Origin of the sequence: Stenotrophomonas maltophilia (genome assembly GCF_900186865.1) — a bacterium.
In the GTDB taxonomy this organism is placed as follows: Bacteria; Pseudomonadota; Gammaproteobacteria; order Xanthomonadales; family Xanthomonadaceae; genus Stenotrophomonas; species Stenotrophomonas maltophilia.
Genome location: NZ_LT906480.1, coordinates 2,764,199 through 2,820,016, shown reverse-complemented (window position 1 = coordinate 2,820,016; position 55,818 = coordinate 2,764,199). Strand labels below are relative to the sequence as shown.

Annotated in this window: 56 protein-coding genes (2 of these 56 only partly in view); 35 read left to right on the top strand and 21 right to left on the bottom strand. The window is 67.4% G+C overall.

Going from position 1 to position 55,818, the window contains the following annotated elements; all coding sequences use genetic code 11:
* Positions 1-621: the final stretch of a filamentous haemagglutinin family protein gene (locus CKW06_RS13535; RefSeq protein ID WP_024956495.1), read on the top strand. The gene continues 11,763 nt to the left of window position 1, outside the view; the window shows 621 of its 12,384 coding nt (coding positions 11,764-12,384); its start codon lies off the left edge, out of view; the stop codon is at positions 619-621.
* Between the two features lie 830 nt (positions 622-1,451).
* Here the strand turns inward: CKW06_RS13535 and CKW06_RS13530 are convergent.
* Genes CKW06_RS13530 through gspH form a run of 3 tightly spaced genes read right to left on the bottom strand, consistent with a single transcriptional unit; the run spans position 1,452 to position 2,868 of the window.
* The gene (locus CKW06_RS13530) at positions 1,452-2,066 is read right to left on the bottom strand and encodes a prepilin-type N-terminal cleavage/methylation domain-containing protein (RefSeq protein WP_012480441.1); all 615 of its coding nucleotides are present in this window, start codon (positions 2,064-2,066) and stop codon (positions 1,452-1,454) included.
* A complete protein-coding gene (gspI, locus tag CKW06_RS13525; RefSeq protein WP_174522841.1) occupies positions 2,063-2,413 on the bottom strand; it encodes a type II secretion system minor pseudopilin GspI in 351 nt (116 codons plus the stop codon). Before gspI ends, CKW06_RS13530 begins: the two co-directional genes overlap by 4 nt.
* A gap of 8 nt (positions 2,414-2,421) precedes the next feature.
* Positions 2,422-2,868, bottom strand: a complete 447-nt coding sequence (gene gspH, locus CKW06_RS13520) for a type II secretion system minor pseudopilin GspH (RefSeq protein WP_024956497.1) — start codon at positions 2,866-2,868, stop codon at positions 2,422-2,424.
* A 103-nt stretch (positions 2,869-2,971) separates the two neighbouring features.
* On the opposite strand from gspH, the gene CKW06_RS13515 reads away from it, so the two are divergent.
* Entirely contained in the window at positions 2,972-3,433 is a 462-nt protein-coding gene (locus tag CKW06_RS13515) for a general secretion pathway protein (RefSeq protein WP_172958419.1), read from the top strand.
* Positions 3,434-3,563: 130 nt separating this feature from the next.
* On the opposite strand, the gene CKW06_RS13510 is transcribed toward CKW06_RS13515, so the two are convergent.
* The gene (locus CKW06_RS13510) at positions 3,564-3,899 is read right to left on the bottom strand and encodes a hypothetical protein (RefSeq protein WP_024956499.1); all 336 of its coding nucleotides are present in this window, start codon (positions 3,897-3,899) and stop codon (positions 3,564-3,566) included.
* 201 nt (positions 3,900-4,100) lie between these two features.
* Here CKW06_RS13510 and CKW06_RS13505 point away from each other — a divergent pair, with 201 nt between their 5' ends.
* The 6 genes from CKW06_RS13505 (at position 4,101) to CKW06_RS13480 (ending at position 10,884) form a co-directional block, all read left to right on the top strand.
* The gene (locus tag CKW06_RS13505; RefSeq protein ID WP_024956500.1) at positions 4,101-5,717 is read left to right on the top strand and encodes a ShlB/FhaC/HecB family hemolysin secretion/activation protein; all 1,617 of its coding nucleotides are present in this window, start codon (positions 4,101-4,103) and stop codon (positions 5,715-5,717) included.
* 38 nt (positions 5,718-5,755) lie between these two features.
* Positions 5,756-7,540 (top strand): DUF2341 domain-containing protein, encoded by a 1,785-nt coding sequence (locus CKW06_RS13500; protein ID WP_024956501.1) that lies wholly within the window; start codon positions 5,756-5,758, stop codon positions 7,538-7,540.
* Between the two features lie 10 nt (positions 7,541-7,550).
* The gene (locus CKW06_RS13495) at positions 7,551-7,964 is read left to right on the top strand and encodes an ExbD/TolR family protein (protein ID WP_005409874.1); all 414 of its coding nucleotides are present in this window, start codon (positions 7,551-7,553) and stop codon (positions 7,962-7,964) included.
* Between the two features lie 39 nt (positions 7,965-8,003).
* A complete protein-coding gene (locus CKW06_RS13490) occupies positions 8,004-8,669 on the top strand; it encodes a TonB family protein (RefSeq protein ID WP_038646013.1) in 666 nt (221 codons plus the stop codon).
* 42 nt (positions 8,670-8,711) lie between these two features.
* Positions 8,712-10,457, top strand: a complete 1,746-nt coding sequence (locus CKW06_RS13485) for a putative porin (protein ID WP_024956503.1) — start codon at positions 8,712-8,714, stop codon at positions 10,455-10,457.
* A 97-nt stretch (positions 10,458-10,554) separates the two neighbouring features.
* Positions 10,555-10,884, top strand: coding sequence for a hypothetical protein (locus CKW06_RS13480; protein WP_005409871.1), 330 nt, complete (start codon positions 10,555-10,557; stop codon positions 10,882-10,884).
* A 42-nt stretch (positions 10,885-10,926) separates the two neighbouring features.
* On the opposite strand, the gene CKW06_RS13475 is transcribed toward CKW06_RS13480, so the two are convergent.
* The 4 genes from CKW06_RS13475 to CKW06_RS13460 all read right to left on the bottom strand — a co-directional run bounded on the left by CKW06_RS13475 (position 10,927) and on the right by CKW06_RS13460 (position 13,724).
* Positions 10,927-11,325, bottom strand: a complete 399-nt coding sequence (locus CKW06_RS13475; RefSeq protein ID WP_024956504.1) for an OsmC family protein — start codon at positions 11,323-11,325, stop codon at positions 10,927-10,929.
* 84 nt (positions 11,326-11,409) lie between these two features.
* The gene (locus tag CKW06_RS13470) at positions 11,410-12,051 is read right to left on the bottom strand and encodes a hydrolase (RefSeq protein WP_024956505.1); all 642 of its coding nucleotides are present in this window, start codon (positions 12,049-12,051) and stop codon (positions 11,410-11,412) included.
* Between the two features lie 53 nt (positions 12,052-12,104).
* Positions 12,105-12,785, bottom strand: a complete 681-nt coding sequence (locus tag CKW06_RS13465; protein WP_005409868.1) for a hydrolase — start codon at positions 12,783-12,785, stop codon at positions 12,105-12,107.
* Between the two features lie 72 nt (positions 12,786-12,857).
* Positions 12,858-13,724, bottom strand: a complete 867-nt coding sequence (locus CKW06_RS13460) for a pirin family protein (RefSeq protein WP_024956506.1) — start codon at positions 13,722-13,724, stop codon at positions 12,858-12,860.
* Between the two features lie 151 nt (positions 13,725-13,875).
* Between CKW06_RS13460 and CKW06_RS13455 the strand changes: the two genes are divergently transcribed.
* From CKW06_RS13455 to CKW06_RS13405, 11 genes are all read left to right on the top strand, one after another.
* Positions 13,876-14,802: a LysR family transcriptional regulator gene (locus tag CKW06_RS13455; RefSeq protein WP_024956507.1), complete on the top strand. Its 927-nt coding sequence runs from the start codon at positions 13,876-13,878 to the stop codon at positions 14,800-14,802.
* A 171-nt stretch (positions 14,803-14,973) separates the two neighbouring features.
* Complete coding sequence (locus CKW06_RS13450; RefSeq protein WP_024956508.1) at positions 14,974-15,474, top strand: RNA polymerase sigma factor; 501 nt, start codon at positions 14,974-14,976, stop codon at positions 15,472-15,474.
* 85 nt (positions 15,475-15,559) lie between these two features.
* Positions 15,560-16,516: a FecR family protein gene (locus CKW06_RS13445; protein WP_024956509.1), complete on the top strand. Its 957-nt coding sequence runs from the start codon at positions 15,560-15,562 to the stop codon at positions 16,514-16,516.
* Positions 16,517-16,698: 182 nt separating this feature from the next.
* Positions 16,699-19,821, top strand: coding sequence for a TonB-dependent receptor (locus CKW06_RS13440; RefSeq protein WP_024956510.1), 3,123 nt, complete (start codon positions 16,699-16,701; stop codon positions 19,819-19,821).
* Positions 19,822-19,874: 53 nt separating this feature from the next.
* Positions 19,875-20,639: a Slam-dependent surface lipoprotein gene (locus CKW06_RS13435; protein ID WP_024956511.1), complete on the top strand. Its 765-nt coding sequence runs from the start codon at positions 19,875-19,877 to the stop codon at positions 20,637-20,639.
* Between the two features lie 90 nt (positions 20,640-20,729).
* Positions 20,730-22,184: a surface lipoprotein assembly modifier gene (locus CKW06_RS13430; protein ID WP_024956512.1), complete on the top strand. Its 1,455-nt coding sequence runs from the start codon at positions 20,730-20,732 to the stop codon at positions 22,182-22,184.
* 135 nt (positions 22,185-22,319) lie between these two features.
* On the top strand, positions 22,320-22,724 hold the full coding sequence (locus CKW06_RS13425) for a response regulator (protein WP_024956513.1): 405 nt from the start codon (positions 22,320-22,322) through the stop codon (positions 22,722-22,724).
* 9 nt (positions 22,725-22,733) lie between these two features.
* Entirely contained in the window at positions 22,734-24,329 is a 1,596-nt protein-coding gene (locus CKW06_RS13420; RefSeq protein ID WP_024956514.1) for a sensor histidine kinase, read from the top strand.
* 70 nt (positions 24,330-24,399) lie between these two features.
* The gene (locus tag CKW06_RS13415; RefSeq protein ID WP_005413623.1) at positions 24,400-24,741 is read left to right on the top strand and encodes a type II toxin-antitoxin system prevent-host-death family antitoxin; all 342 of its coding nucleotides are present in this window, start codon (positions 24,400-24,402) and stop codon (positions 24,739-24,741) included.
* Positions 24,742-24,744: 3 nt separating this feature from the next.
* Entirely contained in the window at positions 24,745-25,371 is a 627-nt protein-coding gene (locus CKW06_RS13410) for an ATPase (protein ID WP_024956515.1), read from the top strand.
* 105 nt (positions 25,372-25,476) lie between these two features.
* Entirely contained in the window at positions 25,477-26,091 is a 615-nt protein-coding gene (locus CKW06_RS13405) for a hypothetical protein (protein ID WP_024956516.1), read from the top strand.
* Positions 26,092-26,175: 84 nt separating this feature from the next.
* On the opposite strand, the gene proP is transcribed toward CKW06_RS13405, so the two are convergent.
* A complete protein-coding gene (proP, locus tag CKW06_RS13400) occupies positions 26,176-27,663 on the bottom strand; it encodes a glycine betaine/L-proline transporter ProP (RefSeq protein WP_024956517.1) in 1,488 nt (495 codons plus the stop codon).
* A gap of 480 nt (positions 27,664-28,143) precedes the next feature.
* Here proP and CKW06_RS13395 point away from each other — a divergent pair, with 480 nt between their 5' ends.
* From CKW06_RS13395 to CKW06_RS13385, 3 genes are all read left to right on the top strand, one after another.
* The gene (locus CKW06_RS13395; protein WP_005409854.1) at positions 28,144-28,560 is read left to right on the top strand and encodes a host attachment family protein; all 417 of its coding nucleotides are present in this window, start codon (positions 28,144-28,146) and stop codon (positions 28,558-28,560) included.
* A 5-nt stretch (positions 28,561-28,565) separates the two neighbouring features.
* Complete coding sequence (locus CKW06_RS13390) at positions 28,566-28,889, top strand: thioredoxin family protein (protein ID WP_024956518.1); 324 nt, start codon at positions 28,566-28,568, stop codon at positions 28,887-28,889.
* A gap of 96 nt (positions 28,890-28,985) precedes the next feature.
* Positions 28,986-31,337, top strand: a complete 2,352-nt coding sequence (locus tag CKW06_RS13385; protein ID WP_024956519.1) for a GH92 family glycosyl hydrolase — start codon at positions 28,986-28,988, stop codon at positions 31,335-31,337.
* A gap of 75 nt (positions 31,338-31,412) precedes the next feature.
* Here the strand turns inward: CKW06_RS13385 and CKW06_RS13380 are convergent, their stop codons facing one another.
* Complete coding sequence (locus CKW06_RS13380; RefSeq protein WP_024956520.1) at positions 31,413-32,792, bottom strand: sensor histidine kinase; 1,380 nt, start codon at positions 32,790-32,792, stop codon at positions 31,413-31,415.
* Complete coding sequence (locus tag CKW06_RS13375; protein ID WP_005409850.1) at positions 32,785-33,459, bottom strand: response regulator; 675 nt, start codon at positions 33,457-33,459, stop codon at positions 32,785-32,787. The genes CKW06_RS13380 and CKW06_RS13375 overlap by 8 nt, the downstream gene beginning before the upstream one ends.
* Before the next feature lie 62 nt (positions 33,460-33,521).
* Here CKW06_RS13375 and CKW06_RS13370 point away from each other — a divergent pair, with 62 nt between their 5' ends.
* From CKW06_RS13370 to CKW06_RS13360, 3 genes are read left to right on the top strand one after another with little or no spacing between them, the layout of a single operon-like run.
* Positions 33,522-34,769, top strand: coding sequence for a TolC family protein (locus tag CKW06_RS13370; RefSeq protein ID WP_024956521.1), 1,248 nt, complete (start codon positions 33,522-33,524; stop codon positions 34,767-34,769).
* Positions 34,766-35,938: an efflux RND transporter periplasmic adaptor subunit gene (locus CKW06_RS13365; protein ID WP_024956522.1), complete on the top strand. Its 1,173-nt coding sequence runs from the start codon at positions 34,766-34,768 to the stop codon at positions 35,936-35,938. The genes CKW06_RS13370 and CKW06_RS13365 overlap by 4 nt, the downstream gene beginning before the upstream one ends.
* Positions 35,935-39,012 carry an efflux RND transporter permease subunit gene (locus CKW06_RS13360; RefSeq protein WP_024956523.1) on the top strand — a complete coding sequence of 1,026 codons (3,078 nt, stop codon included), beginning with the start codon at positions 35,935-35,937 and terminating at the stop codon, positions 39,010-39,012. Before CKW06_RS13365 ends, CKW06_RS13360 begins: the two co-directional genes overlap by 4 nt.
* Before the next feature lie 132 nt (positions 39,013-39,144).
* Here the strand turns inward: CKW06_RS13360 and CKW06_RS13355 are convergent, their stop codons facing one another.
* Positions 39,145-39,888, bottom strand: coding sequence for an SDR family oxidoreductase (locus CKW06_RS13355; protein WP_024956524.1), 744 nt, complete (start codon positions 39,886-39,888; stop codon positions 39,145-39,147).
* Between the two features lie 106 nt (positions 39,889-39,994).
* Between CKW06_RS13355 and CKW06_RS13350 the strand changes: the two genes are divergently transcribed.
* Positions 39,995-40,936 carry a LysR family transcriptional regulator gene (locus CKW06_RS13350; protein WP_024956525.1) on the top strand — a complete coding sequence of 314 codons (942 nt, stop codon included), beginning with the start codon at positions 39,995-39,997 and terminating at the stop codon, positions 40,934-40,936.
* 135 nt (positions 40,937-41,071) lie between these two features.
* On the opposite strand, the gene CKW06_RS13345 is transcribed toward CKW06_RS13350, so the two are convergent.
* From CKW06_RS13345 to dkgB, 8 genes are all read right to left on the bottom strand, one after another.
* Positions 41,072-42,439, bottom strand: coding sequence for a heavy metal sensor histidine kinase (locus CKW06_RS13345; RefSeq protein WP_024956526.1), 1,368 nt, complete (start codon positions 42,437-42,439; stop codon positions 41,072-41,074).
* Entirely contained in the window at positions 42,436-43,134 is a 699-nt protein-coding gene (locus CKW06_RS13340) for a heavy metal response regulator transcription factor (protein WP_012480412.1), read from the bottom strand. Before CKW06_RS13340 ends, CKW06_RS13345 begins: the two co-directional genes overlap by 4 nt.
* Before the next feature lie 45 nt (positions 43,135-43,179).
* Entirely contained in the window at positions 43,180-44,061 is an 882-nt protein-coding gene (locus tag CKW06_RS13335; protein WP_024956527.1) for a CopD family protein, read from the bottom strand.
* 10 nt (positions 44,062-44,071) lie between these two features.
* Positions 44,072-44,449: a copper homeostasis periplasmic binding protein CopC gene (gene copC / locus CKW06_RS13330; protein WP_005409841.1), complete on the bottom strand. Its 378-nt coding sequence runs from the start codon at positions 44,447-44,449 to the stop codon at positions 44,072-44,074.
* Positions 44,450-44,575: 126 nt separating this feature from the next.
* A complete protein-coding gene (locus tag CKW06_RS13325; RefSeq protein ID WP_005409840.1) occupies positions 44,576-44,899 on the bottom strand; it encodes a MoaF-related domain-containing protein in 324 nt (107 codons plus the stop codon).
* Positions 44,896-45,834 carry a cyclase family protein gene (locus tag CKW06_RS13320; RefSeq protein ID WP_032963259.1) on the bottom strand — a complete coding sequence of 313 codons (939 nt, stop codon included), beginning with the start codon at positions 45,832-45,834 and terminating at the stop codon, positions 44,896-44,898. Before CKW06_RS13320 ends, CKW06_RS13325 begins: the two co-directional genes overlap by 4 nt.
* A 19-nt stretch (positions 45,835-45,853) precedes the next feature.
* Positions 45,854-46,801: a TIGR03571 family LLM class oxidoreductase gene (locus CKW06_RS13315; RefSeq protein WP_005413603.1), complete on the bottom strand. Its 948-nt coding sequence runs from the start codon at positions 46,799-46,801 to the stop codon at positions 45,854-45,856.
* Positions 46,802-46,812: 11 nt separating this feature from the next.
* Complete coding sequence (gene dkgB / locus CKW06_RS13310; RefSeq protein WP_005409837.1) at positions 46,813-47,616, bottom strand: 2,5-didehydrogluconate reductase DkgB; 804 nt, start codon at positions 47,614-47,616, stop codon at positions 46,813-46,815.
* A gap of 118 nt (positions 47,617-47,734) precedes the next feature.
* On the opposite strand from dkgB, the gene CKW06_RS13305 reads away from it, so the two are divergent.
* A complete protein-coding gene (locus CKW06_RS13305) occupies positions 47,735-48,637 on the top strand; it encodes a LysR family transcriptional regulator (RefSeq protein WP_005413602.1) in 903 nt (300 codons plus the stop codon).
* Positions 48,638-48,916: 279 nt separating this feature from the next.
* Here CKW06_RS13305 and CKW06_RS13300 read toward each other — a convergent pair whose 3' ends face one another.
* Complete coding sequence (locus CKW06_RS13300; protein WP_024956529.1) at positions 48,917-49,390, bottom strand: MerC domain-containing protein; 474 nt, start codon at positions 49,388-49,390, stop codon at positions 48,917-48,919.
* 31 nt (positions 49,391-49,421) lie between these two features.
* Between CKW06_RS13300 and CKW06_RS13295 the strand changes: the two genes are divergently transcribed.
* The 8 genes from CKW06_RS13295 to CKW06_RS13260 form a co-directional block, all read left to right on the top strand.
* Entirely contained in the window at positions 49,422-49,955 is a 534-nt protein-coding gene (locus CKW06_RS13295; protein ID WP_024956530.1) for a ZrgA family zinc uptake protein, read from the top strand.
* Positions 49,952-50,647 carry an ATP-binding cassette domain-containing protein gene (locus CKW06_RS13290; RefSeq protein WP_024956531.1) on the top strand — a complete coding sequence of 232 codons (696 nt, stop codon included), beginning with the start codon at positions 49,952-49,954 and terminating at the stop codon, positions 50,645-50,647. Before CKW06_RS13295 ends, CKW06_RS13290 begins: the two co-directional genes overlap by 4 nt.
* Positions 50,640-51,893 (top strand): ABC transporter permease, encoded by a 1,254-nt coding sequence (locus CKW06_RS13285; RefSeq protein WP_032963265.1) that lies wholly within the window; start codon positions 50,640-50,642, stop codon positions 51,891-51,893. The genes CKW06_RS13290 and CKW06_RS13285 overlap by 8 nt, the downstream gene beginning before the upstream one ends.
* Before the next feature lie 2 nt (positions 51,894-51,895).
* Positions 51,896-52,447 carry a DUF3299 domain-containing protein gene (locus CKW06_RS13280; protein ID WP_024956533.1) on the top strand — a complete coding sequence of 184 codons (552 nt, stop codon included), beginning with the start codon at positions 51,896-51,898 and terminating at the stop codon, positions 52,445-52,447.
* Positions 52,437-53,057, top strand: a complete 621-nt coding sequence (locus tag CKW06_RS13275; RefSeq protein ID WP_024956534.1) for a DUF3299 domain-containing protein — start codon at positions 52,437-52,439, stop codon at positions 53,055-53,057. Before CKW06_RS13280 ends, CKW06_RS13275 begins: the two co-directional genes overlap by 11 nt.
* The gene (locus CKW06_RS13270; protein WP_024956535.1) at positions 53,057-53,803 is read left to right on the top strand and encodes a hypothetical protein; all 747 of its coding nucleotides are present in this window, start codon (positions 53,057-53,059) and stop codon (positions 53,801-53,803) included. The genes CKW06_RS13275 and CKW06_RS13270 overlap by 1 nt, the downstream gene beginning before the upstream one ends.
* A 152-nt stretch (positions 53,804-53,955) precedes the next feature.
* Entirely contained in the window at positions 53,956-55,488 is a 1,533-nt protein-coding gene (locus CKW06_RS13265) for an MFS transporter (protein WP_024956536.1), read from the top strand.
* Between the two features lie 4 nt (positions 55,489-55,492).
* Positions 55,493-55,818 carry the 5' portion of a TetR/AcrR family transcriptional regulator gene (locus CKW06_RS13260; protein ID WP_024956537.1) on the top strand. It continues 232 nt past the right edge of the window, so the window shows 326 of its 558 coding nt (coding positions 1-326); the start codon lies at positions 55,493-55,495; the stop codon falls past the right edge of the window.

Here is a 55,818-nt window from a genome sequence, read left to right as displayed (position 1 = left end):
CGGGTGATGACCACGTTCGGCGGCGACATCCTGGCGTGGTCGGAGCAGGGTGACATCAATGCCGGTCGCGGTTCGCAGACGACGCTGCTGTACACGCCACCGCGTCGCGTCTATGACGGCTGGGGCAATGTGATCCTGTCGCCGCAGGCTCCCGCCAGTGGCGCAGGCATCGCGACCTTGAACCCCATCGCCGAAGTACGACCGGGCGACGTCGACCTGGTCGCGCCGCTGGGCACCATCGACGCGGGCGAGGCCGGTATCCGCGTCTCGGGCAACATCAACCTGGCGGCGCTGCAGGTGCTCAATGCCGCCAACATCCAGGTACAGGGCGAGAGCAAGGGCCTGCCGGTGCTGGCATCGGTGAACGTCAATGCGCTGGCCTCGGCCAGTGCGGCAGCCAACAGCGCCAGCCAGGCTGCACAGGATGTGATGCGCAAGAGCCAGGACGAGGCACGGCGCAACCAGCCGTCGGTGATCAGCGTGCAGATCCTCGGCTTCGGCAGTGGCACCAGCACCATCAATCCGCCGGCGCGTGGCAACACTGCCAACAGCGGCTATGACGCCAACAGTGCCTTCCAGTTCCCGCAGGCAAGTCGCGACGAGGGCACGCAGCGCCGGTAGGTGCCGTCCTTGGTCGGCACACGTTGCTGCCCACCAAGGTCGGCAGTAGATCCACGCCATGCGTGGATGCGACCGGGCCGAAAGAACGAACAGCATCAGGCCAGCCGCCACGGAACGGCAGCGGCCCCAGCCAGGACGGCACGGAGGGCAGGGAGCGGCCATCAGCGGTGAGGATCACCGACACGGCGCCGCCGGGTGCAGGAGAGCACCCGGCGGCAGGCTCGGCAGTAGATCCGCGCCATGCGTGGATGGCTGGGCCAGCCTCAGTGCCGACCAACGGTCGGCACCCACCAGGGCAGGCCGGGCAGTAGAAGCCGCTCGGCAGTAGATCCACGCCATGCGTGGATGGCTGGGCCAGCCTCAGTGCCGACCAAGGTCGGCACCCACCAAAGCAGGCCGGGCAGTAGAAGCCGCTCGGCAGTAGATCCGCGCCATGCGTGGATGGCTGGGCCAGCCTCAGTGCCGACCAACGGTCGGCACCCACCAGGGCAGGCCAGGCAGTAGAAGCCGCTCGGCAGTAGATCCACGCCATGCGTGGATGGCTGGGCCAGCCTCAGTGCCGACCAAGGTCGGCACCCACCAAAGCAGGCCGGGCAGTAGAAGCCGCTCGGCAGTAGATCCACGCCATGCGTGGATGGCTGGGCCAGCCTCAGTGCCGACCAAGGTCGGCACCCACCAAAGCAGGCCGGGCAGTAGGAGCCGCTCGGCAGTAGATCCACGCCATGCGTGGATGGCTGGGCCAGCTTCAGTGCCGACCAAGGTCGGCACCCACCAGAGCGGGCTTGGCAGTAGATCCACGCCATGCGTGGATGCTTTGCCTGGAAGGAATCCTAAAGCTCCAGCACGCGCCGGTAACTCAACGGCCCACGCCCATCGCGCAGGCCCAACCGCAGTTCCAGCCCGGTGGCCGGCAGCACCTCGCCTTTGCTCGGTAGCAGCGCCCACCCGGCGCCCGGCTGCCAGGCGCGTACCTCGAATCGCTGCACATCCTGCGCCACCGCGATCCCCTTTGACGGATCCGGTGCGGGCAAAGGGTAGCGATCCGTCGCAGCGCCACTGGCCCGCCACAGCGTGCTTCCCTGTCGCCACCAGCGAACACGTTGCCAGCGCAACCCGTCGCTGCCCAAGCTGCGGGTGATCTCCAGCGCGAAGCTTCCATCCGGATGCCGTTCGCTCACCAGCGAAGGGGGTAGCAGGCGCTGAGGCTGATCCGCCGGGCGCACCGCGCCGTTCATCAGCGCGTCGTCGGCACGCATCTCGATGTCGCGCTGGAACTGCTGCAGCACGCGCAGCGCCGTCGTGGTCTCGGCATCGGCCCGGCGCAGGCGTTGGTCGCTGCTGGCCACGCTGTCCAGCGCACGCCAGCAGATCAGTGCCAGCACGCCCATGATGGTGATCGCGATCATCACCTCGATCAGGGTGAAACCTGCTGCGGTACGCTTCATTGCGCCGCCGTCCACGGCAGCTGCATCCGCGCCAGCGATTGCCGCGGCGCATCTTCGGCCACCACGCTGAGTTCCAGCTGTGGCTGTCCGTCACTCCCTGTGCCGATATGCTGAAGCACCAGGAAACTGCTGCGCCCCTGCACGCAGCGCTGCCGTGCATCCTGCGGCGGCTGCCCGGCCAGGCGCAGCTCCTGCCAGCGGTCCTGCGCACACATCAGTGCCAGCCGACGGTCGCGCAGGCGCGATTGATCATCGGTCGCCACCGCCACCGAACGCATCACCGCCGCCAGCGCAATCGAAACGATCACCAATGCGATCAGCACTTCGATCAGGGTGAACCCGCGCATGCTCCGCTTCACTGCACGACCTGCAACTGTCCGCTGCCATCATCACGAAGACGCAGCTGGCGGCCCTGCAACGACAGCCTCAGCTCCCACGCCACGCCGATCCACTCCGGGCTCAGTTCAATCGGCGTGGTCGGTTGCACCGCGATGCCCGCCGGTTGCCATTGCTGCGGACGCAGAAGGTCATCGCGCTGCACGTCAACCCAGCGGGTGCCTTCGCGGCGGCTGAAGCGGTAGCCGGCGGCGTCGGCCTGCCAGCGCAGGGGGCGGCCATCGATGCGCGCCTCGTCGCGCGCCACCTGCAGGCGCTGCGCCAGCCGTTCAGCTTCCTGCCGCAGCTGGCGCGCGGGGTCGAGCAGGCTGCCCAGGCCAAGGCCGATGCCCGCCGTGCAGATGCCGATGATCACCAGCACCACCATCAGTTCCAGCAGGGTGAAACCACGCGGCACGTGCTGCATCGACGTTGCCTCCTGTCCAGGTCGATGCCTGCCAGCGTAGGCCCGCATGATGAAACAAAAGCGTCAGCGGCAGCTGCTAGCGTGGGCAGACACGAACGTGGCGATGGTGCGGAACATGGATGGCAGGCGCTGGGATCGCAATCGCATGTTGACCCTGCTGGCGGCGACGCTGCTGCTGGCGGTGGTGGCCTATTGGGGCGTGACCCTGTCTGCGGTGGCACCGACGGCGGCGGCCAGCGAAACGCACGCAGAGGCCCCTGCACGCCCCCTGTTCGATGCAGTGGCCAGCCTGCCGCTGGTGCGGTTGCTGTCCCCCGGTGCGGTGCAGACCGAGGTGGTCGTGCTGGGCGTGATGGCCGGCGACCACGCGCCACTGGCGCTGCTTTCGGTGGATGGACGCCCAGCGGAAGCGTATGCGCCCGGGCAACGACTCGGACCCTGCACGGTGCTGGCCAGCATCAGTGCCAGCGCGGTCGAATTGAACCAGGCCGGGCAATCGCGCAGCCTGCCGGTGCCTGAGCTGCCGCCGGTGCCGAGCGATGGCATCGTGCCCGCGGCACCGTAGTGCCGAGCCTACGCTCGGCTGCGTCTGGAAGAACAGTCGAGCCTGGCTCGACTCTACAGAATCCTGCCGAGCGATAGCTCGACCCTTCAAATCCTGCCAGGCGTGGGCTCGGCCCTACGGCCGCGCAGGCTCATCGCGCCGGACGCTGCGGTACCACCGAACGACCAAAGGCATCGCCCATGCGCTGTCGCGTGCCTTCCAGGTTGTACTGCATCAGCTGGTTGCCCGGCTGCCGCATCAGCCGCTCGGCCTCCGGCAGTGCCGGTGACTTCGCCGCTTTCGATGCCGGCGCCAACTTGCGCTGCAGGCAGTCCCAGGCCGGAATGCGTTCGCCATTGACCTGTACTTCGATGCAGGGCGCGGCGTCTTCCTGCTTCTTCGCCTCGTCGGCGCGCACCGGGGCCAGCACCAGCAGCAACGCAAGGATGAGGGCAGCGCGCAGTTCCACCATCAGTGATTCACGCATCTCGAATCTTCCGCAGCAATCGACGTTCTGCAATGAAGACGTGTGGAGAAGGCAGGGTCCGCCTGCGTGCGTTGCGGTGCCGTCAAAAGATGACAGTGCTGTCACAAAACTGTTGGCGGTTTTGACGCGACGTACACGTCCTGTTGGTAGACCCACGCGCCGCTCCATGGCCCTTTCCTTCGATACGACGCGATGCCTTCGATGACTCCTGTTCCGTGCCGAGCCGTCCGCCTCCCGCTGCGCCTGCATCCGCTGGTGCTGGCCCTGGCGGCGCTGCCGCTGCCGCTGTTCGCGCAGGAGGCGGCGCCCGCGCCCAGCGTGAACATCAATGAGTACATCGTGCGAGGCAACACCGTGCTCGATCCGCGCCAGATCGAACGCGCGGTCGAGCCCTTCCTCGGACCGGGAAAGACCCTGGCCGATGTCGAGAAGGCACGCGATGCCGTCAATGCGCTGTACCAGCAGGCGGGCTACCAGTCGGTCTACGTGGAGCTGCCCGAGCAGCAGGTCAGCGGTGGCGTGGTGCTGCTGAAGGTACAGCAGACACCGATTGGCCAGCTGCGGGTCGTGGGGACGAAGCACGAATCGCCCGAACGCATCCTCGAACGCGTACCGGCACTCGCCGAGGGCAAGGTGCCGGACTTCGACCAGGCGCAGAAGGAACTGACCGCACTGAATGAGGGCGGGCGTCGCCAGGTGATGCCGCTGGTGCGCGAAGGCCAGGTGCCGGGCACGATGGATGTGGACCTGCAGGTCGAAGAGAAGTCGCCGTGGCGTGCCGGCGCGTCAATCAACAACGACCACAGCGCAGACACCGAGAAGCTGCGCCTGAGTGCGTCGCTGGCCTACGACAACCTGTGGAAGCGGGGGCACAGCGCCAACATCGGCGTGTACCTGGCGCCGGAAGATACAAAGCAGGCCAAGGTGTTCTCGGCCTCGTACACGATGCCGTTCGAAGGCACGCCGTGGAGCCTGGAAGCCTCCGGCTACAAGTCCGACAGCCGCGTGCTGAACGCGGGCGGACAGGTCGGTACCGGCACCGGAACCAATGTGATCGGCAACGGCCATTCGATCGGTCTCAAGCTCAACTATCGACTGGCCGGCAGCAGCCAGTGGTGGCGCCAGCTCAGCCTCGGCGTGGACTTCAAGGACACCGAGGAAGACACGCAGATGGGCAAGGAGAGCCTGAAGACGCCGCTGAAGTACGCGCCGATCACCCTGGGGTTTGTCGGTGTGCGCCAGGGCGAGAAGGATCAGTTGAGTATCAACACGCAGCTGGTGGCCGGTACCCGTCGTCTGTTCGGCTATGGCAGTGATGCCATCGGGTTCGGGCAGAAGCGCTACTGGGCAGACCCCAGTTTCGTCGCGTTCAAGGCGGACGTCGCCAACACGCGCACGTTCAGCAGCGACTGGCAGTGGTATGCACGCGGCTCGTTGCAGGTGACCGATGCGCCGCTGGTGTCGGCCGAGCAGTTCGCCGCCGGTGGCATGTACACCGTGCGCGGCTATCTGTCGGCCGAGGCGATCGGCGATTACGGCGGCCTGGCCAGCCTGGAATGGCGCACGCCTGCGTGGTCGCTGTGGAGCGGCACCGACCTGCGTGTCTACAGCTTTGCCGACGCGGCCTACCTGCGCCTGCGCCAGCCGCTGCCCGAACAGCGCGACAAGTACAACCTGGCCTCGGTCGGTCTGGGCGCGCAGCTGCGCCTGGGTGAACACCTCCAACTTCGTCTGGACTACGCCTGGCCGTATGCCGATGGCCCGGTCACGCGCAAGGACGACCCACGCCTGCATTTCAACATCAGCACCAGTTACTGACCCTTCCCTTGAACATGCGTTCTCCGGAGACCCTTCGCATGGACCGTTTGCTTTCCCGAGTGTTGTTGCTGCTGGCCGCGCTGGTTGCGCTGCCGGCCGCTGCGGCCGATGCCAATTGGTGGCAGGCCGAATGGAAGTACCGCAAGCCGATCACTGTCGACGCCGGCCCGCAGGGCGCGGGCCTGGCCGGTGATCCGGGTCGCACGCCGCTGCTGCTGCGCCTGCACACCGGCAACTTCGGCTTCGACGGCACCCAGGATGCGGGCAACGACCTGCGCTTTGTCTCGGGTGATGGCCGCACCGTGCTGGCCCACCAGATCGAACAGTTCGATCCCAAGCTGGGCCTGGCCCTGGTCTGGGTGGACGTGCCGGCGGTCAGCGCTGCGGCACCGCAGACGATCTGGATGTACTACGGCAATGAAAAGGCCCCCGCCAGCGGCAACGGCCAGCAGGTGTTCGATCCGGACTATACGCTGGTCTACCACTTCGCCGAGGCCAATGCGCCGGCACGCGACACCACCGCTTATGGCAACAATGCCGGTGCCGTGGTGCCGCCATCGGAAGGCTCGGTGATCGGCCGCGGCGTTCAGTTGGGTGCAGCCCCGCTGTCGCTGCCGGCCAGCGCATCGCTTGCGCAGGAGGCGGGCGCGCCGCTCACTGTTTCGGCTTGGATTAAGCCAGGCAGCAACAACGCTGCACAGGCGATCTACGCGCGTCGCGACGGTGCGTCCGAACTGGTGCTGGGCATCGAAAACCGGGTGCCGTTCGTGCAGCTCAATGGCCAGCGCAGCACGCCGGCGCAGCCGGTTCCGGAAGGGCAGTGGGCGCATGTGGCGCTGACCGCAGAGAAGGGCGCACTGCAGTTGTACCTCAATGGCCGCGTGGTCGCCCAGCTGAGCGGCGAGCTGCCGGCGCTGACCACCGCGCCGGTGGTGGGCGCCGATGTGCCGGGCGCGGTGCAGCCGCTGGCCAGCTTCGAAGGCGCGCTGGATGAGCTGCGTATCTCGCGCGTGGCACGTCCGGCCGCGCTGCTGCTGGCCGATGCCACCGCGCAGGGCGCCGACTCGCGCCTGATCAGCTACGGCGCCGACGAGCAGTCCGCCGGGCAGAGCCACTTCGCCTTCATCCTCAAGGCGATGCCGTTCGACGCCTGGGTGGTGGTCGCCATCCTCGGCCTGATGATGCTGCTGTCGTGGGCGATCATGATCGCCAAGGGGCGGCACTTTGGCCGTACCAGCAAGGCCAATGCAGTGTTCACCGAGAGCTTCGGCAAGCTGTCGGGTGTGCCGCTGCGCACCCTGTCCGACATGGACCGCCAGGGCAAGGCACCCACCGCGATGCACGACGGTTCGCTGTGGCGCATCTACCAGGTGGCCATCGATGAAATGCAGCAGCGCCACCAGCGGGACGGCAATAGTGGCTATCTCAGTGGTGCCACCATTGCGGCGATCCGCGCCTCGATGGATGCGGTGATGGTGCGCGAGCAGGAAGCGATGGCGCGGCGCATGAACTGGCTGTCGACCACCATCGAAGGTGCGCCGTACGTGGGCCTGTTCGGTACCGTGATCGGCATCATGCTGGTGTTCGTGGTGGCGGCGATGGCTGGCGCGGTGGACATCGATTCGGTGGCGCCCGGCATGGCGGCGGCGCTGCTGTGTACCGCTGCCGGCCTCGGCGTCGCGATCCCGGCGCTGTTCGGCTACAACTACCTGGGCGCGCGTGCCGAAGCGATCGGCGCGGACATGGCGGTGTTCATCGACGAGTTCGCCGCACGCCTGGCCGAAGAGCAGGACGGGCGCGGCCCGGCCGCGGTCCAGGGCTGAGGGGCGCACCATGGGCCAGAAGGCGAAGTTCGGCATCAAGAAGCGCGAGAAGGGCATCAACGTGACGCCCTTCGTCGACGTGCTGCTGGTGGTGCTGGTGATCTTCATCCTGACCAGCAACGCCTCCATCCCCGGCATCGAGGTCAACCTGCCGAAGGCCAGCAACAGCGTCGCGCTGGAGAAGCCGAAGACCAAGGCGATCACCATCGACCCCAGTGGACAGGTGTTCCTGGATGCCTACCCGGTGACGATGGCCGAACTGGAAGACCGGCTGCGCACCGAGCGCGCGACCACGCCGGATTTCCCGGTGATCGTGCGCGGTGATGCGCAGGTGCAGTACGCCCGCGTGGTCGAGGTGCTGGACCTGCTGCGGCGGCTGGAGCTGGCCCAGGTCGGCCTGGTCACCGGCAAGGCGCAGGGCTGAGGCATGACGGCCCATCAACCCCCTCGGCCGGAGCTCGGTATGCGCGGTCGCCAGTTGCTGGTGACCGTCGCGCTGGTGCTGGCCGCGTTGCTGGTGCTCGGCATCGCCGTGTGGTGGATGCTGTTCAGGGACACTGCCAGTACCCGTCGGCCGGTGGTGCAGCCGCCGATGCTGGCGCTGCCGCCGCCCCCTCCGCCGCCGCCGCCGCCACCGGAAAAGCCGCCGGAACCCGAAACGCCGCCGGAAGAGGCCATTCCCGAGCCGGAGCCGCTGGATCAGCCGACGCCGGCCGAAGAGCCGACCCCGACCCCGGACAACGCCGACCCGGTAACGATGAATGCCGATGCGCAGGCCGGTGGTGACAACTTCGGTATCCAGTCCGGCAGTGGCGGCGGTTCGTCCGGCGTTGGCCGTGGTGGCGCCGGCAACGCTACCTACGGCCGCTACCTGGGCTACCTGATGCAGCAGGCGATCTCGCGCGACGACAAGGTCAAGCGCCTGGCGTTCCAGCTGCAGGTGAATGTGTGGCTGGCCAACGACGGCCGCCTGGAAAAGGTCGAACTGGTGCGTGGCAGTGGCAACGAGGAGGCCGACGCGGCCGTGCTCGATGCACTGCGTCGCATCGGCAAGGTCGACCAGGCACCCCCAGCGTCGCTTGATTTCCCCGCCCGCGTGCTGATCCAGGGCCGCCGGCCCGGGGCCTGATTCCCGACCTCCGTGATTTCCCTTCTTTCGATGAGAACCGTGATGAACGACCACGTCCGCGCACGAACCGACTCCCGCCGCCCGCGGCCGGCCCGACGGGCGCTGCTGTGCTGCGCCGTGCTGCTCAGCCTGGCCGCCCCGGCCGGTGCGATGGCCGCCGAAACGACCATGGTCAAGCTGATCAAGGGCCTGATCGCCAGCGGCGCGCTGAAGCCCGAAGACGGCCAGGCATTGCTGGTGCAGGCCGAGGCTGAAGCAGCGGCCGCCCAGCGCGGTGCAGCCACCGCACCTTCGGCCGCCAGCGGTGGCGTGGCCCTGGAGGCTGGCGACGTGCGCGTGCCCTACGTGCCGCAGAGCGTGCGCGACGGCATTCGTGACGAAGTGCGCCAGGACGTGATGGCGCAGGCCAGGTCGGAAGGCTGGGCGGCACCGAACGAAGTGGCCGAATGGACCAAGCGAATCAAGGTCACCGGTGACATGCGCGTGCGCAGCGAGTCGCGCTTCTTCTCCGAACGCAACAGCGACATCGTGAGCAACTGGTCGTCGATCAATTCCGGCAACGGCTTCGACACCAACACCAACACCAACCTGCAGCTGCCGCCACTGCTGAACACCCGCCAGGACCGCCGCAACCTGTGGCGCATCCGCGCCCGCCTGGGCATCGAGGCAACCATTGGCCAGCACACCACGGCCGGCGTGCGCCTGGCCAGCGGCAGCAGCAATGGCCCGGTGTCGACCACCGAGCAGCTGGGTGGCGGCCTGAGCAAGAAGGACGTGTGGCTGGACCAGGCCTGGCTGGCCTACAGCCCGGCTGACTGGGTGACGGTGCGCGGCGGCCGCTTCGGCAATCCGTTCTGGACCAGCGACACGCTGTTCTCCAACGACCTCAACTTCGATGGCCTGGCCGCGAACCTGAAGTATGACTTCGACGATGGCGACCTCGACCTGTTCGGCAACCTCGCGGTGGTGCCGCTGGAGTACACCTCCGACAGCTCGCCGAGCCAGAGCAAGGTCAAGACTCCGAACGAGAACAAGTGGCTGTCCGGTGCCCAGGTAGGTGTGAACTGGCGCTTCAATGACGAGAATACGTTGCGCGCTGCATTGGGCTACTACGACTTCAAGAACATCAGCGGCCGCCTGTCCTCACCGTGCGCCCTGTACGCGGGTGCGGTGGGCTGTGACACCGACTGGTCGCGCCCGGCGTTCATGCAGAAGGGCAACACCCTGATGCTGATCCGCGACATCGCGCGCAATCCGCTGGACCCGGCCAACACGCCGACCCCGCAGTACGTCGGCCTGGCCTCGGCCTTCCGCCTGGCTACCTTGAACCTGCGTTGGGACACGCAGCTGGCACAGGGCGTCGGTCTGCGCCTGGACGGCGATTACATCCGCAACCTGGCCTACGACAAGCAGGCCATGTTCAGCCGCGCCCAGAACGGCATCGTCAACAACTACGGCGCCGGCGGTACCGCCAGCATCGACACCTTCCGCAGCGGCGACACCGCCTGGATGGTGCAGGCCACCTTCGGAGCCACCGAGCTGAAGGAGAAGGGTCAGTGGCAGGCGCTGCTGGGCTACAAGCACATCGAGGCCGATGCGCTGCCGGACGGCTACAACGATCCGAACTTCCACCTGGGCGGTACCAACGCCCGCGGCTACTACGTGGGCGGTGCCTACGCGCTGGACGCGCGCAGCTGGATCAGCGGCAAGTGGATGGCGGCCAAGGAAGTGTCCGGTGCGCCGCTGTCGATCGACGTGTTCCAGCTGGAGTTCAACACCGGCTTCTGAGTGGCGGCGTGATGCGGATCACGTAGTGCGTGGCGGGGGCGCAGCGATGCGCCCGTCTAAGGAAAGGAGACCACGCGTTGTTCAAAAGGAGGAGTGGATGAGCCGTCGCAAGCTGTTCGAGAGTCCCGAACCGTCCAGCCAGATGCTGGGTGTTGGGCCGGCCTATGTTTCCGTCGAGGGCCTGCGCCAGCACCTGGCCGAGTTCCTGCTGTATGCAGGCCGGCCGGTGGTGATCATGCGCGGGCGCAGCGAGGTGGGCTATTTCCTGCCGGCGCGCTGCTGGCGCCAGCGTGACGATGATCCGCTGGCCGCCGCTGCCGCCGACCAGCTGCTGGATGCGGCCGGTTTCCAGGCCGAAGACATCCAGCAGGTGGAGCAGGAATTCAACGCGATGCGCCAGCGCACCGTGCTGCATTCACGGCGCTGAGCTTTCGCCTCTACAGTAGATCCACGCCATGCGTGGATGGGGTTACGCTGCAGCCCCACGCTCACTGGTGATGCGCGCACCCTCGCGCATCACCAGGGTCACCGGGGTCTTTTCCACCACCTCCAGCAACCGCTGCCACTGCGCATCGCTCAGCTCGGCGCTGGCATGCAGCACGCGGTGCACATGGAAGCGACCATCCGCGTCACGTTCCGAACGCAGCTCGGCATGGAACTCGCCCAGTTTCCAGCCCTTGCGCTGCGCGTACATGCGCAGGGTGATGGCGGTGCACGCCGCCAGCGAGGCCAGGTACAGGTCGAACGGTGCGAAGCCCTTGCCCTGGCCGCCCAGTGAGGCGGGCTCGTCCGCATCCACAGCGAATGTGCCATTGCTGATGTGGTGCAGGTAGTTGTCGGCGGTTGAAACAATGCGTGCGTAGGCCATCACGTTCTCCATCTATCTGTGGCGTCGAGCCATGCTCGACTGCTCCAAAAGGCGGCGCCGGCCAGGACCGGCGCCGCCATCCAATCACTCGGTACGATCGTACGAGAACTGGATGCCTGCCGTACCCCCGGTTTCAATGAAGAGGTTCATGAAGGCCGGCACCGTTTCCGAACGGGCCCAGTCGCGCTGCAGCTCGCAGAACAGCTGTGGCACGCTGATCAGCTGGCCACCGGCCTGTTCGATGCGGCGCAGCGCCGCATCGTGCGCGGCCAGCGAGGTGCCGCCGACGGCGTCGACCACCACATACACCTCATAGCCTTCCTTCAACGCATCCAGGGCCGGGAAAGTCAGGCACGCCTCGGTCCACAGCGCGGTCATGATCAGCTTGCGGCGGCCGGTGGCTTCCACCGCCTTGCGGAACTCGACGTCCTCCCAGGAGTTGATGGTGGTGCGGTCGTAGGTGGGGTAGTCACCCAGCACCTTGCGCAGCTGCGGAATCGGCGGCTTGTTCAGGCCGGTCTTGACGTTCACCGTCGAATGCACGATCGGCAAACCATAGGCGACGGCGGCTTTGGCGGTGCCGACGATGTTGTTGACCAGCAACTGGCGGTCCATCGAGGCGATGGAGTTCACCTGCACCGGCTGGTAGTCGATGATGATGAAGGCGGAATTCTGCGGGGTCAGCAGATGATCGCTGACCGGGTCGCGGATCGGTTCACTGGACATGGTGGGTCTCCTGTTCAGGGGGGGAGCCGGCGACTGGCCGGCACGAAGGCCACTCAGCTGCGCTGCGAATCCAGCTGTTCGTGGTTCTTCTGCACGTCCTGCGCCTTCAGGTAGCTTTCGATCAGCAGCTGGTAGTTCGGGAAGATCTTCGTGTAGACCTCGGCCCACTGCTGGGCATCGTCGCGGTTCCAGGTGCGCTGGATCTCCGAGGCCACCGCGGCGGTGTCCATCGGCACCACGCCTGCCTGCACCACGCGGGCCAGGGTGATCTCCTCGGCCATCTTCGAGTAGGTGCCGGACGCGTCGATGACTGCGAACACCTGGTAGCCATCGGCAACGGCGGCGATCGACGGGAAGGCCATGCACACGCTGGTGATGGTGCCGGCAATGATCAGCTGCTTGCGGCCGGTGGCCTTCACCGCGGCAACGAATTCCGGGTTGTCCCAGGCGTTGATCTCACCCTTGCGTGCCACGTACTGGGCATGCGGGGCCGCGTCGTGGATCTCCGGGATCAGCGGGCCGTTCGGGCCCTGCGGAACAGAGGCGGTGGTGATCACTGGCATCTTTGCCAGCGTGGCCATCTTCGCCAGCGCGGTGGCGTGGGCGCGCACGCTGGTGAACGGCATGTCACCGATGGTCTGGAACAGGCCGCTCTGATGGTCGATCAGCAGCATCGCGGCGTTGTCCGGATCGATCACCGGGCGGGCACCGTTGAAGTTGGCGGGGGTACTCATGGTCAGTCTCCTGGAGAAGGTGGGCGATGGCCCGGAAGGTGCGGCGGGCCAATGCCCGCCGCATTGAAACGATCAGTGCGCGATCTGGCCGAAGCGGCCGCTGTTGAAGTCGTTGACCGCCTGCGCGATCTCGGCCTGGCTGTTCATCACGAACGGGCCATAGCCCACCACCGGCTCGTCGATCGGTTCACCGCTGAGCAGCAGCACGGTGGCGTCGCTGTCGGCGTCGACGAACACGTCCTCGCCGCTGCGGTCGAAGGTGACCAGCTGTGCCTCGCCGACCGGCTGGCCGCCGTTGATCCGCACCGTGCCCTTCAGCACCACCAGCGCCAGCGTGCGGCCATCGGCCACCGGCAGTTCGGCGTGGTGGCCCTGCCGCAGGCGGATGTCCCAGACATTCATCGGCGTGTGGGTGCGGGCCGGGCCGGCATGACCGTCGAAGCGACCGGCGATGATACGCACGCGGCCGGCGCCTTCAGGCAGTTCAACCGAGGGGATCTGTGCGTCGAGCAGGGTCTGGTAGCCCGGTGCACCCATCTTGTCCTGCGCGGGCAGGTTCACCCACAGCTGGACCATGTCCAGCGTGCCGCCCCGCTTGCTGAACTCCGGTGTGTGGAACTCCTCGTGGAGGATGCCGGAGGCCGCGGTCATCCACTGCACGTCACCCGGGCCGATGGTGCCGCCGGCGCCGGTTGAATCGCGGTGGGCGACCTCGCCCTCATAGACGATGGTGACGGTCTCGAAACCGCGATGCGGATGCTGGCCGACCCCGCGCGGGGTATCGCTGGGGGCGAAGGTATAAGGGCCGGCGTAGTCCAGCAGCAGGAACGGGCTCAGGTGCTGGCCGTGGGTGTTGTAGGAAAACATCGAGCGGGCGGGGAATCCGTCGCCCACCCAGTGCGGGCGCGGGGCGCTATAAGTACCGGTGACACGCTTCATGGCCATCTCCTGGCCGGGGCTGCCGGCCGCTGTTCTTCGTTGCAGGAGACGATATCGCCGCGACAATTGGGCCGGTAGACGCCAATATTTGCCGTCATAGTCCTATCTGGTGAACAATGGGTGCGCGCCTTGCGCCACAGGAGATCGCCCCATGTTCATCGCTGATATCCGCCGTTGCGACCTCAACGACCTGTTCTACTTCGCCATGGTGGTCGAGCACGGCGGCTTCTCGCAGGCCGGCCGGGCGCTGGCCATGCCGAAGTCGAAACTGAGCCGGCGCATCGCGCTGCTGGAGGAACGGTTGGGCGTGCGCCTGATCCAGCGCTCGACCCGGCGTTTCTCGGTCACCGAGGTCGGCCAGGACTACTACCGCCACTGCAAGGCGATGCTGGTCGAAGCCGAAGCGGCCGAAGAAGCGATTGCGATGTCGCGCGCCGAGCCGCGCGGCACGATCCGCCTGGCGTGCCCGATCGCGATCCTGCATGCGCGCATCGGCCCGATGCTGGCCGACTTCCTGGCCCAGCACCCGCAGGTGACGGTGCAGCTGGACGCCACCAACCGGCGCGTCGACGTGGTGGGCGAGGGTGTGGACGTGGCGATCCGCGTGCGGCCGCCGCCACTGGAGGACAGCGACCTGGTGGTACGCGTGCTGGCGCGTCGGGTCTGGTGTACCAGTGCCAGTCCGGCGCTGCTGCAGCGGCTGGGCACGCCGCAGGTGCCGGCCGACCTGGCGATGATGCCGACCGTCGATCTGGCATCGCCCAGCCAGCAGCATGTATGGGAATACACCGGGCCGGGCGACGTGCTGGCCAGCGTGCATCATCGCCCGCGGCTGGTCAGCGATGACATGATCGCGTTGCGCACCGCTGCGGTGGCCGGGGTGGGGTTGCTGATGCTGCCGCGGATGATGATCAGTGACGAACTGGCCAGTGGCGCGCTGGTGCCGGTGCTGCCGGAGTGGGTGCCCAAGCACGGCATCGTGCACGCGGTGTTCCCGTCGCGACGCGGCCTGTTGCCGGCGGTGCGTGCACTGATCGATTACCTCGCCGAACGCTTCGAGGCGCTGGAGGAACCCTAACTCTTCCATCCACGCATGGCGTGGATCTACTGGACCTGCGCCTTGGTAGATCCACGCCATGCGTGGATGAAGCTCTCGGCCGCGGCTTGCCGCCTGCGGCCGTGCAGCCCACAATCCACGTCCGGACCGTCGCCATCACGCCCATCATTCCCCGGTCCGGCCTTGGCACCTATGTCTCCCAATGCCCTGGCGCTGGTCGAGCTGCTGATCCGCGAGCGCCGTGCGTTGTCTCGCTTCATCGCGCGCTATCTCGACCCGGCCAGTACCGAGGACACCCTGCAGAACCTGTACCTGAAGGCCAGCAGCGTGCCCGGCGATCCGCCCATCCTGGAGCCGCGCGGCTATCTGTACCGGATGGCCTACCATCACGCGCTCAACCGCAGCCAGTCCGACGCCCGCGAGCGGCGGGCGATGGCCGAGTACGCCCTCGACATGGCCGAGGCGGGCCACGACGGCGAGGCGCATGCGCTGGACCAGGCACAACTGCGCGAGATCACCAGGACCATCCTCGCGCTGCCGGCGCAGGTGCGTGAGTGCTTCGTGCTCAACCGCTACCTGGGCCTGAGCGAGCGCGAGATCGCCACCCGGCTGGGTATTTCCAAGAGCCTGGTCGGCAAGCACGTGCTGCGCGCGGCACTGTTGATCCAGCAGCACCAGCAGGGAATGCATTGATGAGCGGCGATTGCCGTGGGCAGATCGCGCCCGCCGTTGTCACAAGAGGAAGGCGCACCCGCTCGCGGTGCGGCAGGCCACAACCATGACCACGTCCGAACCCTCGCCGCGTCAGGCCAGGCAGGCGTTGCGCTGGGTGATCCAGTGCAGTGCAGGCCCGCTGCCGGAACGCCAGCAACGAACCCTGCAGCGCTGGCTGCAGGCCGATCCGCGCCATGCGCTGGCCTGGCGCCAGCAGCAGGCCTTCTGGCAAGGGTTGGATGCCGCCGGGCCCGACGTGCTGGCCGCGCTGCCCGGGTTGACGGCTGATCGCCAAGGGTTGCGCCCGATCGCACCGCGTCGGCGCCTGCCGTGGCTGCTGGCCAGTGCAGCCGCAGTGGTGCTGATGGTTGCCGCTGCGCCACACGCGCTGTTGCTGGCACGCGGTGACCTGCGCAGCAGCGATGCACCGCGCGTGGTGCAGCTGGAGGACGGCAGCACCGCCGTACTCGATGCGGGCACCGCATTGGCGGTTGCGTTCGATGGCCAGCAGCGGCACCTGCGCCTGCTGCGCGGCCAGGCCTGGTTCCAGGTGGCCCATGAGGCGCGACCGTTCCAGGTCGAGGCGGCGGGCGGCCTGGTCCGTGAAATCGGTACCGCCTTCAGTGTGTCGATGCTGGATACCACGGTCACCACCCAGGTCAGCGAGGGTGTGGTCGACGTGCGTCCGGGCGATGGCAGCGTACAGCGCCTGCATGCGGGGCAGGCACGGGTGTTCCGTGACGGTCGCTGGCTGCAGCCGCTGCGGCAGGCCGATCCGGATGCCATGGCGCCATGGCGGCGTGGCGAGGTAGTGATCGACGATCAGCCCGCCGCGCAGGCCATCGCCAATCTGGCGCGCTACCGGCGTGCTCCGGTCTGGGTACTGGGCGGGCAGGGCGCAAGCGTACGGGTCAGTGGCCTGTTCCACCTGCAACAGCCGGAGACCGCCATTTACGCGGTGGCCGCACAGGCGGGACTGCGCGTGCAGCGCTTGCCCGGCGGCGCGCTGGTGCTGTGGTGAGGCCCGCCCAGCACCCGGATGAACGGGTCGCATGAAAAAAACATGAAAGAACCGTGGGCAACTGCAGTGCCCCGCTGTCTATAGAGGTATAGCCAGAGCGAAACACCGTTTCTCCTCAAGCCAGACATGCCACCGGCACCGGACGTGCCCGTGGTCCCGCCCCGCTTGAGGAGTTCCTGTCCATGCCGTCCACGGCGTCCGCCTGTCATCGTCGCGCCACCGCTCTGGCCCTGGCTGTTTCCACCGCATTGCTGCCGCTGGCCTGGGTGCCGGCCGTGCAGGCGCAGCCGGCGATCGTCGCGCCGGTGCGCCAGTACACCATTCCGGAGCAGCCGCTGGCTGATGCCGTACGCGCTTTTGGCCGCCAGGCCGATGTGCAGGTGGTGTTCCGCAGCGACCTGGTGGACGGCCGCCGCTCCAGCGCAGTGAAGGGTGAGTACAGCCAGATGCAGGCGCTGCAACAGCTGTTGCGCGGCAGCGGCGTACGCGCGCAGCGCGGCATGGACGGAACCTGGAGCCTGCGGGCCGCAGCGGAGGCGGGTGAAGGGGAAGGGGTGCGGGTGACCGAAACACTGGACGTGGCCGGTCGCCTTCAGTCGGAAGGGGGTGAGGCCCGCGATCGGCGTGGCTACGACGATGTGTTCGCGCTGGACATGACCACGGCGTATTCGGGGCGCGACCGGGTGGAGCGTTACCGAGGCTCCAATCCGGCCGACGTGGTCAAGGATCTGGTCGGCGTGTTCAGTGGCGATGCGCGCAACAGCGGCGCGCTGGACGTCAACATCCGTGGCATCCAGGGGCCCGGGCGGGTGCCGGTCAGCATCGACGGCGGCGAACAGGCGCTCACTGTCTGGCGTGGCTACAACGGCGTCAGCAACCGCAACTACATCGATCCCAACCTGATTGGTGGCATCCAGGTCATCAAGGGGCCAGGGCTGGTGCGCGATGTGCACAGCGGGATCGGTGGCGCGCTGGTGATCAAGACCATCGACGTCGATGACATCGTCGCTGCCGGCGAGCGCTTCGGCGGGGAGCTGAAGATCGAAGGCAGCAGCAATGCGGTGGCGCCGCGCCTGCCGCGGCTGCACACCGGCGAGGATTACCGCACCGTGCCGGGCTTCCCGCAGGGCTCGCCGAACTCACCCTACGACGACCGCACCCTGGTGGTGCCGGTGAAATCGCGCAGTGGCAACAATCCCTTCGATGGCGAGGACCAGGCCTGGCGCCTGGCGCTGGGCGTGCGTGGCGACAACGTCGACCTGATGGCCGCCTACGCCTGGCGCAAGCGCGGCAACTACTTCTCCGGGACCCAGGGCAGCGCCTACTACGAACAGGACCAGCGCGAGCAGTTCGAGTACCAGGGCATCGACTACATCACCACGCTGGCGCGCTACTTCAAGCCCGGCGATGAAGTGCCCAATACCTCCAGCGAACAGGAGTCCTGGCTGGTCAAAGGCAGCTGGCAGATCAACGATGACCAGCAGTTGAAGGCGACCTGGCGGCGCACGCTGTCGCACTACGGCGAGATCATGCCGTCTCGCATCCTGTCGGCCCCCGACTACGGCCGCATCCAGTGGCCGCTCAGCCGGGTCGATTCGGATGCGTGGAACCTGGAATACCGTTTCCAGCCCGCCGGCAGTCGTTGGCTGGACCTGTACGCCAACCTGTGGCGCACGGAAACGGAAAGCGATACCTACAGCGCTGGCGGCTTCCCGAACTTCGCAGTGGGTAATCCGGCATGGAATCCGGACGCCAGCCCGATCCTGCGCAATACCGCGCTGGCCAACGCGCGCAATGACCGCACCGGCCTGATCCTGAGCAACCGCTTCGCGCTGCATTCGACCCTGGACCTGACTGTGGGCGGCAACTGGCAGTACGAGAAGCTGGGGTCCCGCGATCCGTACTTCGGCACCACCGATGGCTGGCGCATGTTCCCGCGTGCCGGGCGCCGCCAGGAGGGTGAAGGCTACCTGACCCTGGAGTGGCGGCCGCTCGACTTCCTCACCCTCAATGCAGGCGTGCGCTACAGCCGCTACTGGGCCTTCGACGATTTCCTCGAGGCGCACCCCGAGCTGCTGACCAAGGGCGTAGGTGGCAAGGAAGCGCAGTACACCGTGAACGAATTGCCGCCCCGTCCCGCCAATCTGCAGGCCCGCATCGACGCGCTGGAAGCACGCCGCGCCGTATGGGAAAAGCGCGGCATGGGCTGGTTCATCGACGACAGCATCCGTGCGTTGCTGGCACCGTACGAGACGCCGCGTCCGGTCCGGTACACGCGGCCCTGGCTGCCCGATGCCGATGGCAACTACACCCGCGCCGGCAATCCCTGCCTCAATGGCGAAGTGGCGGCCATTCCCGGCGTGAAGCCGGTGTTCGCCGGCAGCGACCAGGTCTGCAACATCGGCAACAGCGTACAGTCGCAGCCGGTCGATGGACGCAACAGCCGCCGCCGCGACCATGCCTGGCTGCCGACCTTCTCGGCCACTGCACACCTGTCCCCGGCCGCCCGTGCCTACGTGCGTTACAGCGAAGCGGTGCGCTTCCCGAGCATGTTCGAAAGCACCATCGCCTTCTCCGGCAGCCTCAATCCGCTGCATGCGCTCAAGCCCGAGCACGCCTACAACTACGAGGTGGGCTACGTGCACAACCTGTCGGCCCTGTTCGGCAACACCGCCGATGCCGACGTCAAGCTGGCGTACTACGTGCACAAGACCCGTGACGTGATCGAACGCGATGGCAACTTCCTGTTCGACAACGTCGACAAGCAGACCATCCGTGGTATCGAACTGCAGGCCCGCTTCGACAACCGGCGCTTCTTCACCGATCTGGGCATCACCCGCACGCTGGAAAACGAGGTGTGTGACGAGAGCACGGCGGTGCTCCTGGACGCGAACCGCGGCCTGGTTCCGAACTGCGTGCAGGATGGTTTCGTCGGTGGCTACCTGCTGACCCAGGCCATTCCCAGGCTGTCGATCAACGGGTCGCTGGGCACGCGCCTGTTCGATGAGCGCCTGGAGCTGGGCAGCCGCATCGTGCACTACCGGCGGCACGAGAACCCTGACCTGCAGGCCTACCGTGATCGCCTGCTGAGCGGCGGCAGCGGCCTGCTCTGGCAGAACGTGCCGTTCACCTGGGGAAACATCACCACCGTCGATGCCTATGCGCGCTGGCGCTTCAACGAGCATGCCAGCGTCGAACTGGTCGGCAGCAACCTCGGCAACCGCTACTACGTCGATCCAGCCACGCGGTCCACGCTGCCAGCCCCGGGTCGCACCCTGAAGCTCGGCGTCACCGCGCGCTTCTGATCTCCCATCTTCAAGCGTTGTACCCGTAGTTCCCTCAACCAAGGAGCAATACCATGAAAATGATCTCCCGTTCGGTGCTCGCCGTTGCCGCCTCGCTGGCTCTGGTCGGTGCCGCGCATGCTGCCGATATCGTCGGTGCCGCCAGTGCCAGGACCGATGCCGAGCTGTACGTGGCGGTTGGTGAATCGCAGGTCAATGGCGGCCCGCACCGCGCTGGCAAGGCCGGCATCGGTGTCGGTACCGTGTCCCAGGCCAAGCCGGTGGACTTCCAGGGCCTGAGCGCCTACTCGGCACCCACCACCGTCAATGGCGTGACGGTACGTACCCTGGCCATGCCGATCACCGGCGCACCGGGCAGCCACGCCGGCATGGGCCACTTCAACTTCGTCAAGGTCGGCAGTGGTGATGTCTGGTTCGGCGAATGGTCCAAGGATGGCGCCGCCGGTGGCTTCAACAACCGCCAGGTCTACTTCGTTGGTGACCGTGCCGGCACCACGCTGCCCGCCGGCGTGGCGTCCTACACCGTGGCCGGCCTGAACAAGTTCAACGGCAGCAACCTTCTGAGCGGCACCTTCGACGCCGACTTCGGCGCCGGCACCCTGGATGGTGCGCTGTCCGGCAATGGCCTGACCCTGGCCATCGTTGCCAACATCAACAGTGCCGATGCATCGTTCGCCGGTTCGGCCAACGTCAATGGCAGCGTCAACGGCACCACCCAGGGCCAGTTCTTCGGCGCCAACGCCGCCACCCTGGCCGGCATCGCCACCTTCGCCGGCAACAGCCAGTACGACACCGCCTTCGGCGGCAGCAAGAACTGATTGCCACGCCCCTGACGGGGCAGGGCAGGGACAAGCCGCGATCCGCCAGTCCCTGCTTCGGCCCGCTGCATGCATCACCACGGATCGACCATGCGCCATCCCATCTTCCTTATGATCCTGTTGCTGGCGGCTGCCGATGTGCGCGCCCAGCAGGATGATCTTCGTCGCGTGCTGGAGCAGGGCAGCGAACTGCGCCACCAGCAGCAGGACCAGCAGCGCCTGCAGCAGGCCGAGTCGGCGCGACCGACCATCACCATCGACGGCCAGACCCTGCGCGTGGAGCGCACGGTCGACGATCTGGGCCAGGCGCTGTACCTGTCGCTGCAGCATCAGCAATGGGGCGCAGCGCAGCGCTTCCTGGACGAATACATCGAACTGCCCGGCCACGACCCGTTGCTGCGCCACTACGCGCAGGGCGGCCTGGCGCGGGTGGCCGGCAATCACCACCGCGCGGCCAACGAGTACGAAGCACTGCTGGCGGCGCAGCCGGATTTCCTGCCGGCCCGCCTTGAGCTTGCACGTGTCCATGCCGAGGACCAGCGCGACCGCGATGCGGAGGCGTTGTTCACGGCCATCGCCGGTGACATCAATGCTGACGACCCCGCCACCGCCGGTGTACGCGGACGGGTGGACGCCTACCTGGCCGCACTGCAGGCGCGCAGGCGTTGGAAAGGAGCGCTGGCAGCCGGCCCGGCATGGAGCGATAACATCAACCGCAGCTCGGCCAGCCGCACCTGCCTGTTCGGGGTGGGCGACACCTGCATCATCCAGCGCAATCTTCCCGATGCCCAGCGCGCCATGGGCCTGGACTACGACGGCAACCTGGAGCGTCGCTGGGCATTGGCCGGTCATCACGGCGTCTATGTGCGCGCGCTTGCGTTCGGCCAGGCATGGCGCGGGCACAGCGCCTACAACGAGCTCAATGCGAGCGTGCAGGCGGGCTATAGCTGGCGCAGCGCACGGCATACCCTGCAGATCGCGCCGAGCTATGACTACCAGGGCCTGGGCAACCGGGCCCTGCAGGGCGGCAGCGGGCTGCATGGCGAATGGCAATATGCATTGGACGCGCGCAGCCTGCTCAGGCTGGAGGCCGACTGGAAGCGCCAGCGCTATCGCCAGCGCGGCCTGGCCAGCAATTACGACGGTGAGCTGGCCGCGGTGTATGCCACCTGGTTCCGTGCGCTCAACACGCGCTGGACCCTCTTTGCCGGGCTGGACCTGAGTGACAGCCGCGCCGCCAATCCGGCCAACGGTTACCGCCAGCGTGGACTGCGCCTGGGGGCGGCGCGCCAGTGGACGGGCACCACCGCCACCGTGTTCGTGTCGTTGCGCGAGCGCGACTACGAGGCGTGGAGCCCGCTGCTGGAGGCGCGGCGTGAGGACAGCGAACAGAACCTGATTGCTGTCGTGCGCAGCGAGCACCTGGCGGTGGCCGGGCTGGTGCCCAGCCTGAGCCTGCGCTACGCGCGCATCGACAGCAACGTCGGCTGGCTGTACAGCCACGACCGCAGCCTGCTCAGCCTGAAATGGGAACGGGCCTTCTGAACGCGCCGCTGCGCTGCACGGTGAACGCGCCGTGGCCGCGATCTTCATTCATCATCACGCGCTCTTGTAGCCCGTTTCGCGCATCCTTGGGCTGTTGCGGCAGAGCTGGGCCGCGTGTATCGAGGAGCGCCGGTCGTGCTGGAAGCGGGCAACAAACCAGAGGGCCTGAAAGGGCTGCGTGTACTGGTGGCGGAGGATGAATTCGCCATCGCGATGTTTCTGGTCGACTATCTGGAGCTGAAAGGCGCACAGGTGGTGGGGCCTGCCGGTGACCTGCAGGCGCTGGGGCGGCTGGTCGATACCCATCCCATCGATGTGGCATTGCTGGACATCAACCTGGGCGGTGAGCAGGTCTATCCGCTGGCCGATCGGCTGGCCGAGACGGGTATCCCCTTCCTGCTGACCTCCGGTTACGACGACAACCTGCCCAGCCGCTTTGCCAGCGCGCCGCGCTGTACCAAGCCTTATCACATCGAAGCGCTGGTGCAGCAGCTGGCCGCGCTGGTGGCGGCGCCGCAGGTCTCTGCGGGCATTGCCTGATTGCGCGGCATGTCGCGCCGTCCTGAAGACATCCACGCCGCCAAGCTGCGTGGCCAGATGCCACCTGCACCGCAGCTGCATGTGCGCCACGATGGCATGGCCGCGCGCATCGCCCGCCACGACTGGTCATCCACGCCGTTGGGTGCCTGCGAGCAGTGGCCGCCCCACCTGCGCGCCACCGTCGACCTGATGCTGGCCCATGGTTTCCCGATGATCGTGCTGTGGGGTGAGCAGGTGGTGCAGCTCTACAACGATGGCTATGCCGAGATTCTGGCCGACAAGCATCCCGGCGGGCTCGGCCAGCCGACCCGCGAGTGCTGGCCCGAGGTCTGGCATATCAATGGGCCCATCTACCAGCGCGTCTGGCAGGGCGAAACCATCACCTACGAGGACAAACTCTATCCCCTGGCGCGCCGCGGGCGGTTGGAGGATGTCTGGTTCACCATTACCTACAGCCCGATCCGTGGCGAGGAAGGGCGCATCAACGGCGTGCTCGTGACCATGTTCGAGACCACAGCGGCGCATGTGGCCCAATCGGCACGCGAGCGCGAAGAGCAGAAGCGGCGGGAGGCGGACCGGCGCCTGGCATTGGCCTTCAAGGTGCTGCCGGTGGGCGTCTGCATTGTCGACACCGAAGGGCGCCTGCAGCTGTCCAACGACCAGATGCGTGCCTACCTGCCCAGCGGCAAGGTTCCCTCCACGGATGAGGTGAACCTGCATCGCTGGCGTGGCTGGCATGCGGACGGCAGCGCCATCGGGCCGGAGGATTTCGCCATCGCCCGTGCGATGCGCGGCGAGACCGTGGTGCCGGGGCTGGAGTTCCAGTATCTGCATGACGATGGGCGCGCGCGCTGGACCCGGGTCGCGGCCGCGCCCCTGCGCGATGGCGACGGTGAGGTCAGCGGCGTATTTGCCATCGCCGTGGACATCGACGATCTCAAGCGTGCCACCGAGCGCCAGTCTGTATTGCTGGCCGAACTGCAGCACCGGGTGCGCAACATCATGTCCACCATCCATGCCATTGCCTGGCGGACCCGCGAGTCGGTCAGCAGCGTGGATGAATACGCTGAACGGTTGTGCGGGCGACTGATGTCGCTGGCGCGCACGCAGAGCCTGCTGACCCGCGGCGCCAATGCCGGGGTCTGCCTGCGTGGCATGCTCGATGAGGAGATCGCGGCGCAGGCGCCGGCAGCGGCGGCCTACCGCCTGCAGGGCGAGGATGTGCTGCTGCCGCCGAAGGCGGCCGAAGTACTGTCCCTGGCGATCCACGAGCTGGCGAGCAATGCCCTGCGGCATGGCGCACTGACCCATGAGGATGGCCGGATCGAGGTGACCTGGGATCTGCAGGTTCAGGCCGGCCAGCCATGGCTGGGTCTGCACTGGTGCGAGCGCCATGCCGAAGTGGAGGACTGGGAGCAGCCCCGGCAGCGTGGCCTTGGCCGGGCGCTGATCGAGCAGCGCGTGCCCTACGAACTCGTCGGCAGCGGCGAGCTGCGCTTTGGCCCGCAGGGCCTGGACGCCTGGATCCGCTTTCCGCTGCGCGAGCGAGACAGCCTGCTGCAGACCGATGCTCCCGGCGCGGCGGCGGGCGGTTCCGGCAGGTAAAAGTCCATTTATCCCCAATTGGGCCAAATTGGGCATAATGGCCTCAACTGTCCCCGTCTGGAGCCGTGCCATGACCCTGCCGCTGGATCTGCCTGGCCTCGAAAAGGCCCCCGCGTCGTCGGTGAAGACCCGTGGCTGGCCGAGCCTGATGCGCACCGTGCGCGAGAAGCAGGCGCTGGTCATCACCAACCACAACCACCCCGAAGCGGTGATCGTGGACATCCGCACCTACCAGGAACTGCTGGCCAAGGCCGCTGGCGGCGATGCCGGTGAGCGCAGCGAAGAACTGCTGCGCCTGCGCGGTGAGTTTGACCAGACCCTGGCCAGCCTGCAGCGCGGGGAGGGGCTGGGCAAGGTGCTGGGCCAGCCGATCCGCCGCGGTCGCAAGGTCACCCTCGGCCGCCCGCTCTGACCGATGGGGCGGATCCTGGTGCTTGCCGGCGTCAATGGCGCCGGCAAGAGTTCGCTGCTGGGTACCTGGCTGGAAGCCGAAGGGCTGGGCTGGTTCAACCCCGATTCGTTCACCCGGCGCCTGGTGGAGGCCGGCTGGCCGCTGCCCGATGCCAATGCGGAGGCCTGGCAGGAAGGCACCCGCCGCCTGCGCCAGGCCATGGCTGATGGCACGGACTTCGCCTTCGAGACCACGCTGGGCGGCAACACCATTCCAGGCCTGCTGCGCGAGGCCTGTGAGCAGCATCATGTGGCGGTATGGTTCTGCGGCCTGGCCAGCGTCGAGCTGCACATCGCCCGCGTCGCTGCGCGGGTAGCGGCCGGTGGCCACGATATTCCGGTGGAGAAGATCCACGCCCGCTTCGATTCGGCGCGCGAGAACCTGCTGGACCTGCTGCCACACCTGGCCGAGCTGCATGTCTACGACAACAGCGCTCCCGCCGACGCCGACGGCTGCGTCGAGCCGCTGCCGGTGCTGGCGATGGCGCATGGCCAGCTGCAGTACCCGGTCTCGGTGGCCGAGCTGCTGCATACGCCGGATTGGGCCAAGCCCATCGTGATGCGTGCGATGGAGTTGAACACCTCGGATTAGATCCACGCCATACGTGGATACCTTTCACACATCGCGCGAAACCGCGCCGTGCACGACTGCCACCGGAGCTGCGGTTAGACTGACCGCACACTCAAGGAGGATGACATGCACGGACCTGCGACGTTCCGCTCCAGTTCTATCTGCCTGGTGCTTGCCGCGCTGGCGCTGTCCTGCATGCCGACGATGGCCGCGTCGCCTGCCGCCAAGCGACCATCGCCGCCCAGCCTGGTGCAGGCCTTCCACGCCGCCGAAGCCAACCTGCGGCTGATTCCCGGCGGCGACATTGAATCCGACTTCCGCCCGGTTTGGACCGCTGTTGCCGATCTCGATGGCGATGGCCGTGCCGAGGTCGTGTATTTCTACACGTCCGACTATTCCGGCGGCAGCTTCGCCCAAAGCAACGTTGTTGCGGTGATGACGGCGCTGACGGCAAACGATCCGCGCGGCCGGGAGAACCCGAACAGCCTGTCGCCGGTGGAAGCAGAGGACTATGCCGCCATCCGCAGGTATGGCTATGCTGACGACGCGGCTGAACAGATTCCAGGCGCCACCCGTGCCATCCGCATCCAGGGTGATCGCATCGTTGTCGATTTCACTGTCAGTGCCGGCGCGACGGTCTGCGAATGGAAGAGCCCGAACCGCCACGTCTGTCCGCCGGACGGAAACTACACATGGACGCTGCGTTGGACGCCGGGGAAGCTGACTCACATCAGGAAATAGCGCCAGGGAGTGCCGGGCGTATTCGCCCGGCGCCACTGGCCCCGTAGGTCCACGCCAAGCGGGGACCGCGTTCTGCGGCCGGCCTCAGGCCGGCTTCACCTGCTCAGGCTCCGCAGCCTCCGGCAGTGGTGGCAAGGTCGAGTCCACCGTTACCGGTACATCGCTCTTCAACAACGCAGCGGCTTCCCTGTCGCTGCCCACTGCCGGCGGTGAGCCACGCAGCGGCAGGCCGGCGGTCTCCTTCACGAACAGCATGGTCACCAGCCCGATCACCGCCGCGCCCATCAGGTAATAGGCCGGCACCAGCGGGTCGCCGGTACGTTCCACCAGCCACGCGGTCACCAGTGGCGTGGTGCCACCGAACAGCGACACCGACACGTTGAATGCGATCGACAGCGCGCTGTAGCGCACCGGCGTATAGAACAGCGCCGGCAGCGTGGACGGCATCGAACTGGTGAAGCACACCAGTGCCAGGCCCAGCAGCATCAGGCCAAGGAAGATCAGCCCGTCGTTGCCGCTGCCGACCAGCAGCAGGCACGGAATCGCCAGCACCAGCAGCGCGATGCAGGCACCAATGATCATCGGTCGGCGGCCCAGCCTGTCACTGAACAACCCGCCGACGATGTTCAGCGGCATCATCACCAGCATCACGATGATGATCAGCAGCAGGCCCTTGCTCTCGGCATAGCCCATGGTGACGCTGAGGTAGCTGGGCATGTAGGTCAGCAGCATGTAGTCGGTGACGTTGAACACCAGCACCAGGCCCATGCACACCAGCAGTTGGCGACCATGCACCTGGAACAGTGCGCCCAGCCCCGGCCGGTCGTGCTCGCGCTTCTCGGCTTCTTCGGCGAACGCGCGGAACGCCGGGGTTTCCTCCAGCTTCATGCGCATGTACAGGCCGAGCAGGCCCAACGGGCCGGCCACCAGGAATGGAATGCGCCAGCCCCAGTCCAGCATCTGCTCGCTGCTCAGCAGCATGTGCAGCGCAGTGACGGTACCGGCGCCTGCGATGTAGCCGCCCAGCGTGCCGAACTCCAGCCAGCTGCCCATCAACCCACGGTTGCGGTCGGTGGAATACTCGGCGATGAAGGTGGCCGCACCGCCGTACTCGCCACCGGTGGAGAAGCCCTGCACCACGCGCGCCAGCAGCAACAGCACCGGCGCCCAGATGCCGATGCGCTCGTAGGACGGAATCAGGCCGATGGCAAACGTGCCCAGCGCCATCAGGATCATGGTGAACGCCAGCACTTTCTGGCGGCCGTAGCGATCCCCCAGCGGGCCGAACACAAGGCCGCCGAGCGGACGCACCAGGAACGCCACGGTAAAGGTGGCGAAGGCGGCGATCACCTGTGCGGTGGGGTTGCTGGACGGGAAGAACACCTGGCCGATGGTGACGGCCAGATAGCCGTAGACACCGAAGTCGAACCACTCCATGGCATTGCCGAGTGCGGCGGCACCGACGGCGCGCTTGAGCATGGGCGTATCGACGACGGTGATCTCATCGACCTTCAGATGGCGGCGGCGTTTGAACCAGCCGAAATGGGCATGTGCATCGGGGGTGTCCTGCATGGGGGCTCCCTGGGAGGTTTGAAATGGAGAAAACGGCGGCATGCGTGGATGCACGCGCACGGCGTGGCACCGCCGTTTCGGCGGAAGCACGGCAACGGGATCACGACGGCCGCGCGGTCAGCGGCCGGGAATCACAGCGATGCGGGGGATGCAGGCGAAGTGCCTGCGGGCGTCATCCGCCAGGATCCAGCGCGAGGCGATGGATGGGCGGAGCAGGAACATGCGTGGCAAGCGGAGCGCCGGTCGGCAGTGCTTTCCACGTAACAGGTGCGCCCGTCACGTAGTGGGTCGTGTCGATCATCCGTTCATCATAACGGCACGCGCGTGAGCGTGCAGCGAAGCGCAGTTGTCTGCACGCTGTGTTCCATCATGCCTGTTCATCTGCAAAGCAATGATGACGTGCGTTGAACGGAATCTGGTCGTGCTGCTCACATGCCGCCCTCTACGTTGTGGGCGAACGCAACAGAGAAGGAGCATCGCATGACCCGTCGCATTCCCGAAGGTACGCTTGTGGTTGTCGCCGATGGCGGTTCGGCCCGTGTATTCACCAATGTCGGCAGCGATCACCAGCTGGCCTTGAAGCAGGAAGGCGAACTGCGCCTGCAGGACATCAGCGAGCAGGGTGTATCCGGGCAGGGGCCTGCGGGTGCAGTGCCGAAGGACATGTCGGTATCCCAGCTCAACGAGGCGACGTTCGCCAAGCAGGTGGCGGAACAGCTCAATGAGGATGCGTTGAAGAACCGCTATGCACACCTGGTGTTGATCGCTGATCCGACCACGCTGGGACGCATCCGTCCGCTGCTGCACAAGGAAACCCAGGCCCGCCTGCTGGGCGACATCGCCAAGGACCTGACCAACGCGCCGTTGGCGGATATCCAGAAGGCGCTGGCGGCGTAGCGCGGATGCCATTCATGCGCGATCACCTGTCGGCGGAGCCCGACCGCTTGGATGTGGAGGCGCAGGTCGGCTGGCTGCTTCTCGAGTTTGGCGCGCCCTGGTGTGGCCACTGCCAGGCCGCGCAGCCCGCGTTGCAGGCCTTTGTCGAAGCGAACGATCTGCCGCACTGGAAGATCGAGGATGGCAAGGGCAGGCCCCTGGGCCGAGCGTTCAAAGTGAAGCTGTGGCCGACGGTGGTGCTGCTGCACGATGGAGACGAGGTCGCGCGGGTAGCGAGGCCGCTGGACAGCGCGGACCTCATGTCATTGCAGGGCGCGCTTCCCGATTGAGGAGTGAACCGGGCGCAGCACGCGGGGCAGTCGCACTGCAGCATGCGGCGTGACAGGCCCGGTGCTAGCATCCGGCTATCACCTGAATCGATCCAAATGCCGATGCCCACGCTGGACCGTCGTCTCCTGATCGCTGTCGCCGCCACGGCGATGCTCGCTTCCGGCCTGGCTTCGGCCGCGCCTGCCAGAACCGCCGCCGACAAGGCCTATGCATCGGTGGACCCGTTCATCGGCACCGGTGGCGAAGGTCACACCTATCCGGGTGCGACGGTACCGTTCGGCATGGTCCAGCTCAGCCCGGATACGCGTATCCAGCCGCGCGAGAAGGCCTACGGTTGGGCGGCCGGCTACCGCTACGACGACAGCAGCATCGTCGGCTTCTCGCACACCCATTTTTCCGGCACTGGCCATTCCGATCTGGGCGACATCCTGCTGATGCCGTTCATCGGCAGTCCCGGCCTGGAGCGTGGCGATCCCGAGAAGCCGCGCAGCGGCTATGCCTCCCGCTTCCGCCATGATGACGAGAAAGCGGAGCCGGGCTACTACGCGGTCACGTTGGACGATTACAAGGTGCGTGCCGAGCTGACCACCAGTACCCGCGTGGGCGTGCATCGCTGTGCGTTCCCCAAGGGCACCGACGCCAAGGTGCTGCTGGACATGCGCACCAGCATGTACGACTACCCGGGCAAAGTGCTGTGGTCGCGGGTGCGGGTGCGTGCCGACGGCACGGTGACCGGCTTCCGCGAGACACGCGGCTGGGCGCCGGGCCGCCAGCTGTATTTCGCGATGCGCTTCTCGCGCCCGCTGGCCGGGCATGAGCTGCACAACACCGAGCAGGACATCGTCTACAAGGGCTTCCCGCCGCCGGGCGAGAAGGATCCGTCCCAGCGCGCACAGATCGAGGGCCGTCAGCTGGTCGGTACCTTCGCATTCGGCAAGCTGGACGCACCGCTGGTGGTCAAGGTTGCCATCTCGCCGGTCAGCGAGGCCGGCGCCATTGCCAACCTCGACGCGGAAGTGGCCGACTTCGATTTCGACCGCGTGCGTGCGCAGGCGAAACAGGAATGGACGCAGGCGCTGTCTGTGCTTGATATCGATGCACCCGAGCACGCTCGCCGCAGCGCCTATACCGCGCTGTACCACACACTGTTGGGGCCGACGCTTTTCATGGATGCCGATGGCCAGTATCGCGGTTCGGACAATGCCGTGCACAAGGCCGATGGTTTCACGAACTATTCGACGTTCTCGCTGTGGGATACCTACCGTGCGTTGCACCCGTTGCTGACCCTGGTGCAGCCGGAGAAGCGCAACAGCGACTTCGTCAATTCGATGCTGGCCCACCATGAGCACAGCCCCTACGGCATGCTGCCGGTGTGGTCGTTCCATGGCCTGGAAGACTGGTGCATGATCGGCTATCACGCCGTGCCGGTGATCGCCGACGCCTACGTGAAGGGTATTCGTGGCTTCGACGCCGACAAGGCATTGAAGGCGATGGTCGAGACCGCCAATTACGGCCCCTATGACGGTATCGCACAGTACCGCGAGCTGGGCTACGTACCGATCGACGAGGAAGGTGAAGCGGCCAGCAAGACGCTGGAATACGCCTTCGATGACTGGACCATCGCACGCATGGCGCAGGCGATGGGCAAGGGCGATATCGCGGCGACCTTCGACAAGCGCGCGGCCAACTGGCGCAATGCGTTCGACAAGGACACCGGCTTCATGCGCGCACGCAAGCGCGACGGCAGTTTCCGCACCCCGTTCGACCCCAGCGCCAGCGGCTACGGAACCGACTACACCGAGGGCAACGCCTGGCAGTATTCCTGGTATGTGCCGCAGGACGTGGCCGGGCTGGCGGCAGCGCACGGTGGCAGCGACAAGCTGCTCGCGCGCCTGGACGAGGTGTTCAACGCCAAGGTGGATCCGTCCATCTTCGAGCACATGGAAGACATCACCGGGCTGATCGGCTGGTACGCACATGGCAACGAACCCAGCCACCATGTGGCCTACCTGTACTCGTACGCTGGCCAGCCGTGGCGCACCCAGGCGCGCCTGAAGCAGATCATGGACACCCAGTACGCCGACCGTCCGGATGGCCTGGCCGGCAACGATGACGTCGGCCAGATGTCGGCGTGGTATGTGTTCACCGCGCTGGGCTTCTACCCGGTGGCACCGGGCTCGGGCGAGTACATCCTCGGTCGCCCGTTCCTGCCGAAGACCGCGATGCGCCTGCCCAACGGCAAGACGTTCACCATCGTGGCCGATGGCCTGGATGACAGGCACACCTATGTGGGCAGCGTGAGCCTCAACGGCAAGCCGCTGCAGCGCACCTTCCTGCGCCACGACGAGATCCTGGCCGGTGGCGAGCTGCGCTTCAGCATGCAGGCCGAGCCGAACAAGGACTGGCCGGGGCAGGGCGCGCAGGCGCCGTACTCGATGAGCCGGTGATGCGGGGCGGCGCCGTCCTGCCGCCGCCATTGCCCCGCACCTGGTAGGTGCCAACCTTGGTTGGCACGCGGGAGGTCAGCGGAAACGGAACCGCACCCCCACCCGCGCGCCACCGATCGGGGCGGTATCAATCATCAGGATCGCGCCATGTCGCTGCGCGATCTCGGCCACAATCGCCAACCCCAGCCCGCAGCCATCGCCTTCGCTGCTGGCCCGGTAGAAGCGTTCCGTGACGCGCGTGCGTTCGGCTTCGGCAATGCCGGCGCCGTCATCGTCAACCCATGCCTGCACGCCTTCGGCCTCCTGCCGAACGCCGAGGGTGATCACACCGGGCACGGCACCGTAGCGCAGCGCGTTGTCCAGCAGGTTGCCCAATGCTTCGCGCAGCAGCTGCGGATCGCCCTGTACCTGCACGCCGTCGTCTGGCCCCTCGTAGCCCAGGTCAACGCCCGCCGCCAACGCACGGTCGGCGTAGCGCTCCACCACCCCGCGTGCCAACGCAGCCAGGTCCACCGGTTGCAGTGGCAGTGCACTGCCATGCGGATCTTCCGAGCGGCTGAGCATCAGCAGCTGGTTGACCAGATGCTGCAAGCGGGCCAGCCCGGCCAGCGTGCCGGACAGCGCCAGCTGCTGGGCCTGCGGGTCGTGCTGGCGCAATGAACTCTCCAGTTCCACCTGCATCGCCGCCAAGGGCGTGCGCAGCTGGTGCGCGGCATTGCTGACAAAGCGCCGCTGCGCATCCTGCATCGCGTCCAGACGCTGCAGCAGCGCGTTGTAGGCCTCCACCGCCGGCCACAGTTCGCGCGGTGCCTCCTGCGCGGGGTCCAACGGTGCCAACGGATCCGGCCGCGGGCTGGCCAGCTTCCGCGCAACCAGGTTGGCATGGCGAGCGGCAGCGCCTGTACCGGACCAGGCCAGCCACGCCGCCAGTGCCAGGATCGCGGCCTGGAAGGGAACGCTGGTCAGCAGCAGCTTGCGCTCCAGCCGGTGGCGTTTGCGAAGCGTCTCAGCCACGCGCAGCCGGATGTCATGGCCCGGTCCGGCGCTGACCACCACCTCGACCATGCGCACAGCCTGACCACGCAGCCGCGCATCGTAGTAGACCGCGTCGTCACTGTTGGCGGACGTCGCCGGGCGGGGCAGGGCTTCGGGCAGGTCGCCATACAGACGCCCACCCTCGGCATCGACCACCTCGCCATGCACTTCGTCGGCGGTGTCCCAGCTGAACATGCGCGAGACCGCCGGGGTGATCTCGATCGAAGCGCGACCATCCTGCACCGTCACCAGTTCGGACAACGACATCGCCGAATCCAGCAGCCAGCGGTCGTAAACCTGGCCGGCATAGAACCGGGCCAGCGCAAATGAACCCACTGCGCTGCACAGCAGCAGTACCAGCAGCGGCAGCCACAGGCGCCTGAGCAGCAGGCCACGCAGGCTGTGCACGCGCTCAGTCACCCGCGGCCTCCAGCCGGTATCCAAGCCCACGCAGCATGCGGATGCCGACGCCGGCGCGCGCCTGTTCCAGTTTGCGGCGCAGGCGGCTGACATGCACCTCGATCACCGACAGGTTGGCCTCGTGGTCCCAGCTGTACAGCGCATCGAACAAGCGCTGCTTGGTGACGGTACGACCGGGATGCTGCATCAGTGCCTCGACCAGCGACAGCTCGCGCGCGGTCAACTCGATGCGCTGGCCTTCAACCTGCACTTCATTGCGGATGCTGTCGAAGCACAACCGGCCCAATCGCTTCTGCGCCGGTGCATCGCTGCGGCGGCGCGACAGTGCACGCAGGCGGGCTTCCAGCTCACCGAGTGCGAACGGCTTGGCCAGGTAATCGTCGCCACCGCGGTCGAGGCCGAGGATGCGGTCCTCCACACCATCGCGTGCGGTCAGGATCAGCACCGGCAGGGTGGCGCCGTCGTTGCGCAGGCGCGAGAGCAGGTCCAGGCCATCGACGTCGGGCAATGAAAGGTCCAGCACCATCACGTCATACGGTGCGCTGGCCAATGCCGCCGGCGCGTGCAGTCCACGCGAGAGGTGGTCGCACAGATGACCGGCACCCTGCAGGGCGCGGATCAGTCCATCGGCCAGAGCGGCGTCGTCTTCGATCAGCAGGATTCGCATTGCAAGCTTCGTGCAAGGTTGGGGCAAGTTTGGCGCAAGTGCATCACCTTACCGTGACGTGCATGAATTTCTCCTCTCGTCTAGCGGCCGTGCTGGCCACGCTTCTGTGCGCGCCTGCGGCTTCGGCGCTGTCCCTGCAGGAAGCGCAGCGCGCAATGGAAGCACACAACCCGGACCTGCGCGCGGCGGCACTGGAGCTGCGCGGTGTGCAGGGCGATGCGCAGACGGCGGCATTACGCCCGGCCACCGAGCTGTCGATCGGCACCAGCAAGATCAGCCCCAAGCATGGTATCGGCCCTGGGCGCTGGCAGGACAAGCGGGTGGACAGCACCGTGGGCCTGGGCTGGACCTGGGAACGTGGTGGCAAGCGCGCACTGCGCATCCGCCAGGCCGACGCGCTGCTGGAAGTGGCCGGGCTGGAGATGCTGGATGCGCGGCGTCGCCAGCAGGTGGCGCTGCATGAAACCTATTTCGGCCTGAAGGGCGCCCAGGAGCGGGCGCGGATTGCTGATGCCAACCGGCAGAGTTCGGCCGAGCAGATGGCGGCGGCGGACAAGCAGGTCGCGACAGGGGCGATGGCACCGGTGGATCGCGCGCGGCTGGCGGTGGACGATCTCGCCGTAGCCGACGCGGCGCGCGAGGCGGCCCTGGATCTGCGCGATGCACGGCATGCGCTGGGGCTGCTGCTCGGCCGCGACGACAGCCATGACCTCAGCGCCGATGATCCGTGGCCAGACCCCGCGGGCAGGGTGGATACGCGTGCGTTCGACCCGCAGCAGCGTGCCGATCTGCGCGCGGCACGTTCGCGCCTGGCCGCGGCCGACACCGGTGTGGCACTGGCGCGCAGTGAGCGCCATCGCGACATCCAGCTGGGTGTGGAGGCCGAGCGCGAGCCGACCGACATCAGCGGCGTCACCTGGGGTGTGTCATTGACCATTCCGCTCGGCGGCCCGTCACGTGCACGCGGCGCGATCCAGCGTGCCGAGGCCGACCGTGACAGCGCCGCGCTGGAGCTGCAGGTACTGCAGCGCGAAGCACGCGCCGAGCTGGACCAGCTGCAGGCCAGCGCGCAGTCCGCCGCACAGCGCCGCCGCGACTATGAGGGACTGCAGTCCGACGCCGCACGCAAGGCGGTGCAGGGCATCGAACTGGCGTACCGGCGCGGCGCCGCCAGCCTGACCGATCTGCTGGATGCGCGCCGCAGTTGGCGCGACTTCGAGGCCGCGCTGATCGATGCGCGCGCCGACCATGCCATTGCCCTGGCGCGCTGGGAAGCGGCCACATCCGTTGCTGAAGGAGAGTCCCGATGAAGTCCCCCGTCGCCCATCGCCCGCGGGCGCGACACGGCGTGCTGCCGGCCTTGCTGGCGCTGGCCCTGCTGGTCGGCTGCGGCCGTGAGCCGGCGTCCTACACCGAGGATGCGCCGCAGATCAGTGCCGGCCAGATCCAGTTTCCTGCCGGCAGCCGCCAGCTGGACGTGCTGCGCAGCGAGGCGGTGACCGCCGGCGCCAGCGCCAGCCTGCAGCTGCCGGGCCGGGTGGTCTGGGACGAGACCCGTTCCAGTGCACTGCGCACGCCGTTGCCGGGGCAGGTGGCGCGCATCGAGGCGCAGCCGGGCCAGAAAGTGAAGGCCGGCCAATTGATTGCCTGGATCACCTCGCCCGAGTTCGGCCAGGCCCAGGCGGAGGGCGTGCGTGGCCGCGCCGAGCTGCAGCAGGCGCGCAAGGAGCTGGAGCGCACCCGCGAGCTGCATGCGGCGGGTGTGGCGTCGGGCCGCGAACTGGACGAGGCCGAGGCCAACTTCGCCGGCAGCCAGGCCGATCATGCGCGTGCAACCGCCTTCGCCAAGGCATATGGCAACGGCCAGCGCGTCGACCAGCGCCTGCCGCTGCGCGCGCCCATTGATGGCGTGCTGGTGGAGCGGCGGATGAGCCCGGGCATGGCGGTCAGCCCGGACAGCGAACAGCCATTGGCGGTGATTGGCGATCCGGACCGCCTGTGGTTGCTGCTGGATGTTCCCGAGAGCCTGGCCGGACGCATGAAGGCGGGCATGCAGGTGAGCGTACCCGGTGCCGATGGCCAACTGCTGCAGGCGACCCTGCAGCACGTGGATGACTTCGTCGACAGCGAACGCCGCGTGGTGCAGGCGCGCGCCGAGCTGGACAACCGCGCACGCGGCTTCAAGGCGGGGCAGTACGTGCGCGCCCAGGTGGCGTTGCCGGCCGACGGCGGTGTCTCGCTGCCCGATGCGGCCGTGCTTCTGATCGACGGCAAGCAGGTGGTGTTCGTGGAGGAGGACAAGGGGCGCTACGTGCGCCATGCCGTGCATGCCGAGGAACTGGGCGATGGCCGGCTGTGGGTGCGTGACGACCTGGCGGTTGGCAGCAGAGTGGTGGTCGAGGGCGGCCTGCTGTTGCAGCAGCTGGTCGACAGCGCGCCAGCCGCCGCCAGCGCCGGCACGGGGCACGCCGCGCCATGATCGATCGCCTGATTGCCTATTGCCTGCGCCAGCCCTTGATGGTGATGCTGGCGCTGCTGTTGTTCATCGGCGCTGGCATTGCCGCGTTCCGCGTGCTGCCAGTCGAGGCCTTTCCGGATGTGTCCGATACACAGGTGACAGTGGTATCGCTGCACACCGGGCGCGCGGCCGAAGAGGTGGAGCGCGAAGTGACGATGCCGCTGGAAGTGGCGCTGTCCGGCATTCCGCATTCGGTGCGGGTGTTCTCGCATACGCAGTTCGGCCTGTCGATGATCATCCTGACCTTCGACGACAAGGCCGATGACTACTTCGCGCGCCAGCAGGTGCTGGAGCGCCTGCAGGGCGTGGAGCTGCCGGAAGGGGTGACCCCGGAACTGGAGGCGATGAGCTCAGCGGTAGGCGAGATCTACCGCTACGTGCTCAAGGGCCCGCACATGACGCCGACCCAGCTGCGCACCGTGCAGGAATGGACGATGGAGCGCAGCCTGCGCACCGTGCCGGGCGTGGCCGATGTGATCAGCTTCGGCGGCTTCGCGCGCACGTTCCAGGTCAAGCCGGACCTGGACAAGCTGCGTGACCGCGGCATCAGCCTGCGTGAGTTCGCCGAGGCCCTGGAGAAGGGCAGCTCGAATGCCGGCGGCGGCTACGTGGAGCGCGGCCAGCAGCAGTTCCTGATCCGCGGCGTAGGCCTGATGCGTTCGCCGGCCGACATCGGCAATGTGGTCGTGGAGCAGCGTGGTGGCACGCCGATCCTGGTGCGCGACCTAGCCAGCATCGCCGATACCGGCCTGCCACGGCAGGGCCTGGTCGGCCAGGACGACAATGACGATGCGGTGTTCGGCATGGTGCTGATGCGCAAGGGCGAGAATCCGTCCGACGTGCTCGGCGCCCTGCATGCGCGCATCGCCGAGATCGAAGCCAACCAGCTGCCGCACGGGGTCAGCATCGAGCCGTTCTACGACCGCTCGTGGCTGGTCTCGACCACGCTGAAAACCGTCTTCAGCAACCTGCTGGAAGGCGCGGTGCTGGTGTTCCTGGTGCTGTGGCTGTTCCTGTACAACGCCCGCGCCGCACTGATCGTGGCGGCGATGATGCCGCTTGCGCTGCTGTCGACCTTCCTCGGCCTGCACCTGTGGGGCGTGCCGGCCAACCTGCTGTCGTTGGGTGCGATGGACTTCGGCATCATCATCGACGGCGCGGTGATCGTGACCGAGCACATCGTCTCGCGATTGTCGAAGCTGCCCCCTGCGGCCGACCGGAAGACACGGTTCTCGACCATTCTTTCAGCCGCATCGGAAGTGGGGCGGCCGACGTTTTTCTCGATGTTGATCATCATCGCCGCACACATCCCGATCTTCACCCTGCAGCGCCAGGAAGGCCGCATGTTCGCGCCGATGGCGTACTCGGTGACCTCGGCCCTGATCGGTGCGTTGATCCTGGCGCTGACCGTGGTGCCGTTGTTCTGCTACTGGTGGCTGCGGCGCGACCGCATGCGCGACGGCAATCCGCTGATGGACCGCCTGACCGGCTGGTACCGGCCGATCCTGGAGCGCGCTCTGGCCCGCCCGCGTGCGGTGGTACTGACCGCGGTCGCGCTGCTGGCCGGCACGCTCGCGCTGGGCACCCGGCTGGGTTCGGAGTTCCTGCCGGAGCTGGACGAGGGCTCGATCTGGCTGACCGCCACGCTTGACCCCAGCACCAGCCTGGCCGAGGCGCAGCAGCAGTCGCGGCGCATCCGTGAGCTGGTCGGCACCTTCCCGCAGGTATCGACGGTGGTGGCCAAGCTGGGGCGCCCGGAAGACGGCTCCGATGCCAAGGGCGCCAACCAGATCGAGGCGCTGGTGGCGTTGAAGCCCGAGAAGGAATGGCCGAAGGGCGTGGACAAGCGGCAGCTGGTCAGTGATCTGCAGCGCACGCTGGAGCAGCGTATTCCAGGGCCGGAGTTCTCGATCTCGCAGCCGGTGCGCGACAACATCCTGGAGAGCATCTCGCAGATCAAGGGCCAGGTGGTGATCAAGGTCAGTGGCTCGGATCTGGACGTGCTGAACCAGCAGGCGCAGGCGATCCTGGGACAGGTACGTGGCGTAGAGGGCGTAGAGAGTGCCTTCATCGACCGTGACGGCTCACTGCCGCAGCTGCAGATCGAAATCGACCGCGACCGTGCTGCGCGCTATGGCTTGAACGTGCGCGATATCGACGAGGTGATCGAGACCGCACTGGGCGGGCGCCAGGTCGGCGAACTGTGGGAAGGTGACCGCAGGTTCCCGATCACGTTGCGCCTGGACGACGCCGACCGCGACCTGCAACGGCTGCGCACGGTGCCGGTCGGCATCGGCGATGGGCACACGGTGACACTGTCCGACGTGGCCGACTTCCGCATGGCCAGCGGTGCGATCAACATCTCGCGCGAGAACGCACAGCGGGTCAAGGCGGTGAGCATCTTCATCGCCGGGCGTGACATGGGCAGCGTGGTGGCCGACATGCGCAAGCGCGTGGACGCCAGCGTGCAGTTGCCGGAAGGCTACCGGCTGGAATGGTCCGGGGAGTTCGAGAACCAGCAACGTGCGATGAAACGGCTGGGCTGGGTGATCCCGCTGTCGGTGCTGATCATCTTCGTGTTGCTGTTCGATGCCTTCAAGGACATCAGCAGCGCCGCGCTGATCCTGGCCAACGTGCCACTGGCGATGATCGGCGGCATTCTCGCCCTGTGGTTGACTGGGATTCCACTGTCGGTGTCGGCGGCGATCGGCTTCATCGCGTTGTTCGGGCAGGCGGTCTTGAACGGGGTGGTGATGCTCAGCCGCTTCGCCCAGCTGCGCGAGCAGGGCATGGACCTGCTGCAGTCGGTGGTGCAGGGCTCGCTGCAGCGCCTGCGCACGGTGCTGATGACCGCACTGCTGGCGATGTTCGGCCTGCTGCCGATGGCGACCTCGCATGCCATTGGCGCCGAGACCCAGAAGCCGTTGGCGGTGGTGGTGATCGGCGGCCTGCTGTCGGCGATGCTGCTGACCCTGCTGGTACTGCCCACGCTGTACTACTGGGTGCATCGCCGCCGCGAGGCACGCACCGGATGATCCGCACGGTAGATCCACGCCATGCGTGGATGCGACCCCGCCGCCGGGCATGCCCCGGAGCTACCGAGTTCCCGCGCTCCGCGTAGATGCGATCAGTAGATCCACGCCATGCGTGGATGCCGTTCGCGCGATCTACACCATTCCGCCGTTGGCGCGCAGCACCTGGCCGTTGATCCATCCGCCATCGGCACCGGCCAGGAACCCCACCGCGCCGGCGATGTCTTCCGGCGTACCCAGCCGTTCCAGAGGGTTCATCTTCGCCAGCCGCTCGATCAGTTCCGGTGACTTGCCGTCCAGGAACAGGTCGGTAGCGGTCGGACCGGGAGCCACCGCGTTTACGGTGATGTTGCGCCCGCGCAGCTCCTTGCTGAGGATCGCGCCCATCGTCTCCACCGCCGCCTTGCTGGCGGCATACACGCTGTAGTTCTCCAGCTTGATGCCAACCACGCTGGTGGACAGGGTGATCAGGCGGCCACCGTCGCGCACCCGTCGCGCGCTCTCGCGCAGCACGTTGAAGGCGCCTTTCAGGTTGATCCCGATCACCCGCTCGAACAGGGCGTCGTCGGTATCGGCCAGCGGCGCCAACTGCAGCACGCCGGCACTGTTCACCACTACGTCGATACCGCCGAAGCGCGCCTCGATGGCATCGAACAGCTGCCGCACCGCCTGAGGATCGGCGACATCGGCCTGCAGCGCGATGGCCTGCGCGCCGGCCGCGCTGAGTTCGGCCGCCAATGCATCGGCGTCGTCGCGGCGGCCCGCATAGTTGATCGCGACCGCGTGGCCTTCAGCGGCCAGGCGGCGGGAGATGGCGGCGCCGATGCCACGGGAGCCGCCGGTGACCAGGGCGACAGAGCGGGCGGGGGAGGGGGTCATGGTGGCTTCCACTGGGGAGCGCCGGAGTGGCGCAGGGCTATCTTCGCGAGATTGTCCTTTCGGATAGTCCTGCATAATCCGTCAACATCATCCGGACAGCCGAACAATGGATCGTTTCACGGCCATGCGCGCCTTCGTCCGTATCGTCGAGCGCCGCAGCTTCACCCGGGCCTCCGAGGACCTGGGCCTGCCACGGGCCACGGTGACCGACGCGATCAAGGCGCTGGAACAGCGGCTGGGCGTGCGCCTGCTGCACCGGACCACCCGGCTGGTGGTGCCGACGCTGGAAGGCGAGGCCTTCTATGGCCGTTGCCTGCGCCTGATCGCCGACATGGACGATGCCGAGGCTGCGTTCCGTGATGCCCCGCCACGCGGGCCGCTGCGCATTGAAGTACATGGCACGCTGGGCCGACACCTGCTGTTCCCGCACCTGCCGGAATTCCTGCAGCGCTACCCGGAGATCGAGCTGGACGTCAGTGAAGGCGACCGCTATGTCGACCTGCTGCGCGAAGGCGTGGATGCGGCGCTGCGGGTGGGGACGCTGGCCGACAGCGATCTGGCGGCGCGCCGGTTGACGATGCTGCGCGAGGTCACGGTGGCCGCGCCGGGTTATGTGCAGGCGCACGGCCTGCCCGATACCATTGAATCGCTGGAGCAAGGCCATCAGATGATCGGCTACCGCTCCAGCGCCACCGGCCAGCTGATCCCCCTGGAGTTCCAGCAGGCGGGACAGGTGCGCTACGTGCCGCTGCAGGCGCGGGTGCGTGTTTCCGGCGCGGATGCATTCCTTGGGGCCGCGTTGGCGGGCCTGGGCATCATCCAGGCACCGCGCTACCGGATGGACCCGTATATCGCGCGCGGGCAGCTGGTCGAGCTGTTGCCTGAGACGCCGCCGACGGCAAGCCCGTTGAGCCTGGTCTACCCGCGCAACCGCACGCCGTCGCCACGCTTGCGGGTGTTCATCGACTGGGTGGCCGGGGTGTTCGAGCAGACCGGGGTTGCCGGCCAGCGGCCGGCACTACCGTCCAAGGGCGCGCGTGCTGGGTAGTGCCGGCCGCTGGCCGGCAGCACCGAAGCAACGTTCCTGAGACGCTGCCATGGGCTGGCTGTGCAGGGTAGTGCCGGCCGCTGGCCGGCAACTGCAATGCGCTTGATGTACCGGGGTACCGGCCAGCGGTCGGCACTACCGGGCGGCGGCGCCCGGCAGCACCAGCTCGAACACGGTGCCGGTGTCATCCGACACAACACTCACACTACCGCCATGGGCCTGTGCAATCGCGCGGGTAATCGCCAGCCCCAGTCCGGCACCTTCGTGGCGGCCGCGCTCGCCGCGGTAGAAGCGATCGAACAGGCGCGGCAGCGCTTCGGCGGCAATCGGCGTGCCAAGGTTGTGCACGCTGACCCTGCACACGCCATCGGCCTCGATCAGCCGCACCCGTACTTCGCTGCCCACGGCTGCGTGCTTCAACGCGTTGGACAGCAGGTTGGCGATCGCGCGGTGCAGCATCAGGCGGTTGCCTTCCACGCTCGCCACACCGTCGCGGCGCAGGGTCAACTGCCGGTCCTCGGCCAGCAGGTCGTAGAACTCGAGCAGCGAATCCACCACCCCATCCAGCGCCACCAGCTCGCGTGAGGGCAGCGCGCCCGGCGCCTCGGCCTGCGCCAGGTACAGCAGGTCGCCCACGGTCTGCGCCAGCTGCTGCAGTTCCTCGGCACACGACGCAAGCGTCTCGCGGTAGGCCTCGTTGCTGCGCGGGTGCGCCAGCACCACCTGCACCTGGGTCAGCATGTTGGTGATCGGGGTGCGCAACTCGTGGGCGAGATCACCGGAGAACTCGGTCAGCCGCGCGAAGTCCTGCTGCAGGCGTGCCAGCATGCCGTTGAGGGTCTGCGCCAACTGCTCCAGTTCGGCCGGTGCACTGCGCGCGCTCAGGCGGCGCTGCAGGCGACCGGCGGTGATCTGCCTGGCCTCATCGGCCAGCGTGCGCAGCGGCCGCAGCGTACGCCGCACCACATAACCGCCGAGCAGGCTGCTGGCCACGGCGGCGCCGATGATCGCGATCGCCAGCAGGTGGCGGAAGCGCTGCAGGAAATCGGCATGGCGGTCGTCATCGATGGCCAGCAGGGTGACCAGCGGGCTGCCGTCGGCCAGGGTCTGGCGCAGGTGCAGGGCATGCATGCAGCGGCCATCGGCGAGGATCCAGTCGTGCCGCCGTGGCGCGGCGTCGATCGGCTGGCCGCGTGCATGCTCGCGCAGCAGTGCCGGTGCGGTCGAGAACAGCACCGCGCCACGCCCATCAACAACGTGGAAGGCGATATCCGGATGATGGCCCAGCGCCTCTGCCAAGCGCTTCCCGCGTGCGGACGCAGGTCCGTTATCGGCGAGGTCACGGATCAACGCGACCTTGTTTTCCAGTTCGACGAAGTCCTGGGCGACCAGGTCGTGGCGGGCACTGACATAGATCGCCACGCCCAACGCGGCCAGCACCAGCGTGGCCACGATGGCGAACAGCAGCGTCAGCCGCACCGCGATGGAACGGCGCAGGCTCATCCGCTGTGCACTGCACCGTCGTCCGGCGCCTCCAGCACATAGCCCATGCCGCGCACGGTGACGATCAGCTTGGCATCGAAGTCATCGTCGATCTTCGCGCGCAGGCGGCGGATCGCCACGTCGATCACGTTGGTGTCGCTGTCGAAATTCATGTCCCACACCTGCGAAGCGATCAACGAGCGCGGCAGCACTTCGCCACGTCGGCGCGCCAGCAGCTCCAGCAGGGTGTATTCCTTCTGGCTGAGGGTGATGCGCTGGCCGCCGCGTTCAACCCGGCGGCGCAGGGTGTCCACCACCAGGTCGGCGATGACGATGCGCTCGGCCTGCGGCTGCGCCTGGCCGCGACGCAGCAGGGTGCGTACCCGCGCCAGCAGCTCGGCGAAGGCGAATGGCTTGGCCAGGTAGTCGTCGGCGCCCAGCTCAAGGCCCTGCACGCGGTCGGCGATGCTGCTGCGCGCGGTCAAGAACAGTACCGGCACCTGCCAGCCGGCCTCGCGCAGCCGCGACAGCACGTTCCAGCCATCCAGGCCGGGCAGCATCACGTCGAGGATGACCAGCTGGTACTCGCCGCTGCCGGCCAGGTGCAGCCCGTCGACGCCGTTGCAGGCGAGATCGACCACGTAGCCGGCCTCGATCAGCCCCTGGCGCAGGTAGTTGCCGGTCTTGGGTTCGTCTTCGACGATCAGCAGTTTCATGATGCGCCCATCATCGCAGCTTGGGCCCGTACCGGAACGGATTGATCATGCCAGTGGGTCCAGCGTGCCAAGCACCGCGACGCAGGCCAGCACCAGCAGCGCCAGCAGCGATTCGCAGGCCAGGCTTTGGCGGAGCGAGCGCAGCGGCCTGGGTTGCCAGCCGCCACGGATGGAGACCGCCAGCGCCGGCACCAGCCGCCAGCGATGCAGCGCGGCCAGGCCCAGCATGCCACCGGCCAGGGCGAGTTTGAGCAGCAGCCAGCGTCCGTGCGCAGTGCCGATGAGGGTCTGCACGGAACCGCCAAGGTCGACATAGGTATAGGTGCCGGTCATCGCCAGGGCGGCGACGATGACCGTGCCGGGCAGGGCGAAGCTGTGGGCGGCCTGCCACAGTGCATGGGTGCGTTCGCGCAGGTGTAGGCCTTGTGGACGCAGCGCCAGTTGCAGAATGGCGGCGATCGCGCCGACCCAGGCGCCGACGGCCAGCAGGTGCACGTTGCCGGCCAGCAGCCGCAGCGTGCCACCGAACCCATCGCCCGCAGCGGCGTGGCCGTTCCAGGACAGGCTGGCGAGGGCCATTCCGGACAACGCGAGCAGCGCCACGCGCCGCGGTCCACCCAGCGGCGTGGCGGATGCCAGCAGGGGCAGCATCGCCAGCACCGCCACGGTGCGCAGCAGGCCGGCTTCACCTACCGGCGTGCTGGTGAGGAACCAGTGCGCCGTTGCAGGGTCGATGTCGACCGGCGCGATGCCGAGCACACCGGACAAGCGGGTGATGGCATCGGTGACCACCACGGCCAACGCGATCAGGGCGAGCGCCAGCGGGACGCCGCGTGGCACCGGACGGACGAACAGCATCCGCCCGAACAGCAGCATCAGCACCAGGTACAGCGCCAGCCGCAGCGCATACGGTGAGAGCTCGGCCATGGCGGCGGCCTTACTTCACGGTGAAGCGGTAGTTGCCGGTCATCGGATGACTGTCCTGGCCGACCGCGCGCCATTGCAGTGCGTAGCTGCCTGCGGGCAGCGGCTTGGCGAAACGCGCGCGCAGCGTGTGGCCATCTTCGGAAATGTCCTGTGCGGTGGTGGGCATGGCCATCTTCATGCGGCCATGGTCCATGCTCAGTTCGATGCGGGTGGCACGCGGCATCACCTTCTCACTGAACTGCAGCGTGATCTCGGTCGCCGGGGCAATGGTGGCGTCGGCGGCCGGCGTCGAACGCACCAGGCTGGGATGGGCCAGGGCCAGCGGCGCAACCGCGAGGCCGGACAGGAGAAGCGCCAGGGAGGCGGAGCGGCGAAGGGAACGGGTCATGCGCGGGACACCTGTGGAAGACGTGGCCCTTAGGGTGGAGGGCGGCGCCTTTCGCCGCCCTGACCCGAACATTACCGATCTGTAATGTTCCGTCCACGCACAGGTGGTGCCGGCCGCTGGCCGGCATCACAGTGCTGCCAACGGCCCCTGCATGCGATGGAAACTGCCATCGGTGGCGGTGAACCAGGCCAGCGAACGCCCGCCGACGAAGTCGTCGACATGCACGACCGTTGCGCCATCGGCTTCCTGCCACGAAATGGCATAGACCCCTTCGCCGATCTGCTGCCACTCGCAGGCGGCTTCGCCCTGCGCACCGGCATAGGCGCCGGAAACGATGGCGTACTGCACGTGGCGGCCATCGGCGCTGTAGACATTGTCGGCGGCCAGGCCGTCATAGCTGACGCGGAAGCGGCGGCCGGCGAACAACGGCAAGGCGGGGGCCGTGTTCATCGGATCGCCACCGGGTTGATGTTGACCTGGGTCGAGCCGACGTAAAGCGGCTGGCCGAGCACGAACAGGAATTCCCAGGCCTTGTCGCGCACCAGCGCACGGCTGTCGATCAGCTCCAGGTTGTAGATGCCGCGCTTGGCCAGCATGTACTGGTTGATCGGGAACTCCTCGGTACCGTTCGGGTTCGGGTAGACCTCCGAGGCCCAGGTGTCGCCACCGAAGGCGACGATGCCCTGGTCGGCCAGCCACTTCGCGGCCTCCATGCCGATACCCGGCTCCACTTCGAGGAACTGCGTGTTGTCCTTGCCGATCAGTTCCAGCCAACCGGTGTTGAACAGCACCACGTCGCCCTTGCGCAGGCTCAGGCCCTGCTTCTTCAGCACGGCCTGGATGTCTGCCACGGTGAACTCGGTGCCGCCGGGCACGATCGCCTTGCCGTAGTACGCGGTCATGTCCAGCACGACGCCGCGGGTGACCATCGGCGGTACCTTCTCGACGCCGAGCTTGCGCACACCGTCCACGGTGACGAAGTCGGCGGCCTTGTTGCCGTTGTAGTAGACGTTGTCGATGCCGATATGGCCGATGCCGTTGAGCTGGGTGCCAACGCCGGTCCAGGCGTTCACCAGTTCATCGTTGAAGGTGAACTTGTTGGGGCCCAGCGACTTGCCGGCCTGCTGGCCGACCTGCACGTTGTACAGGCGGAAGCTGCGGTGGCGGAACGCGGGCAGGTTCTTGTCCACCGGCACCGCCAGCGGATAGGTCTTGCCGGTCCTGACCAGCGAGACCGCGTGCTTGACCACGTCAGCGGTGAGCAGGTTGGCCGCGCCGATCTCGTCGTGGGCGCCGTAGGCAGAGGGATACCACTCCTCGGCGGTGGCCTGGAAGGACAGCGGCAGGGTGGCCAGCGCAAGCGCGGCCAGGGTCTTCATCTTCATGGCAAAGCTCCGGTAACTGTCAGGCCGTCGCGGTGGCGCCGGCATGGGCCGGGAAGTGCGGCAGCACGTACTCGGCGATTTCGTGGAAGGTTTCGGCCAACGGCCGTTCGTTGCGGCGGAACTGCAGGCCGATGTGGTCGACACCGGCCGCCTGCATGGCGTGCAGCTCGGCCAGCAGGGCGTTGCGGCCGCCACGCAGGCCGAAGCGCCAGCGCTGCAGGGGGGCGTCGGCATCGTCCACCAGGTCCAGGTGGATGAAGCTGGCATACGGCTTGTTGCCGGCCACGGCGCGCCACGCCGCCACGCGTTGCGCATGGTCCTGCGGCGCGCCCGGGTAGGCCAGGCAGCCATCCATGTGCTGGCCGATCCATGCTGGTTGCTGTTGGGCCAGGCCGGCCACGAACAACGGCAGGGCCGGGCCATCGGCGGGCAGCACGTCCAGGCCCTGCGGCAGGTGCGCGGCGGCGCCTTCGCGCAGCAATGCGATCTGCTCGCGGAAACGGCTGCCACGGCTGTCGAAGTCGCGACCGAACAGCGGGTACTCCACCGGGCGGTCGCCACTGGCCACGCCCAGCAACAGGCGGTCGCCGCTCAGCCGCTGCACGCTGCGCGCCGACTTCAGGGTCAGCAAGGGCTCACGGATCGGCAGCACCACCGCACCGGTGCCCAGCAGGATGTCATTGGTGATGCCGGCCAGGTAGCCGAGGTAACTGAATACCTCGAACACCTGTGCGGCATCGCCGAAGGCCGGGTCGTACACCGGTACGTCGCGTACCCACAGCGCACGGAACCCGAGGCGGTCGGCCAACCGTGCCAGCTCCGCATGGCGCTGCAGGTCCGGTTCACCGGGCAGGCGTCGCGCGGCGCGTCGTGCCTGTTCGCCCAGCGGCGTCCAGTCATTGTCCAGCGGTGCTTCGATGCCGATGCTGAAACCACCGGCCTGCAGCCGCGCCAACGCACTGCCCATGGCCAGGCTCCTCAGTCCCAGGCCGGGGCCAGGCCCGGCGGATCGACTTCGCGGCCGTTGCGGTCAAGTGCAGCGATCGCGGCCATGTCATCGGCATCCAGGTGCAGGTCCTGGGCGAGCAGGTTGCTGGCCAGATTCTCGCGCTTGGTCGAGGACGGAATGACCGAGTAACCCCGCTGCAGCGCCCACGCCAGCGCGACCTGGGCCACGGTGGCCTGGTGCTTGTCGGCGATGGCGGCCAGCACCGGATCCTTCAGTACCTTGCCGTAGGCCAGGGTCATGTAGGAGGTCACGGTGATGCCCTGGTCCTGCAGGAAGGCGGTCAGTGCCGGGTTCTGCAGGTACGGGCTCAGTTCGATCTGGTTGGTGGCGATCTCGCCGGCACCGACCACCTCGATGGCCTGCCGGGTCAGCTCGATGTTGAAGTTGGACACACCGATCTGGCGGGTCAGGCCCAGCGTCTTGGCTTCGGCCAGCGCGGTCATGTACTCGCGCAGTTCAACGCCATTGCCCGGCGCCGGCCAGTGGATCAGCAGCAGGTCGACGTAGTCGGTGCGCAGCTTGGCCAGGCTGTCGCGCAGGCTCGGGATCAGCTTGTCGGCGGCGTAGTTGTCCACCCAGATCTTGGTGGTCAGGAACAGCTGGTCGCGCGGGACGCCGGATTCGGCGATGGCCTGGCCGACTTCGGCTTCGTTGCCATAGATCTGCGCGGTATCGACTGCACGGTAGCCAACGTCGAGGGCGTTGCGCACCGAGTCGATGACGGTCTGGCCGGTCAGGCGGAAGGTGCCGACGCCAAAGGAAGGAACGCTCATGATGGACTCCAGGGACTTCGTTGAGAGCCGGTGGGCTCGGGACAGGGCGAAGTGTGGGCGCTTTACATTTGTTGATTAAGCCGTGTATACGGGAAACGCTTTTGCGCCGAGGTAAAAAATGAAAACCACCCTGGATGAGCTGAAAGCCTTCGTGGCCGTGGTCGACAGTGGTTCGATCACGGCGGCGGCCGAGGCGCTGGAACTGACCATCTCCGCCACCAGCCGCACCCTGGCGCGGCTGGAGGACAAGCTGCAGACCACGCTGCTGCGACGGACCACGCGGCGGCTGGAACTGACCGAGGAAGGCGCGGCGTTCCTGGAGTACGCGCGTACGATCCTGGCCACGGTGGACGAGGCCGAGGAACAGATGGCCGCGCGGCGGCTGCAGCCGGTCGGGCGCCTGCGCGTGGACGCCGCCACGCCGTTCATGCTGCACGTGATCGTGCCGCTGCTTGAGGGGTTCCGTGAGCGCTACCCGCAGGTGGAGCTGGAGCTGAATTCCAATGAAGGCATCACCGACCTGATCGAGAAGCGCACCGACGTGGCGTTCCGCATTGGCGTGCTGCGCGACTCGACCCTGCATGCGCGGCCGATCGGCCACAGCCGCATCCGGGTGGTGGCCAGCCCCGAATACCTGCGCCGCCAGGGAACGCCCACGCGCGTGGAGCAGCTGCGTGAGCACGACCTGCTGGGCTTCACCCAGCCCAGTTCGTTGAACGAATGGCCGCTGCAGGATGCCGATGGCGGGCCTTTCGTGATCGAGCCGGCCATCGCTTCATCCAGTGGCGAGACACTGCGGCAGATGGCGGTGGCCGGGCTGGGCATCGCCTGCCTGTCTGATTTCCTCACCCGCCAGGACCGGCGTGATGGCCGCCTGGTGCAGCTGTTCGCCAGGCAGACGCAGGAAGTGCGGCAGCCGATCAACGCGGTGTACTACCGCAACACCGCGCTGGCCGCCCGCATCACCTGTTTCGTCGACCACGTGACGCAGACGCTCGGCCAGCGTCCGTTTGACGAATAGAGATCGGTAGAGCCGGCCGCTGGCCGGCTTTTCCCCTCCTGCCGGATCACAGCAGCTGCCGGCCAGCGGCCGTTACTACCAACTGTGTATCACCTGTTGCGTGGCCCATGCATGGATGGGTAGAGCCGGCCGCTGGCCGGCTGCCGGGTCCTTGGGGCTGCCGGCCAGCGGCCGGCACTACCAAATGCGTATCACCTGATGCGTGGCCCATGCATGGATGGGTAGAGCCGGCCGCTGGCCGGCTGCCGGGTCACCGGGGCTGCCGACCCGCGGCCGGTGTCAGCGGGTGCGCAGCGCCCGCCGGTTGCCGATGTGCGCGCATGCCAGCAGCACGCCACCAGTGGCTGTCGCCACGCCATGCCAGAGCAGCGATTCCTTCAGCGGCAGATACAGCGAGGCCGACAGCAGCAGGATGGCGCCGATGCAGGCCAGCCGCAGGGGCGGCCAGCGCCCGTGCCGGTGCACCCCGGCCGAGGTACTCGCCAAGGCCAGCGACGAGGCCAGCAGCGCGAACAGCCATTCCCAGTGCGACATCATCAACAGCAATGTCATCGCGCCATGGCCGGGATGCTGGAACGAGCGCAGCGCCATCATCGCGGCCGGCACGAAGGCCAGCAGCAGGGGCAGGGCGATGCAATGGGCGGCGCAGGCCAGGGACAGCCAGGCACCGGCAAGATCGAAGCGGGGGTGCCAGCGTGCCGAAGTTGGCGGCTGGGCCAGGGCCCTTGCGGGCGTCGTGGGGATGTGGTCCATAATGTTACATAGTAACAATTGGAGTCTCCCCATGAAGCGTTCTGCTGCTCTTTTCCTGCTGCTGGCTGCCAGCGCCGCGCAGGCCCATGACATCCGCCAGCACGCACCGCACGTGCACGGCCAGGCCACCGTCGAAGTTGCGCTTGACCAGCAGACGCTGGAATTCGCCCTGCAGGCCCCCGGCATCGGCATCCTCGATTACGAGCGACCGCCGGCCAATGCAGCCGAGCAGGCCGCGCTGGCACGGGCTACGACAGTGCTGAAGGGCGGCAGCTGGGTCACCTTGCCCACCGCTGCGGGCTGCCGTCTGGCCACCGGTAAAGCCGATGCAGAGGGCTTCGACGCGACGGCCGCCGCGCCGCCGCCGGGACAGCACCGGCACGCAGGTTTCAGCGCAACGCTGCAGTACCACTGTGCGAAACCTGCCGCGCTGCGCGCCATCGTCGTGCGCCTGCCCGTACTTTTCCCCGGCCTGCACGAAGTCATAGTCAACAGCGCAACCGCCAATGGCCAGAACCGCAGCGTGCTGACGCCCGACAACCTGCGCGTGGTGCTGGCACCGTGAGCGCGGCACCGGTGATCTCGCTGGAAGACGTGCAGTTCGGCTACGGCATGCAGCAGGTGCTGGACATCCCGCGGTTATGGGTCGAGCAGGGCAGCAGCGTGTTGCTGCGCGGAATCAGCGGTGGCGGCAAAAGTACCCTGCTGGGCCTGCTGGCGGGCGTGCTGCTGCCCGGCAAGGGCCGTGTCGAGGTGGCCGGGCACGCGCTGCAGGCGATGCGCGGTGCCGCGCGGGACCGCTTCCGCGCCGACCACCTGGGCGTGATCTTCCAGCAGTTCAACCTGCTGCCGTTTCTCAGCGTGCGCGACAACATCGCGCTGGGCCTGCGCTTCTCGCGCCTGCGCAGCGCGCGCATCAGCGGCCCGCTGGATGCCGAGATCGCCCGCCTGCTGCAGGCCCTGCAGCTCAACCCTGAGCTTATGCAGCGGCCGGCGGGTACGCTCAGTGTTGGCCAGCAACAACGCGTGGCGGCAGCACGCGCCCTGATCGGTCGTCCGGCATTGCTGCTGGCCGATGAGCCCACCTCGGCGCTTGACCGTGAAGCGGCAACCGCGTTCCTGCAGTTGATGTCCGCGCAGTGCCAGGCGGCCGGCGCCACGGTGCTGGTGGTCAGCCATGACGACAGCCTGCAGCCGTTGTTCGACCGCGCCATTTCACTGTCCGAGATCAACCAGGCAGGTGCCGGCCATGCTTGAGCTAGCCTGGGCCAGCCTGCGCAGCCGCGCGTTGAGTGTCGGCCTGACCGTGCTGGTCATCACCCTCAGCGTGGTGCTGCTGCTGGGCGTCGAGCGTGTGCGCACGCAGGCGCACGAGGGGTTCGCCAGCACCGTATCGGGCACCGACCTGATCGTCGGTGCGCGCTCGGGACCGGTGAACCTGCTGCTGTACTCGGTGTTCCATATCGGCGACCCGACCAACAACGTGTCCTGGCAGTCCTACCAGGAGCTGTCCGCCTTGCCGCAGGTGAAGTGGTCGGTGCCACTGTCGCTGGGCGATTCCTGGCGCGGCTACCGTGTAGTGGGTACCACTGGCGGCTACTTTGAACACTATCGCTATGGTTCCGGTCACGAGCTGGCCTTTGCACAGGGGCGGCCCTTCGATGATCTGTATGACGCGGTGATCGGCGCAGAAGTGGCACGCGCGCAGAAGGTCGGCCTCGGCGATGAGATCGTGCTGGCACACGGCACCGGCGCGGTCACCCTGGCCACGCATGCCGACAAGCCGTTCCGTATTGCCGGCATCCTGCAGCGCACCGGCACGCCGGTGGATTCGTCGCTGCTGGTCTCGCTGCCGGCCATCGAGGCGATCCATGTTGACTGGCGATCGGGCGTGCAGCTGCGCAGCCAGCGCGTCAGCGCCGAGCAGGCGCGCCACCTGGACCTGACACCGACCAGCATCACCGCCTTCATGCTCGGCCTCAACTCGCGCATCGCCACGTTCTCGGTACAGCGCAGGATCAACGAGTATCCGGATGAGGCGATGCTGGCGATCCTGCCCGGCGTGACCCTGCAGCAGCTGTGGCAGTCGCTGGGCACCGCCGAGCGCGCACTGCAGCTGATCAGCGCGATGGTGGTGGCACTCGGCATGGTCTCGCTGGTGGCGCTGCTGGTCTCGACCCTGCAGGAGCGGCGGCGCGAGATGGCGATCCTGCGTGCCACCGGGGCACGGCCGGGTTACATCGCCGGCCTGCTGGTGGTGGAGGCGGTGGCGACCAGCGCGGCGGCCTGCGTGCTGGCGCTGGTGCTTCTGGTGGCCGCCAGCGTTGCCGGGCGCGGCTGGGCCCTGGCCACCTTCGGTCTGTCGATCACCCATGTCTGGCCGGACGGCCGCGAGCTGGCCTGGGTGGCAGGCGTGCTGGCGATCAGTGCGGTGGCTGGGCTGGTCCCGGCGTTGCTCGCTTACCGGCGCACCTTGGCCGATGGCCTTTCACCGGGAGGCTGAGCATGCGCTGGATGCTGTCGCTGCCGATGGTACTGGCCCTGGTTGCCTGCGAGCGGCCGGTGGATACCGGTGTGCAGGCCCTGCCACCCGCGCCGGTTGTCGACCGCGCTGACGCTGCGGATGCGGCAGAGCAGGAGCTGGACTGGCTGCAGATGATGCCCAAGGACGAGCTGGCCGCGCTGGAACGCGGCGAGGGCCCGGAAGTCGAACACAACGGCAACCGGCGCATGCCGCAGTTCGGCACCTTCCGCACCGTGGACACGGTGCTGCAGCGGCCGGTGCGCCTGCCGGGCTACGTGGTACCACTGGCCAACGCGCAGGACGGGCGGCTGACCGAATTCCTGTTCGTGCCGTACTACGGCGCCTGCATCCATGTGCCACCACCGCGGCCGAACCAGATCGTGCACGTGGTGCTGCCGCGCCCGATCGACATGCCTGACATGTATTCGCCGTTCTTCCTGGCCGGCACCTTGCATGCCGAACGCTTGGACGACGATCTGGCCGGTTCGGCCTACACCATGCGTGACGCGCAGCTGAGGCCGTATGAACCGTAGTCACCTGTTGCTGGCGTTGGGATGCCTGTGGTTGGCGGGCTGCACGGCGCCTGGCGGCCATGCGGTGGGGGTCACGCCGGAGGACAAACCGGCGCCCTCCGCCACGGGCGAAGCCCCCATCGCCCGTTGGGACGCGTTGCGGCCCGACGAAGTGACCTACCAGCGACCGCCGCCGCAGATCGGCCTGTCACGCAATGGGATGGAGGGTGTGGGTGGCCTGATTGACGACACCGGCTCCGGCACGCCACCGGGGCAGGAAATCGACCATTCCAGCCCGGATCGCGCCAAGCAGTTCGGCTCTTCGCGCGTGGTCGATGCTGTTGATGGTCGCGCGGTGGATCTGGATGGCTACGTGGTACCGCTCGGTACCAACGATGCAGGATTGGTGGATGAACTGCTGTTCGTGCCGTTCTACGGCGCCTGCATCCATGTGCCACCACCGCCGCCCAACCAGATCATCCATGTGACCCTGGCGACACCGATCGCACTGGGCGATCTGTGGGATCCGTACCGCCTTGTCGGCCGCCTGCAGGTGAAGCGCTTCGACGCGGACATCGCCAGCGCGTCCTACGATGCCGCGGCAGCCACGCTGACGGTAATCCGCAACTGATGCGCAGGCGATGGATCATGGCTGCCGGGGTGCTGCTGGGCGGGGTGGTGCTGCTGGTGTGGTGGCAGCGGCAGCGCGCACCCACCGCGCCGCCGGCGGTTGCGTTTCCAGCACCGGCGTCCGATGCCAGCCAGCGCATCGAACAGCGCCTGGGTGACGATCACGCGTTCCGCAACGACGTATTGTTCCTGCTCGCGGCAACATTGCGCGACCGCTGCCAGCCCGCGCAGGCGGGCCTGCTGGCGCGCATGGCCAATCGTGCGTCGCTGCCGGTGCTGGCGGCGGTGAGTGCGGTGACCCAGCAGGATCCATCGCTGGACCGGCCGATCTACCAGTACATCCAGCACCGCGCCGACGCGACGCAGTGCGGCCAGCCGCTGCAGATGCCGCAGGCCGGTGGGCGCAGCATGGCGGTGGACATCGAACAGTACGCGCGCACGTTCCCGGACAGCTACTTCGACCCGCAGCGCAGCAGCGTGCCGCGGGATTTCGGTGGACTGCCACTGCAGCAGCGTGCCGGCAATGCCTGCAACAGCGTGGTGTATTCGGTGCTGCCGCTGGGTGGCACCGACTGGCGGTGCAGCAGCCTGCGCGCGAATGCCCGTGCGCGCGTGCGCGGGCTGTGCGAGGACGAACTGCGGCGCCAGCATGGTGACATTGGTGGCGAGCTGGACGCCGCCGTAGGGCAGGGGATGCAGGCGACGGTGGTATCGGCCATCGCCGCGCTGCCGGAAGACTGCCGGTGAGCGTCTACCAGTAGAGCCAGGCCACGCCTGGCTGGCGGTTCCGACGAGCAGGCTCGCCTCTACAAAAGCTGAATCGGCTGGCTCTCAAGGTCATAACTATACAGGACATCCTGTATAGTTATCATCGTACTCCACCCCCATCAGGTTCTCCCATGGCTTTGTCCCAGCCCTTGGCCGGTGCTCCGGCCCTGTCGCGTGCCCGTCGCTGGGCACTGTTGTTCACCGTCGCCGCCGGCCTGCTGCTGGTCACGCTCGACAACTCCGTGCTCTACACCGCGCTGCCGACGCTGACCGAGGAACTCTCGGCCAGTGCCGGCCAGGCGCTGTGGATCATCAACGCCTATCCGCTGGTGATGGCCGGCCTGCTGCTGGGTGCGGGCACGCTGGGCGACCGCATCGGCCATCGCCGCATGTTCCTGATCGGCCTGGTGGTGTTCGGCGTCGCCTCGCTGGCAGCGGCGTTCGCCGACACCGCAGCGCAGCTGATTGCCGCACGCGCGTTCCTGGCGATCGGCGCGGCCGCGATGATGCCGGCCACGCTGGCGCTGATCGGCCTGAGCTTCCACGAAGAGCGCGAACGCAACATCGCCATCGCGATCTGGGGTTCGGTGGCCATCGTCGGTGCGGCGCTCGGCCCGATCATTGGCGGCTGGCTGCTGCAGCACTTCTGGTGGGGCTCGGTGTTCCTGATCAACGTGCCGGTGGTGGTGGTCGCATTCGTGGCCACGCTGCTGCTGGCGCCGGAAGGCCAGCGCGACACCTCGCGGCCGTGGGACCTGGTGTCCTCAGTTCTGGCATTGGCTGCACTGTCCGGCCTGGTGCTGGCGATCAAGTCGCTGATCGCAACGCCGCCGTCGTATGCGCTGGGCGCAGGCGCACTGCTGTTGGCCGTCATCAGCGGTGCGGCGTTCGCGCGCCGCCAGCAGCAGCTGCCGTACCCGCTGCTGGACTTCGCGATCTTCCGCAACCCTGCGTTCCTGGCCGGCACGCTGTCGGCGGTGTTCACCCTGTTCGCGATGGCCGGCCTGCAGCTGGTCACCACCCAGCGCTTCCAGCTGGTGGCAGGCTTCACGCCGCTGCAGGCGGGCCTGCTGGTCTCGGTGGCGGCGCTGGGCAGCCTGCCCAGCGCGCTGCTGGGCGGCAGCATCCTGCACAGGGTGGGCCTGCGCCCGCTGATCTGTGGCGGCCTGGCCGCAGGTGCGCTGGGCGTCGGCGTGGTGGCGTTCGGCTTCCCGCACGGCCTTGGTTGGGTGGTGGCTGGCATGGCCATCACCGGCTTCGGCATGGGTTCGGCCATCTCGGTGGCATCCACCGCCATCCTCAACAATGTGCCGGCACACCGCGCAGGCATGGCCTCGTCGGTGGAAGAAGTGTCCTATGAGTTCGGTGGCCTGCTGGCGGTGGCGATGCTGGGCAGCCTGAGCGCAGCGATGTACAGCGCGTTCCTGCCGGTCTCGGCAGACATGCCCGCGCTTGCCCGCGAGGGTTTCACCCAGGCGCTGCATGCCGCGCGCGAGAGCGGGCAGGGCGAGTGGTTCGCATTGACTGCGGCGGCGTATGACCGTGGCTACCAGATCGTGCTGCTGGTGATCACGGCGGTGTTGGCGCTGGGCGCGACGATCCTGGCGCGCCTGCTGCGCGGCCGCGTTGGCAGCCGCGAGGGTGCGGCCGATCGCGTAAAATGAAGCGATGAGAACCAGCAAGCGCGACCGCATCCTCGACGCCGCCGTCAACGTGATCAATCGTGATGGCGTGCGAGCGGTGACCTTCGAGTCGGTGGCGGCCGAGGCCAAGCTGACCCGCGGCGGCCTGCTGTACCACTTCCCGTCGCGCGAGGCACTGCTGCGCGGCATCGACGAGCACCTGGTGCAGGCCTGGGAAACGTCGATGGAAACGCTGCTGGGCAAGCGCGCGGATGAAGCGACGGCACTGGAGCGTTACCAGACCTTCGTGCGTGTCTCGGCGCAGAGTGCCACCCGTGCCGAACTGATGTTCATGCTGGAATCGGCCGACCC

Bases quoted from the DNA above. Each gene is read 5' to 3' on its own strand.
- CKW06_RS13530 (WP_012480441.1), bottom strand. From the start codon at position 2,066: ATGAAGCGTACCGCAGCAGGTTTCACCCTGATCGAGGTGATGATCGCG.
- gspI (WP_174522841.1), bottom strand. From the start codon at position 2,413: ATGCGCGGGTTCACCCTGATCGAAGTGCTGATCGCATTGGTGATCGTT.
- gspH (WP_024956497.1), bottom strand. From the start codon at position 2,868: ATGCAGCACGTGCCGCGTGGTTTCACCCTGCTGGAACTGATGGTGGTG.
- CKW06_RS13515 (WP_172958419.1), top strand. From the start codon at position 2,972: ATGGTGCGGAACATGGATGGCAGGCGCTGGGATCGCAATCGCATGTTG.
- CKW06_RS13510 (WP_024956499.1), bottom strand. From the start codon at position 3,899: ATGCGTGAATCACTGATGGTGGAACTGCGCGCTGCCCTCATCCTTGCG.
- CKW06_RS13505 (WP_024956500.1), top strand. From the start codon at position 4,101: ATGACTCCTGTTCCGTGCCGAGCCGTCCGCCTCCCGCTGCGCCTGCAT.
- CKW06_RS13500 (WP_024956501.1), top strand. From the start codon at position 5,756: ATGGACCGTTTGCTTTCCCGAGTGTTGTTGCTGCTGGCCGCGCTGGTT.
- CKW06_RS13495 (WP_005409874.1), top strand. From the start codon at position 7,551: ATGGGCCAGAAGGCGAAGTTCGGCATCAAGAAGCGCGAGAAGGGCATC.
- CKW06_RS13490 (WP_038646013.1), top strand. From the start codon at position 8,004: ATGCGCGGTCGCCAGTTGCTGGTGACCGTCGCGCTGGTGCTGGCCGCG.
- CKW06_RS13485 (WP_024956503.1), top strand. From the start codon at position 8,712: ATGAACGACCACGTCCGCGCACGAACCGACTCCCGCCGCCCGCGGCCG.
- CKW06_RS13480 (WP_005409871.1), top strand. From the start codon at position 10,555: ATGAGCCGTCGCAAGCTGTTCGAGAGTCCCGAACCGTCCAGCCAGATG.
- CKW06_RS13475 (WP_024956504.1), bottom strand. From the start codon at position 11,325: ATGGCCTACGCACGCATTGTTTCAACCGCCGACAACTACCTGCACCAC.
- CKW06_RS13470 (WP_024956505.1), bottom strand. From the start codon at position 12,051: ATGTCCAGTGAACCGATCCGCGACCCGGTCAGCGATCATCTGCTGACC.
- CKW06_RS13465 (WP_005409868.1), bottom strand. From the start codon at position 12,785: ATGAGTACCCCCGCCAACTTCAACGGTGCCCGCCCGGTGATCGATCCG.
- CKW06_RS13460 (WP_024956506.1), bottom strand. From the start codon at position 13,724: ATGAAGCGTGTCACCGGTACTTATAGCGCCCCGCGCCCGCACTGGGTG.
- CKW06_RS13455 (WP_024956507.1), top strand. From the start codon at position 13,876: ATGTTCATCGCTGATATCCGCCGTTGCGACCTCAACGACCTGTTCTAC.
- CKW06_RS13450 (WP_024956508.1), top strand. From the start codon at position 14,974: ATGTCTCCCAATGCCCTGGCGCTGGTCGAGCTGCTGATCCGCGAGCGC.
- CKW06_RS13445 (WP_024956509.1), top strand. From the start codon at position 15,560: ATGACCACGTCCGAACCCTCGCCGCGTCAGGCCAGGCAGGCGTTGCGC.
- CKW06_RS13440 (WP_024956510.1), top strand. From the start codon at position 16,699: ATGCCGTCCACGGCGTCCGCCTGTCATCGTCGCGCCACCGCTCTGGCC.
- CKW06_RS13435 (WP_024956511.1), top strand. From the start codon at position 19,875: ATGAAAATGATCTCCCGTTCGGTGCTCGCCGTTGCCGCCTCGCTGGCT.
- CKW06_RS13430 (WP_024956512.1), top strand. From the start codon at position 20,730: ATGCGCCATCCCATCTTCCTTATGATCCTGTTGCTGGCGGCTGCCGAT.
- CKW06_RS13420 (WP_024956514.1), top strand. From the start codon at position 22,734: ATGTCGCGCCGTCCTGAAGACATCCACGCCGCCAAGCTGCGTGGCCAG.
- CKW06_RS13415 (WP_005413623.1), top strand. From the start codon at position 24,400: ATGACCCTGCCGCTGGATCTGCCTGGCCTCGAAAAGGCCCCCGCGTCG.
- CKW06_RS13410 (WP_024956515.1), top strand. From the start codon at position 24,745: ATGGGGCGGATCCTGGTGCTTGCCGGCGTCAATGGCGCCGGCAAGAGT.
- CKW06_RS13405 (WP_024956516.1), top strand. From the start codon at position 25,477: ATGCACGGACCTGCGACGTTCCGCTCCAGTTCTATCTGCCTGGTGCTT.
- proP (WP_024956517.1), bottom strand. From the start codon at position 27,663: ATGCAGGACACCCCCGATGCACATGCCCATTTCGGCTGGTTCAAACGC.
- CKW06_RS13395 (WP_005409854.1), top strand. From the start codon at position 28,144: ATGACCCGTCGCATTCCCGAAGGTACGCTTGTGGTTGTCGCCGATGGC.
- CKW06_RS13390 (WP_024956518.1), top strand. From the start codon at position 28,566: ATGCCATTCATGCGCGATCACCTGTCGGCGGAGCCCGACCGCTTGGAT.
- CKW06_RS13385 (WP_024956519.1), top strand. From the start codon at position 28,986: ATGCCGATGCCCACGCTGGACCGTCGTCTCCTGATCGCTGTCGCCGCC.
- CKW06_RS13375 (WP_005409850.1), bottom strand. From the start codon at position 33,459: ATGCGAATCCTGCTGATCGAAGACGACGCCGCTCTGGCCGATGGACTG.
- CKW06_RS13370 (WP_024956521.1), top strand. From the start codon at position 33,522: ATGAATTTCTCCTCTCGTCTAGCGGCCGTGCTGGCCACGCTTCTGTGC.
- CKW06_RS13365 (WP_024956522.1), top strand. From the start codon at position 34,766: ATGAAGTCCCCCGTCGCCCATCGCCCGCGGGCGCGACACGGCGTGCTG.
- CKW06_RS13360 (WP_024956523.1), top strand. From the start codon at position 35,935: ATGATCGATCGCCTGATTGCCTATTGCCTGCGCCAGCCCTTGATGGTG.
- CKW06_RS13355 (WP_024956524.1), bottom strand. From the start codon at position 39,888: ATGACCCCCTCCCCCGCCCGCTCTGTCGCCCTGGTCACCGGCGGCTCC.
- CKW06_RS13350 (WP_024956525.1), top strand. From the start codon at position 39,995: ATGGATCGTTTCACGGCCATGCGCGCCTTCGTCCGTATCGTCGAGCGC.
- CKW06_RS13345 (WP_024956526.1), bottom strand. From the start codon at position 42,439: ATGAGCCTGCGCCGTTCCATCGCGGTGCGGCTGACGCTGCTGTTCGCC.
- CKW06_RS13340 (WP_012480412.1), bottom strand. From the start codon at position 43,134: ATGAAACTGCTGATCGTCGAAGACGAACCCAAGACCGGCAACTACCTG.
- CKW06_RS13335 (WP_024956527.1), bottom strand. From the start codon at position 44,061: ATGGCCGAGCTCTCACCGTATGCGCTGCGGCTGGCGCTGTACCTGGTG.
- copC (WP_005409841.1), bottom strand. From the start codon at position 44,449: ATGACCCGTTCCCTTCGCCGCTCCGCCTCCCTGGCGCTTCTCCTGTCC.
- CKW06_RS13325 (WP_005409840.1), bottom strand. From the start codon at position 44,899: ATGAACACGGCCCCCGCCTTGCCGTTGTTCGCCGGCCGCCGCTTCCGC.
- CKW06_RS13320 (WP_032963259.1), bottom strand. From the start codon at position 45,834: ATGAAGATGAAGACCCTGGCCGCGCTTGCGCTGGCCACCCTGCCGCTG.
- CKW06_RS13315 (WP_005413603.1), bottom strand. From the start codon at position 46,801: ATGGGCAGTGCGTTGGCGCGGCTGCAGGCCGGTGGTTTCAGCATCGGC.
- dkgB (WP_005409837.1), bottom strand. From the start codon at position 47,616: ATGAGCGTTCCTTCCTTTGGCGTCGGCACCTTCCGCCTGACCGGCCAG.
- CKW06_RS13305 (WP_005413602.1), top strand. From the start codon at position 47,735: ATGAAAACCACCCTGGATGAGCTGAAAGCCTTCGTGGCCGTGGTCGAC.
- CKW06_RS13300 (WP_024956529.1), bottom strand. From the start codon at position 49,390: ATGGACCACATCCCCACGACGCCCGCAAGGGCCCTGGCCCAGCCGCCA.
- CKW06_RS13295 (WP_024956530.1), top strand. From the start codon at position 49,422: ATGAAGCGTTCTGCTGCTCTTTTCCTGCTGCTGGCTGCCAGCGCCGCG.
- CKW06_RS13285 (WP_032963265.1), top strand. From the start codon at position 50,640: ATGCTTGAGCTAGCCTGGGCCAGCCTGCGCAGCCGCGCGTTGAGTGTC.
- CKW06_RS13280 (WP_024956533.1), top strand. From the start codon at position 51,896: ATGCGCTGGATGCTGTCGCTGCCGATGGTACTGGCCCTGGTTGCCTGC.
- CKW06_RS13275 (WP_024956534.1), top strand. From the start codon at position 52,437: ATGAACCGTAGTCACCTGTTGCTGGCGTTGGGATGCCTGTGGTTGGCG.
- CKW06_RS13270 (WP_024956535.1), top strand. From the start codon at position 53,057: ATGCGCAGGCGATGGATCATGGCTGCCGGGGTGCTGCTGGGCGGGGTG.
- CKW06_RS13265 (WP_024956536.1), top strand. From the start codon at position 53,956: ATGGCTTTGTCCCAGCCCTTGGCCGGTGCTCCGGCCCTGTCGCGTGCC.